Origin of the sequence: Vibrio atypicus (assembly GCF_009811315.1) — a bacterium.
In the GTDB taxonomy this organism is placed as follows: domain Bacteria; phylum Pseudomonadota; class Gammaproteobacteria; order Enterobacterales; family Vibrionaceae; genus Vibrio; species Vibrio atypicus.
Map to the genome: position 1 here is coordinate 171,399 of NZ_BLID01000007.1, position 57,671 is coordinate 229,069.

Below are 57,671 nucleotides of genomic sequence, written 5' to 3' on the forward strand. Positions count from 1 at the left end.
AATGCACGCCAGCCGCCTGTTCCAAATTTAATCATATTGATAATCCTTTATTCCAAGGTGCGAGCCTCTAGCGAGACTCGCACTTGGTCAATTAACCTAGGACAACGATAACTTCGTTGACGCTGCCTTCAGCTTGAACTGGAACAGCGCCGGTGACGGACTCGCCATTAACAGTAATAGATTTAACGCCTTTGCTAACTGAGCTTGGGTTCTCGACTTTAATGTTGTAGGTCGCACCTAGCCACTGGCGTGACACTTCAAAGCCTGGCCAGTCTGTTGGGATACAAGGATCAATCGTTAGGCCATCAAAACCAGTACGCACACCTAAAATGAAGTTTGTAACAGCGAAGTAAGCCCAACCAGATGTACCTGTTAACCATGGGTGGTTCGCACGACCATGATCTTGGTGATCGCGTCCCATAATGAATTGAACGTATGAATATGGTTCTGCAATGCGTTTTTCGATCATCTCGTTTTGGTTGTATGGGTTAAGTGCATCATAGAACTTCATCGCACGGTCACCACGGCCTAGTTTCGCTTCAGCTACCCATGCCCATGGGTTAGGGTGTGAGAAGATTGCACCGTTTTCTTTTACGCCTTGATAAACGCGAGTAACGAAACCGATGTCATCGTTTGGTGTTGCGAATGATGGTGAATTTAGGTGCAGGCCGTATTCTGAGAATAGGTTCTCATCTACCGCATCCATTGCTTTCTCACCACGCTCTTGGGAAACCGCACCAGACAGTACCGCTAGAGTATTTGATTCTAGGTGTACACGGCCTTCAGTTTGTTGAGCAGTACCGATCTTATCGCCATCTTTGGTCAGACCACGGATGTACCAACCGCCTTCGTCATCCCAAAGGTGAGTTTCACACGCTTCACGTACGTTTGCTGCCATTTCGGTGTATTTCGCGATATCTGCATCTTTACCTAGGAACTTCGCTAGGTCGATAAACTCTTGTAGAGCCCAGAAATGTAAGAACGACACCATGGATGACTCACCGCCGCCTAGGTTTAGACAGTCGTTCCAGTCCGCTCGTAGACCTTTACAGATACCAGTCTGACCAACGTATTCGGCAGAGAAATCGAGTGCTGCTTTCATGTGGTCGTAAACAGATGCATCACCGCCATCAGCGTAAGGGATCACTTCGTCAAAGAAGCTATGCTCACCTGTTTCCATCACATATTTACAAATGGTTGGCACGATCCATAAGTGATCGTCTGAACAGGTATCTTCAATACCGTGGATCTTATCGTCATCTGAAGGTGTTGGAACAACTGTTGGTGACTTTGACGGCGCGACGTCTGCTTTCTCTGGATCGAACCAGTCAGGATCAAATAGGTGCAGACCGTAACCTGCTTTAACCTGTCCACGCAGTAGATCAACGATACGCTTACGTGTCATTGCTGGGTTAGCATGAGGTACTGAAATGGCGTCTTGCGCGGTATCGCGGTAGCCAAGACCAGTGCGCCCGCCCACTTCGATGAATGATGCAAAGCGAGACCAAACCACACAAGTTTCTGCTTGGTAAAGTGTCCAAGCGTTGATCATAGTGTCTAGGCCTTCGTTTGGTGATTTCACTTGGAACTTGTCACAACGCTCATTCCAGTGCTCTTTAATACCAGCAAATGCAGCATCTACGTTAGCAAGGTCTTGGTATTTCTTACGAAGACGCTCGCCGTTGCCTTTACCAATACCTAGTACGTAGGCGAAACGTACTTCTTCACCAGGTTGGATAGTAAATTGCTTATGTAGAGAACCGCAGTGGTTGTAACAAGTTTGAGCAGTGTTCGAACACTTACCTTGCTCTACTGCAATTGGGTTTGCTTCGTCACGGTATAGGCCTAGGAAGCTATCACGTTGACCGTCGTATGAATCTGGGTCAAAGGTAGATGCTAGGTAGTAGAAACCTTCAAAGTCATTGGTGTTGTAGTAAAGGTCGTATTCGATCACGCCTTCGTGATATTCAGTACCTGCAGAGTATAGAGACATCTGATGGTTTTGGTTATCTGATTGAATGTGGCTGAACGAGAACTCAACAAAAGAGAATGTGCTGATTGTACGAGTCTTATCAGACGTGTTTTTAATCACCACATCCCATACTTCTGCGTCTTCGCCCTTAGGTACAAACAGAGTTTTGGTTGCTTCAATGCCATTGTAATCACATTTAAATTTAGAGTAAGAAAGACCATGACGAACTTCGTAGTTCGCTTCATCTAGGCTTTTTGCAACAGGTTGCCAAGAGATTGACCAGTAGTCGCCAGTTTCATCATCACGTAGATAAACATAGTGCCCTGGGCGGTCAAATGTCGCGTTAGGGCGGAATTTAGTAACACGGTTATATTCAGGTGAATTATAGAAAGAGTATCCCCCTGCATTGTGAGAGATAACAGTACAGAACTTCTCTGTGCCCAAGTAGTTTGTCCATGGCGCAGGTACGTCTGGTCGAGTGATGACGTATTCACGATTGTCGTTATCGAAATAGCCGTATTTCATGTTAATTTCCTTTTTACCAAGCTACCACATTGGTAGCCAAAACTTTTTAAGCTAGTGAAAACCGCTAATGAGTACTCATTGGCTGCGTGTTATTTCCAAGGTTGTCGGTATTCAATATTTTGTCTGTCTAGCAGAGGTAGATGCCCCTTCAACCTTGATAGATAGTCTTCCCAATCTCGTTGGTTTTTGTTTGTCCAACATGCTTCAGCCATCGCTGTTAGGCGTGGGAAAACCATGTAATCCATGCGCTGCTGTGTAGTGATAATTTCACACCATAGGGCGCATTGGATTCCTAAAATTCTTTTGCGGATAGGGTCCTCGTCGGGGACCTCTGCGAGAGGCTCATAGTGATAGGCGCTTTCAAGCGGAATAACCGCAGCCCAATCGACACCGGGTTCTTTTGGTGAATAATCTTGGCTCATATCGAGATAAGTTGATTGACCCGGCTGCAAAATCACATCGAAACCTTGTTTGGCACAATTGAGAGCGGCTTCTTCACTGAGCCAAGAGTAGATGACAGTGTCTTTACTCACTTTGTTGCCATGCTGCGCTTCTTCCCAGCCAACCATACGTTTACCTAATTTACGTAGCTTTTGCTCTGCATATCTGAGTAAGTGACCTTGGAGTTCTTTTGCGCTTTGATAGTTGTGTTCTTGCATCAGTTTCTGGCATTGAGGGCTCTCTAGCCATACGCCATCAGGGACTTCGTCTGCTCCGATATGCACCCAAGTGGCTGGGAAAAGCTCAGCGACTTCTTCAAGCACTCGGTCGAGGAACTCGTAAGTTCCTGGTAATGCAGGAGAAAGAACATTGTCGGTATAGTGTTGAATGCTTCTAAATTGTGATTGATCTTCTTCATCTTGCAGTAAGTGAGGTAAGGACTTAATTGCTGCTCGGCAGTGGCCTGGGATATCGATCTCAGGAATAACCGTGATGCCTCGTTCACTTGCATAAGCAATGATTTCTTTTACTTGCTCCTGTGAGTAATAACCACCGTAGACACTACTTAGATGGCTGAACTGCGGAGCGATAGGAGTTCCGGTTCCTCGGTAGGCACCAACCTGAGTCAATTCTGGAAAAGCTTTGATCTCTAGGCGCCAGCCTTCGTCATCGGTTAAGTGCCAATGAAAGGTATTGAACTTGTAGTGAGCCAATTGGTTGATTAAACGTTTAACGCGTTCGATCGGATGAAAGTGGCGAGCACAATCAAGCATCATCCCTCGATATTTAAATCGAGGAGCGTCAGATATTTTTACATAGGGCACGCATAGAGATTGATCTGAGTTCACTTGAATAAGTTGCAAAAGCGTCGCGCTAGCGTGAACAAACCCAATACTTGAACCTGCTTCTAAGCGAATACCTGAGCCTGATACTGTGAGTTGGTACTCACCTTTATCTAGGGTTGGGTTATTGCGATAAAGGATGTCACTTTGGCCAATTGTTTGTACCTGAAAATTAAATAGCTCATACAACTCTTGCTGTAACCAAGTTGCTGCTTTATCAGCTGATGAGGCCTGAAGTGTAATTTGGCTTGATTCGGATAGATGAAAATGACCTTCATGGCATTCAACAAAGCTCGGCTTTGGAATCAAGGCTAACTGAGTTGATTGAGTTTCTGGAAGCTGACTTCTCTCACGGTAAGGCGATGCTAACACAATTGGGGTGATCATCACCGGATATGTGGTGGTTCCTTCATTCGTGATGATCAACGCATCTTTAATACCGTCAGTATAGAAACGTAACGGAGCCGTACGAATGCTGAACTCACAATAGTAATGCTGATTAGCAATAAGTTGCTGGCTATCCGGCGTCACGGTACAAAAGCTTCCTACCTGAGAGATACCACCATGAGTAAAACTGTCAGGAAGGATATAGCGATCGATAATAAATTGGAGTTTCCAATCCGCTATATCTTGATCTGTGAGGTTATGAACCGTTAAACCGAAACGACAAAACTGTTTTTGTTCAGATAAGACAGCAAGTTCGATACGAAAGCTCAAAGTTAGCTCCTCAGTACAGATTGTGCTCGGCTTTGCCGGCAAACATTAGTGCACCTTCAATTGCGTCGAATTGAGGCTCAACAACCCAGTTTTGTACTGGAGGAGAAAGCCAAGCTTTGATTCGCTCAGCAATACTGCCCATGAGGCAGATACGTGTAGCGCCTTTGCGGTTTAAGGCGATTAAGAACATTTCCACATCACTGGCTGTTTGCTTCAACATTGAAATTGCAAGGCTATCACCTCGCTCGGCGTGCTGGAAAATTGCTGGAGAGAACTGGCCATAGTCACGAGGTAGAGCACTTTTAGACCATTCGACAATCTGGTCAACATCGTTGTTAAAGTGAGCAATGACATGCTTAGCCAATGGTGTCTTTTCAACGATGCCATCTTCGGCTAGTAATACTTGTTGAATTAGGCGCAGGCCCATGACAGCGCCTCCACCTTGGTCTGATATTGGAAACTCACGACCGCCAACTACGTGTTGCTGTCCAGCACTTAAGTAGATACCACATGAACCCGTTCCGGCAATCATAATGGCACCATCATCGCCATTGTGAGCACCCACGCAGGCGCCATACGCGTCAGTATTAAGAACGATAGTAGCGAATGGGTGAGTTTGCTGCATGAAGCTATGCCATGCTGATTTCTGTTCTGCGCCCGCGAGTGCAAGGCCCACATGCATATTAGGAAAATCTTTCTCGGTTAGTCCCCCCAATCGAGCTGCTTGTGTGATCGCATCGATAATAGATGTCATCGCTACGTCTACGCCTAATAAAATATTGGCACTGCCACTTTTCGCTTCACCGATAAAGTTACCAGCCTCGTCACGAATTCGAGCGCGACAAGATGTTCCGCCACCATCAATTCCAACGTAGTAAAGAGTCATTATTTCTCTCCTTGCAGGCTAAAGTGATTGAATTGTGCGATTACTGCGAGTAAATACCAGGCGCCATGAGGAATCCATTGCTCTCCCCAACGCCAGTTTTGAAGCATGTCGTCTTTCTGACCTGGAGGGTTAAAAGCAATATCTTGCTCATCATCAAATCCAGCTGTAATCCCATTACATACCCCACCTTTAGCATTAAAAAAGCCATACTGGGGTAGATAGTCGGGATTATTGTGGCCGTGGCCGTCAAGCATGCACATGTGATATGGGTTAAGGCCCAGAATCCAGTTAAGTGAATCCTGAGAGAAACGTAGGAGTTGCTGTTTAAGCTGAGTATCTTTGATAAATGGCAGTGCAAAAAATGCCATTGAGCTCAATGAACCTAGGCGAGCATTTTCACCTTGCCACCAATAACCCGATTCATTGTTATGCGCAACGAAGAAGGCATCACGTTTATTTTCATTTACCCCTTTCACGTACTGACGAGGGTAACCAAATGGATTCGCAGTATTTTGGCTAATGTTCAACTCAAACGTGACATTTCGCTCAATGGTTGTAAGAGTTTGTTGTGCTAGCTGTGTATCCGTTTCTATTTCTAAATAAGTGCATAACGCAAGGCTTGGTAGGCCAGCTTCAGCGGCATGGAAGAAAGGTCTAGATCCGTCTTGATTCGCTGACCAGAAATGGTCAAAGTTGTCATCAGAGAGCTGTCGCTTGAGCAGTCGACTTGCCCATTCGCGAGATTCTGTTAAGTATTGATCTTTAGACGTGGTTTTAAAGAGTTCGACTGTTGCCAGCAATGCGCAGTACTCGTCAATGATGTTCTCTTCACCATTATTAAGATATTGATTATTAAATTCACGTAGATGCCAATAACCTTGCTCTGCTGCTTTTAAATACTCATCACTACTGTATTCGCCACTTTCTTGGAGTCGAGCAGCAGCGGCAAGCGCAGCAATAGAAACGCCACCACCTTGTCTAAATCCAGCCTGATAGTCTTCAGATTTATGGCCATCTTGTGTCGCGTAGGCACATATCTCACGTTGGTTGATATCTTTGGACCATTTATCAAAAACAGTCATATAAAAGTAGCCAGCGTCGTTTTGCATGCGCATTAGGAAATCAGCACCAAACAATGCTTCTTCGGTAATACGAACCTTGGTAAATTGAGCGACTTGATCACTTTCACCGATAAGCTCTAATCCTTTCAACATGTTCCAAACAACCATTGGAGTTTGTTGCGGATTCAGGTAGTTGGCATAGGAAAGGTGACTAAGGTATTTGCTCACATCTCCGGACGCGTCGTACCAACCACCATGTACATCTACACGTTGATCGGTACCTAGCAGAGGAATTGAGTGATCTTGTTTATCGAAGCGGCCGCCACTACGTTGTGATTTGAAGTAGTGAAGAACATCGGACAGAGTGGTATTGAACAATAACCCGTTATCGATCTTGAATATTTCTGAGCGGAGATTATCTACACGTAGGTAGTAACTACCGAATTGGTTAAATTCCGAGAAATCAATGCGAAAAAAATTCCCTTGGTGCCAGTTTGCAACCTTAGTTCCTTTCTCAATGCTAAAGTTAGCCACAGTTTGATGACTGTCGGCACACACCAATAGCGCAGTGGTGGTAGAAAGGCGTGGCTTTCTTGTCATCAGAACAGCTTGCTTTGGACCAAGGGCTTCATAACCAATGTGGTTAGTAAGTAGCAGCATTAAAATCTCCGAAGATAAAAATTTTTTCTTATGGTGTTATTGAGCCAAGAATCTCGGTGATTCTTGGCTCATTAGGTTTTAGTTTTCGTACAAGTAACAACGAACAAAGTGGTTATCAGAAAGTTGAGTCACTTCTGGTAGTTTTTCACGACATTTGTCAGTGGCATGCTGGCATCGTCCAGCAAATGGGCAGCCTAGTGAAGCTGGAGTCCAAAGCGGTATCTCGCCTTTATTACCTTTCAGTTTCTCATGGATAGATTTGCTTGGATCTGGAACCGCTGAAACCAACAACTGAGTGTATGGGTGTTGAGGATCGTGAATGATCTCTTCGGTATCACCCCATTCAACCATGTGACCAACATACATAACCGCTAAGTCTTCGGCGATGTAACGAGCCGTTGCAATGTCGTGAGTGATGTAGAGTAGAGACATTTGCTTCTCGAACTTCATCTCTTCCATCAAGTTAAGTACACCGGCACGAATTGACACGTCTAGCATTGATGTTGGTTCATCCGCTAGAACCACTTCAGCTCCGACTGCAATGTTGCGGGCCAAGTTGACACGTTGACGTTGACCACCAGATAACTGGTGAGGGAACTTCTGTGATGTCTCTTTTGGCGGAATTAAGCCTACCTGTTCAAGAAGGTCATAAACACGCTCTTCCTGCTCTTTCTTATTGCGAGGATCGACCTTTTTGTGGATCAGTAGCGGACGCAAGATATGGTGGAAGATATTGTGCGTTGGGTTCAATGAACCAAACGGGTCTTGCCAAACCATTTGAACGCCTTCGCGGTACGCCATGATGTCAGAGCGCGAATCGATCGTTTGGATATCACGTCCTTTGTATTCAATCACACCATCAGTTGGAGCGTACATTTTTGCGATCATTTTCGCTGTTGTTGATTTTCCTGAACCAGATTCACCTACAACGGACAAACCACGGCTCTTGTACATCTTGAATGACACGTCGTTAATGGCACGCATCATTGGTTGGTTTAGTGCGTTACTGTTAATAGGAAAATCTTTAACTAGATTTTTCCCTTCTACCAGTAGTTCGCCATATTCTTTGCTCATAATTGTCTCCAGTAATCTTTATTCTTATTTCTCAGTAGCTTCTTAGAGCTTTGCTTGAGCAATTGGGTCACCGTAAAGGTGGCAATTAGAGAAACGATTTGGCTCAATTTGTCTAAGTTGAGTCGGGACTTGAGTACACGCTTCATGTACACGGTCACAGCGAGCTTGGAAACGACAGCCCTGCGGAATTTCCAGCAGGTTTAGTGGGTTTCCAGGGATACCCGTCAACTTAGTTTTTGGACCAATTAGTGGAGGGAAAGAGCTACCCAACCCTTTTGTATATGGGTGGAATGGGGTTTGTAGAATCTCTTTCGATGGAGCAACTTCAATCAATTCACCTGAGTACATGATGCCGATGCGGTCAGAGAACTCGACCATTAACGATAAGTCATGGGTGATGAACAAAATTGAAAAGCCGAACTCTTCTTTTAGTGCATAGATCTTCTGTAGGATTTCACGCTGAACAACCACATCAAGTGCTGTTGTTGGTTCATCCATGATGATCATTTTTGGATTCAAAGCGAGTGCAATCGCAATTACCAAGCGCTGACGCATACCACCAGAGAACTGGTGAGGGTAGTCATTCAAGCGACTAGGGTGAATATCAACGATTTCCAGTAGGCCTTCTGCACGCTTACGTGCTTGTTCTCGGGTCATATTTGTGTGACGCATAATTACGTCACAGAACTGATCTTCCATGGTTAATACTGGGTTCAAAGCATTCATTGCGCTTTGGAACACCATTGACATTTCACTCCAGCGGAATGATTGCATACGCTCGTCGCTGTACTTAAGGATATCTTCACCATTGAAGATTACCTCGCCACCAGAGATATATGCTGGCGGCTTATGAAGGCGCATTAGCGAGAACGCGACGGTAGATTTACCACAACCAGATTCACCAGCTAGACCAAAGACTTCACCTGGTGCGATATCGAAGCTAACGTTGTTACACGCGCGAACGTCGCCAGAATCAGTGATGTAATCAACGCAAAGATTGCGGATAGAAATAAGTGGGGTAGTCATAATTATTTATCTCCGCTCCAAAGTGCATTTTGTGGTGGTAGTTCAGGTGTACGTTCTTGCTTATCTTGCTGAGCAAGTTTCTTCCAACGTTTCATACCTTTGTGTGAACGAAGTTGCGGGTTAGCAATTTCATCTACTGCGAAGTTAAGTAGTGCTAGACCAGTAACTAGAACTGTTAGAGCGAAACATGGAGCCAATACTTCCCACCAAGCGCCGATAAGCATTGCTGATGAAGTTTGTACGTTGTACAGCATGATGCCCCAACTGATTGTGCTTGGGTCACCAAGACCTAGGAACGAAATGATAGATTCCATACCAATTGCGTACATAACTGAACCGATGAAACTTGCACCCACAATTGGGATTAGGTTTGGAAGAATCTCAACGAAGATGATACGGAATGAAGATTCACCCAATACTTCAGCAGCTTTAACAAACTCTTTTTCTCTTAAGGCTAGAGTTTGCGAGCGAATAACCCTCGCCCCCCAAGCCCAGGAGGTACAACCAATGATGATAGCTATCGTTAGTGGCCCTGCCTCACCGATGAATGCAGCCAGTACGAATAGTAGAGGGTATTGCGGAATTACCAGCATGATGTTCATTGCGGCTGTTAACACATCGTCAACGCGACCACCGAAGTAACCTGCTGAAATACCAATAACCGTCGCTAGGAAACATACCGTTAGACCAGCACCGAAGCCTACACCTAGAGAGATTCGTGCACCGTAAACAAGCTGAGACCAGATGTCACGGCCCATACGGCTAGTACCTAAAGTGTGGTCAGCCTTTTTAGACATGATCATGGTGCGGCGATCAGTTGCTAAGTTTTCTGCGATCCAACCGTCTGGATTTGCTTGAGCAGATTTCACTACAAATGAAGGGTACTCATGTGGATTACCAGTACGCTTATCAGGGGCGTGTTGAGTAATCAGTGGAGCTGCTACCGCCATAAAGATAAACAGTGAGACAATCGCTAACCCAACACGTGCGTATGCGTTGCCAAGAATAAGTTTAAATAGAGATTTCATAATTATTTACCTCCCTTGCGAAGGCGAGGGTCAAGAACAACATAGAGCATGTCGGCAATAAGGTTGAATGACAGCATGAACATCGTCATGATGATCAATTGCCCTTGCAGTACTTGGTAGTCACGAGCGTGGATAGCGTTCAGAAGAACCGTACCTAGGCCCGGGTAGTTAAAGATGATTTCAATGATTAGCTGACCACCGATTGCCATACCTAACGACATAGATAGGGCTGTTACACTTGGTAGTAGCGCGTTACGAGCAGCGTAGTTAAAGACAACGCGATTTTCGCTTAGGCCCTTACCTTTCGCCATTGTGATGTAGTCTTCACCTAGTAGGTTAATCATGTTGTTACGCATGTTTACTAGGAAGCCACCAATCTGGATGATAGACGCACAGAAAAGAGGAAGAACGGCGTGATAAGCGACATCTTTGTAAAACTCCCAGCTTGTCCAATCTGGAATGGTACCCGCAGTGTAAGCATATCCTGTTGGGAACCACTTTAAGCCGATTGCGAAAATGAAGAGCGCTAGCATCGCAATTACAACCTGTGGAACCGCCTGGATAATGAGCATGCCTGGAGTAACGAATGCATCGTATTTACTACCACGTTTCCATGCTGCGAAAATACCTAAGATTGAACCCAAAGCGAAAGATAGGACTACAGCACTACCGGCTAAGAAAAGAGACCAACCAAATGCGCCACCTAGCAGTTTGTTTACTGATAGAGGGTAGAACTGAATTGAAGTGCCTAGTTCCCAGCTAAGAATGTTTTTCATGTAGGCAATGTATTGAACGAATAGGCCGCCATCGACAAAGCCTAGCAGTTCTTTCATTGCAGCAATGCGCTCTGGTGTTACCTGTACCGAAGCGTTCGCAAACATCATGGTAACGGGATCACCCGGCATTGCTCGAGGAATAATAAAGTTTAACGTCGCAGCAACTAATAATGCGACCAAATAGAACGACAAACGTCTTAAAAAATAACCCATAACTCACACCTTACTCACCCAGATTTTCCCTGTTTCTGGTTTCAGGTCGCTCCTAGCGAAAACAAAATTTAGAGCGAAAAATCCCCTGACGACTGGCGCCATTTAACAAACTAATCAAAGAGTGGGGGGATTTAGCGGCACACAGACTGCGTGCCGCATAGTTAGAACAACTACTTATTTAACTGGTTTTAGGTCCAGTACATGTAGTAGACGCTCTGGGATACCAGCCCAAATGTTTGGACGGCCTTTTGGATTTTCTTCGTTCCACCAACCAGTAAAGCGAGTTGTGTTGTATTGGAACATGTAAGCACCAGACATTACTGGAATCGTTACTTGGTCAGAAGCAATGATTTGCTGGATGCCATGAGCGATTTCTAGCTGCTCATTCTTATCAGCTGTCTTGTAGAAGCTGTTTAGAAGACCGTCTAGCTTATCGTTCTTGTAGTAGTGCATTGCAAAGCGAGGCATACCGTCACCAGACTGTAGCTCTGAGTTGTAAGCACTGTTCCAGTATAGGTGTGGATCTGCACCGTGGAAGTAGTTGGTGTAAGCGACGTCATACGTTGCTTCAAGCATAGCTTGGTTGTACACAGAGAAATCTGGAGTACGTGCTTTAGCTTTGATACCAACTTCTGCTAGTTGCTCAACAGCTAACTGAACAGTGTTGTTAAAGTCAGTCCAACCGTTAGGAGATTGAATTAGAAGCTCGAAAGACTTGCCAGATGGAGTATCAACAAAACCGTCTTTGTTTACGTCTTTAAAGCCAGCTTTCTTAAGTAGCTCTTTAGCACCTTCAACGTTGTACGTGTTGTAGCCTTGGTATTTCTTATGAGTGCTCTCATCAGACCAAGTCTTAAATGCGTAACCTAGACCAGATGCGAAGTCATTCACTGTACCACCGCCGTAGAATGCGATGTCGATGATAGTTTGACGGTCAAGAGCCATAGAGAACGCGCGACGGAAGTCTACGTTTGTTAGAGCTTCATTCTTAGCTGCATCTGGGTGTTTGAAGTTAACAACGAATGCCTGTGTACCTGCTGGCGGGTACCAGTACTGGTGGTTAGGGCTTGCAGCAGCGTACGTACGGTCGATGTCTGGAATGAACGATGAAGTCCAGTCCATTTCGCCATTTACAACTTTACCAAGGAACTGGTCGTTGTTTGCGATTTGAGGAACACGTAGACAGTCAACATCTAGGTTATCTGCATCCCAGTAGTTAGGGTTTTCACACTGAATGTAAAGCTGTGGAGTAAACGTTGCGATTTCAGTAAATGGACCAGAACCTACAGGGTTTTCGTTAGTGAATGTTGAAGGATCTTTGATCTTGCTCCATACGTGCTGTGGTACCACAGGCACTTTCACGATTTCGTAAGGAGCGTTTGAGTTAGCTTCTTTGATATTGAACTTAACTTGGTAGTCGTTCAATTTCTCAACGCTAGAAACCCAAGAGTTAATACCGCTTTGATCTAGCTCTGGCTTCTCTTTAACTAGGTTGAAAGAGAAAATTACGTCGTCTGCGTTGAATGTTTCACCGTCAGACCATTTAACGCCTTTACGTAGGTCAAAAACAACGCTCAGTAGATCGTCAGCAATTGTGTAGTTTTCTGCTAGACGGAATACAGGAGTGTTACCTTGCATTTCGTTGAATACTACTAGTGGCTCGTATAGGAAGTCAGTTGTAGTGTGTAGGTTAGTAGCACCTAGGTACGGGTTAAAGTTACGTACGAAAGTGGTGAACTCTTTAGGGTGGATCGTTAGTTCACTGCGCTCAGCGGCTGCTGCAACAGATGTGAATCCAGTTGCTGCTGTTGCAATAATTGCTGTTGCTAGTGCTGTTTTTTTTATGTTGGCAAGCATAGCTGTTCCTTACTATTTGCTTTCATTTCACTTATGGAATGGAATGTCATCAATTGATAAACACTCACTAAGGCCCACCTCTATGAAATGATTTCTTATCGGAGGTGATGAGAAATCTAGAGTGGCCTGTAGGCCTTAGGCACAGTTAGAAAACACCTTAACGTTAATTTTCGCAATCGCTATTCTCGTTAAAAACGTAAAAACTACCCCAACCCTCGTTAATAACGTCAATTGAACGTAATTTCAGCACCTGCTGTATGTTTTTTGTTAAGTGATCTGACTCGCACTGTGATTTTGCTGTATGGTCATTTGTTAGTGGTTACTTACATTGTTGGTCTTTATATTAAGCGGTTTTTTGCTTAGGTTGATTATCTGAGATCTTAATCACTTAGGCTTTGTAGTGTTAATTTACCCAACTAATTAAAATCTGCCGTATTGTTGTGACTGGGTTCGCAATATCGATTGTTTTTACGTCAAATCGCTATTGTAGTGGCCATTTAGGTCACTCTATAAGTCAAGTTGCGCCAATTTTAAGTGAGAAAATTACCTTGTTTTACGTGTCGTAATAAGCCTTTCTTGAGTATATTGTTGTTTGTTTTACTGGTATAAAAAAGCCCGCTAGCTAAGCGGGCTTTATTCAATTTTACTCGTTATGTTTAACTCGTTAGTAGGTGCTGTAGTTTATTGCGCAGTCCTTCGATATGAGTGCGTTGAGGGCTTTGTTCATTGCAATGCTCAAGAATGTAGTCGAGCGAGCTCAAAACGGTACGCCAGCGAGGTGTCTTCGGCAGTGTTTCCATACGTAGGTATTTATCCAACGTACGGGTTTGTAAGGTACTTCGGTCTAAATAGACGCGCCATAAACCACTCTGCTCAGCAAAGGCAAACTTGGTTTCACCTGTCACACTCTCCCAGTACTCGATAGCGTTGGTCATCGCATCGACTAAGATTTCTCGCATGACTTCTTGTTTTGGCTTGCTGTCTGAAGAGACTTTATCGGCTAAACGGGTAAATTCTCCTCCGAGTTCTTTTAACTCTTGTAGCTTAGCTTTATCACCGTCAAACGCATAACTTGATAGTGCTTCAATAGCCGTCTCTAGGTTGTTTATTCGGCTAGCATTGATGCTGCCACCGACGTTAAAGATATAAATCGATCTGAGACCCGAGCCTTCAGGCAGTTTCAGAATGTCAGTCGACAGGTGCTGACGTACATCTTCCACATAGATATCAATAACACCACAGTAGTGCTCTTGAGTGACGTTAAGAAACTTAGGAGCGATTAACTCTTCCGCTGATGAGCGTTTTAGTTGCTCTGTTGAGCGTTTAAATAGCTTAGATGCAGCTTCATTGGCAAATCGTATCTTATTGTCATCACGAACACAGATGATTGCTTCTGGAGCGGTTTCTAATTGCTCTAGTAGGCGCCCTTGTGTCTCCAACAAGCTCGCTTCAACGAGAGCGCGCTGTTTTAGCTCAAGTTGTAATTGTTGATTCTCAACACGGCGTTGCTCCGCTTTACTAGCGGTTAGGTGGGCCATAATACGCGCAGCCAATTCTTGTTTGTTGAAAGGCTTAGAGAGATAGTCATTGGCACCAGCATTGAATCCACGAATCCGATCGTCGGCTTGATTTAGAGCTGTAAGCATGATGACAGGTAGCTGAGCGTGGTCATACTCTTTACGTAGTGTTTCACACACTTGGTAGCCACTCATACCCGGCATCATGATATCGAGAAGGACCAGCTCAGGTTTTTCTTTTTCGATATTTTCAATCGCCTCTAAACCATCCTTAGCCGTCCTCACACGGTAGCCTTCAAGGCGTAAGAAACTGTCAAGAACTCGAAGGTTTACAGGTTCATCATCGACCACTAATAGTAGAGGACCTTCTGGGTTCTCAGGCAGGTTGCCGGTCTCTGCGAGGTCGATATCACCTATCTCTGGAGCTCTGAAATGAGAGCTTTCATATTGGCTTGCTTGCTCAATTTGTTCTTCTGTCGCAATTGGCAGCGTGAAACTGAATGTTGTACCGACCATAGGTTGACTGCTGACATAGAGTGATCCCTTCATCAGTTCAATCAACTGACGACTGATCGATAACCCTAGCCCTGCGCCTTGACGATAGCGACTCGAGTCATTGCCTGCTTGAATTAGCGGTTCGAAAATATGATCGAGTTGATCCGCAGGAATACCTTGGCCTGTATCGACGACTTGAACTCGAATATTGTTATCAACCACGGTGGCAGAGATAACGATTTTGCCTTCACTGGTATATTTAATCGCATTTCCGATCAAGTTGTACAAAACCTGCTCTAGGCGCTGAGGATCAGCACTGACCCAAATAGGCTCATTAGGTACTTGGTTGATAATGCGTAGTGGCTTGTTACCGAGTAAATGAGAAGAGAGCTCCAATACCAGATGAGTGGCGCCAGAGAGATCAACGGCACTGGTTTCAATATCCAGGTTGCCATAGCGCATCTTGTGATAATCGAGCAGATCATCAACCAAGGTCGCCAAGCGTTGACCACTGCTAATAATAATGTCTAGCTGGTATTTGTGGTCTGCTGTGATTGGGCCGTTAGCGCCAGAGATTAACGCCTCTGCAATACCGACCATGCCATGAAGAGGTGTGCGCAGTTCATGTGATGTGGTTGCGAGGAACTCATCTTTGAGTTTATTGGCAAGTTGTAGCTCATCATTTTGCTTTTGAATCAGTTGTAGATTACTTTCTAATTCTTCATTTTGCTGTTTGATGAGTTGGATCTTTTCACGTATAGAACGCTGCATGCGTTCAAAACTAACCGCGAGTCGGCCTATTTCATCCTTACGCTCCGTATTGATCATACTTGCGTCCATATCACCTGCTGACACTTTTTCTGCAGCCCAAGTGAGCTTAAGTAGAGGTGAGGTGATGAAGTTAGATAAGTAATGTGATGCCATGATCACTAATACAAGCGCGATAAGCATTGCGACAACAAACAACTTCTCAAGCTGGTGGACACGGGCAAAAGCGACACTTTCAGGTACTTCTACCACTAGAGCCCAATCAATACCTTTAAAAGATACTGGGCTATACGCAGCAATAGTGTCTTCACCAATAGTGTTGGTATAGGTACCTACATTGGTTAAACCGCTGAGCGCTAAGTTGACCACTTCTTGGCTACGATCGATGTCTTCTTGTTCATATGCCAAGGTTCGGGAGTGGTGATCACTACCAACAAGTAGAGTCTTCATTGAGGCAATGTTGTTGGTATCAGCGATCAGTTTAGTGATGCCATTGTTAGGGAGACGGAACATGGCGTAACTATGTAGGTAACCCTGTTGAATGATGGGCGCACCTAACCAGGCCACTGATTTGCCATTGTCATCAGTGAAATCCGAGATAACAACAGGTGTAAAATCTTCGTTGGTCTTGCGCTTCTCAGTCACCAAGGTACGTAGTTTCTGGAACGTTTTACCTAGATTAGCTTCTTGGTACTTACCAGATAGTAGGTTAGTGCCATAGTTGTCATATTTATAGATCGAGTAGGTGACATTACCATCTCTATCTACCAGTAGAATATCGTCAAAATCAGAGCGCTTTAGCAGCTCTAGATAGGCCCAGTGGTAACGCTTATGGAGCAGGCGGTAACGCTCAGTGCCGTTGAAGATGCTGGATTGTGGCAATATTGACGTTTTGATTTGATCGCCTGAACCCTGAATATAACGTTTTTGCGCATATTCTCGAGCATTCTCCATGTCTAGCCCTAAGCTTTGAAAAGCATTAACTAGACCATAGAAGCGTCCGCCACTCGCATAGGCAAGTTCCGAGCGAACAAAACCCATGACTTCAGATTCTTTAGCGTACAGGTAATCAACAACTTGTTGCTGTTTACTGTCTCGCACTGAGACAAGGTGAGAGGTGCTCTGTTCTTGCAGATCTGTGGTGTGGGATTGCAAAAAGAAGATGGCAGTAATAGTCAAAGGGATAAGACTTAACGCTAGAAATGCCAGCATTAATGTGCTTTGAAGGCGTTGAAATCTTTGCTTTCGATACAACTTAAACATGATGTTATGAGACTTTCCGTGAAAATACGGCTCTGTGTCAGGTTGAATCTAGTCTGCAAGATAATGCTGACGGCAGAGCAAAGTAAAAACGTTATTTCCTAAAGTGACAAAATTAACGAGTTTTTTTACTTTGACAAGTAAGTCGCAATTAAAGCGTGGAGAAAGGCGCAAATTTAGTGGCTGGTATTGAAGAAAAGCCCAGTTACTGTGCAATAACTGGGCTCAAGATTATTTCTGAGCGTGGTAGATGCTAAATTTGTTGGTCTTATTTAGCGTCTCACAATTACCAAACGCTTGTTGGATAATCGGTGGGTATTTTAAAAAGCTATTGGCGACGATGATCAGCTCTCCAGGGCGGGCTGAATGCTTAGGTGCTTCTGCAAGCAAAGTTTCTGTCGCGCTGTAGCTCGTATCTAAGCCTGCATGGAACGGCGGGTTGCTAATAATAAAGCGATAATCTGAACTGGTATCCGAATAGATATCAGAAGCGAATACTTTCCCTTTTAATTCATTGGCTGCAAGTGTCGCTTTACTCGACTCTACAGCTAGTGCGCTAATGTCACACATTTCAAGCTCGATAGAAGGGTTAAGTTTAGCCATCACTGAACCTATAACACCCGCGCCACAGCCAAAGTCTAGAACTTTGCCAGAAAGCGCTGGCAGTGTATCAAGTAATAGCTGGCTACCAACATCAAACTGACCGTGACTGAATACGCCAGGTAAGCTCTTAATGGTTAATTCGTGCTGTTTATAAGTGACTTGGTAGCTCTTAAACCATTCTTGAAGCTTAAATGGCTTAACTTGCTCGGTACATTGGCCCCAATAGAATGAACAACGACGAGCTGAATCATATTTGGTGATTGGTCCATAGGCTTTAAACATTTTCTCAATGCTCTTAATGCCCGAGCGGTTTTCTCCTACCACCACAATTTCAGTGTCAGTGCCTAGCTTCGCCATTAACATCGCCAGCAGAAATTCTGCTTCCGCTTTTGCTTTTGGCCAATAAAGTAGTACTAAGTCTGCTTGAGTATCTTGGTTAAATTCAGCGCCAAATACGCTAGTGATCTGCGCATACGGAGAGATTTGACGGTAATAACCGTAATTGGTTGTGAACACAGTTACGGATTCACAATGCTTAACCAATTCAATAGGGAAAAGATCTTCAGACTCACCCGCAACCAGAACGTGTTTACCTTCGAAGTAAGCGAGTTGTCTTTCCGCAATTTGGCTTGGCGCAATATAAGCAGACATAGTGGACTCTATTAGATAAAAAAGACGGGGGATTTTCGCATAATCCCCCTTTGATACCAAATTAGTTTAGTTCGAATCCTGTCGATTCAAGAAGTCTTGGAACTCTTCTTCATAAATATTGAATAGCACCATAGTAATAGCAAAGATTAGTGGACCATATATCAAGCCGATTAAGCCAAATAGATGCAGGCCTCCTAATAGTGAGAAGAAGATCATTAGCGTGCTCATTCCCGCGCTACCGCTACCTTGCATTAGAAGAGGACGGAGTAAGTTATCAATTGAGCCTACAACGGCAACACACCAGATAGTGAGGAAGATTGCCCAAGTACTGTCACCCGTTAGATAGAGGTAAATAGCGGCTGGGATCCAAATTAACGCAGTGCCGACTACCGGGATGAATGAGGCAAAGCCCATCATGGTTCCCCAGAAAAGGCCTGGGAATCCGGCTAACCACATACCAATACCACCAGCTAAACCTTGCGCGATTGCGGTTAGGAAAGATCCCATAACAGCTGATTTTGAAACTTGCTCCACTTCATCTAATAGCTTGTCTTCTTGACTACGCGAGAGGGGAAGAATATGACGAATTGCGCTGATGATCTTATCGTGGTCACGTAATAAGAAGAACAAAACGAACAACATCAAGAAGAAATCCATTAGGAAATTGGTCGCATCGCCCAAGATCTTTGCACTAATACCGACTAAGTTGCTGCCAAAACTGGTGGCAAATTGCGCGACTTTTTGCGCTATCTCTTGAGGCTCAATCGTGTCAAATGGCAAATACGTATTGATAAGTGACAGTCCTTTTACCACCCACGGATGCTCAAAAATAGTTTGGATACCTCCGTGAGTCACCCATTGATATACATTTTGTGAGAATGCGGATCCTTGTTGAATAATTGCAGCAAAAACAAATAATAAAGGAACGACGATAATAAAGGTCAAAACGACGCATGAAAGCAATGATGCGATGTTATTGTGGTTTGGCAGTTTTTGTTCGATCCACTGATGGATTGGGAACATCAGCAAAGAAATGATGAAGGCCATGACAATAGAGTTAATGTAAGGCTCAACCAATAAGAAGCACGCAAATCCGGCCGCTAATAGCGCAGCAATCAATACCCAGTGGCTTGAAGTGATTTTGACTTTATCTGACACAGTTTTGTCCAAAGATTTAAAGGTGTGACAGTATAATGGCTGTAAAACAGGGAGTTATCAACGAAGAATCAGGCAAGTATCAGAGGTGAGTCAAATCTATGGGCTATTGTAATAATGATAAGAGCTGCAATAACTCTACAAAGCCGAGACGATCAGTGCCTTGGTTTGCGCTGTTTTTTACCGTATTGATGGTGTTGGTTGTGGTGAATTGGCAATAAAAAAGGCTGCATGATGCAGCCTTTTCTCTAAATTATGGTTTACGCTTCTTTAGCAATAATTGCAAAACAGCGATCTGCTGCTTCTAATGTCGCTTCAATTTCTTTGCTGCCATGTGCTAGGGAGGTGAAGCTTGCTTCAAATGCTGAAGGTGCTAGATAAACACCGTGCTCTAGCATTAGGTGGAAGAAGCGCTTAAAGCGTTCAATGTCACACTTAGTCACGTCTTCGTAGCGAGTGATGCTCTCTTGATCTGTAAAGAAGAAACCAAACATGCCGCCAACTTGGTTAACGACCAGTGGAATGCCATGGCTGTCCGCAAGAGCTTTAAAGCCATCCGCAAGCTGTTTAGTTTTTGATGCTAGGCGCTTCTCGTTGCCTTCTTCTTTTAACAGGTTCAAACAGGCAAAACCTGCTGCCATCGCAACTGGGTTACCAGAAAGTGTACCTGCTTGATAAACTGGACCCGTTGGTGCGATGTATTGCATCACTTCTTTACGGCCACCAAACGCACCTACAGGCATACCGCCACCAATTACTTTACCTAGCGTAGTTAGATCCGGTTTGATGTTGTAGTAACCCTGAGCACCGCCAAGAGCAACACGGAAGCCAGTCATTACTTCGTCAAAGATCAGTAGTGCACCTTCTTCATCACAGATTTGGCGTAGACCTTCATGGAAGCCTTCTACTGGAGGAATACAGTTCATGTTGCCAGCAACTGGCTCAACGATAATACAAGCAATCTCACCTTTGTTTGCCGCAAACAGTTCGCGAACTGAATCTAGATCGTTAAAGGTTGCCGTGAGAGTGTGCTTAGCAAAGTCAGCCGGAACACCTGGAGAGCTTGGTTGACCAAGAGTCAGAGCCCCAGAACCTGCTTTAACTAATAAGCTGTCCGCGTGACCGTGGTAGCAACCCTCAAACTTCATGATTTTGTCACGACCAGTGTAACCACGAGCTAGACGAATTGCGCTCATGGTTGCTTCAGTACCTGAGCTCACCATGCGAATTTGTTCCATTGACGGTACTAGCTCAGAAACAAGCTCAGCCATCGCAATTTCCATTTCTGTTGGCGCACCAAAGCTAAGACCGCGTTGAGCTGCGTCAATGACTGCTTCACGAATGACAGCATGGTTGTGACCAAGAATCATAGGGCCCCAAGAGCCAACGTAGTCGATATACGCTTTACCATCAGCATCAAAAATTAACGGGCCGTCTGCACGCTCGACAAAAATTGGAGCGCCGCCAACGCCGTTAAAAGCACGCACTGGAGAGTTAACACCACCAGGGATGGTCTGTTGTGCTTTTTGAAATAGGTCTGCTGATTTGGTCATGGGATATCCTCTTTTGATTGCTCGGACCAATTTGGCTCGCATTGTACCTGCCCAATCCCATTCAATAAAACGCTTTGCACCACATTCTGAGTACTTTCACGCCAAATAGAAGCGAATTAGTATAAAAAGTAGCTTCAAAAGTGGCGAATACTTGAACGCTTCACTCAGGTATTAGATAATCAATCCATTAATACAAAGATAATGCTCCAGATAGTGAAAGTGAATGCGGTCTGGAAGTACACGACTGAGAGAGGTCATCGTGAGCGAAGTAAATATCCCACTAACATTTTCAGACGCAGCCGCTAAACGTGTGGGTGCTCTGATTGCAGAAGAAGAAAACCCAAATCTAAAGCTACGCGTCTATATCACAGGTGGTGGTTGTAGTGGTTTCCAATACGGTTTTACGTTTGATGAAAGCGTGAACGATGGCGATACCACTATTGTAAACAGCGGCGTTACGCTTGTTGTTGACCCTATGAGCCTACAATACTTGGTTGGTGGTCAGGTTGATTACACTGAAGGCTTAGAAGGTTCGCGCTTTTTCGTCAACAACCCAAATGCAACAACAACTTGTGGTTGTGGTGCATCTTTCAGTGTTTAACTGAATATCAAATTTCTTTAAGGCTGCATTCGCAGCCTTTGTTTTATCTGCGGTATTATTCTAGAAACTGAGACCTAACCTAAATTACTGTCCAACTGTGTTTTATTTTTAGTTGGTTACTTTATATCCTGATTTCACACGCCTCAAAAAGTGCTGTAAAAGCAAAGGATTGTTATGGCTAGTTTCTCGTTCACCCGTTTTATCGCGGCACGTCCCTATATTGTCTCTCTGGTTGTTGTTTTACTTTTATCTATTTGGTTAGGGTTGGGCGCTCTGAATGCTGAGGAATCGCCACCAGAAAAATCGGTACAGGAAGTCCCTTTAGCTAAAGTCGCGTTTGAAACCTTTAGTGCGCAAAAGACATATAAGTCGATCGATTTATATGGCCGAACGGCGCCAGATAAAGAAGCGAAACTTGGCGCTGAAATTGCCGGGAAAATCGTTCAATTGACAGTCGCTAAAGGTGAGAGCGTTAAACGAGGCCAAACCATCGCGCAGATTGATAAAGGCGACCTTGATATTCAACTTGAACGCGCGCGCGCCATGCTCAAAGTTCGAGAGAAAGAGTTCAAAGCCGCGCAATCTCTTAAAGATAGAGGCCTACAAGGTGAAGTTGCTTATACCAATGCCCAAGCAGCATTAGTTGAAGCGAAAGCAATGGTGAGCAATGCAAAGATTGCTCTAAGAAATACTTCTGTGACCGCGCCATTTTCCGGCATCGTTGATCATCTTTTTATTGAAAAAGGGGATTTTGTCGGAGTGGGGGATCCGGTCGCTTCACTGATTGATTTAAGTAATATAGTGATTGAAGCGGATGTGAGTGAACGCCACATTCAAGACCTTACATTTGGTCAGTCTGCCAAGGTGACCTTTATTTCCGGTGAGTCAGTGGCAGGTAAAGTTCGCTATATTTCACGTGTATCGTCTCCCGCGACGAATACTTTCCCAATCGAAATCGCACTAGCTAACCCTAACCAAGCCATTCCAGCTGGCATCAGCGCCGAAGTTGAACTCAATTTGAAACAGAAGCTGGCGATAAAAGTAACGCCAGCGATGTTGGCTTTAGATGAGTCTGGTAATTTAGGAGTTAAAACCTTAAAAGCGGACAAGGTGCATTTTATCCCTATTCAATTAGTGAAAGCAGAGCAAGATGGCGTCTGGCTGACGGGACTAGGGGAGCAGGTCGATATCATCACAACAGGTCAAGGTTTTGTTCGCGATGGCGATCAAGTTATCGCTGTTCAGAAAACGTTGTAATCAGGAGGTCATATGTTTGCACTGATTGATGCGGCGCTTTCTCGCACACGCACTATGTTGGTTTTGTTAGTGTTTGTATTGATAGCCGGGGTACTGACTTACATTACGATTCCAAAAGAGTCGAGTCCCGACATTACCATCCCGATCATATATGTTTCTGTGGGTCACCAAGGCATTTCACCCAGTGATGCAGAGCGTTTGCTTGTGCGTCCAATCGAGCAGGAGCTTCGCTCTATTGAAGGGGTGAAAGAGATGACGGCGACTGCATCAGAAGGACATGCTTCTGTGATGCTAGAATTTAGTGTCGGGGTCGATCTCAATAAAGCGATGGCGGATGTTCGCGAAGCGGTTGACCTCGCCAAGCCTAAACTGCCAGAAGACAGCGATGAGCCGACGGTCAATGAAGTCACGTTGGCGTCTGAAGAACCGGCGTTAACCGTAGTGCTTTACGGCACAGTTCCAGAGCGTTCAATCGTCCAGATTGCTCGTCAGTTGAGAGACAAGCTTGAAAGCTATCGTCAGATTTTAGAAGTCGATATTGCGGGTGATCGTGAAGATATTGTAGAGATCATCGTCGATCCGTTATTAATGGAAAGTTATGGGCTCGACCAAGCGGATATCTACAACCTTATCGCTTTAAACAATCGAGTCGTGGCTGCCGGTTTTGTGGATACTGGATACGGGCGCTTTTCTGTCAAAGTCCCATCTGTATTTGATTCATTAAAAGATGTACTTGAGTTGCCCGTGAAAGTTGATGGTAAGCAAGTGATTACTTTTGGTGATGTGGCGACTGTTAGACGTGCATTTCGAGACCCAGAAAGCTTTGCCCGTTTAGATGGTAAATCAGCGATCGTTTTGGATGTGAAAAAACGGGCCGGCGAAAACATTATTGAAACGGTTCAACTAATTAAAGCTGTGATGGAAGGGGCTCAGCAGAAAGAAGAGTGGCCAAATAACCTACTAGTTAAATACACTTGGGATCAATCTGAAGACGTTAAGTTGATGCTTAATGATCTGCAAAACAATATCTTGTCGGCAATTATCCTTGTCGTGATCGTTATTATTGCCATTTTAGGTGTTCGAACTGCGTTACTCGTGGGTATCTCAATCCCCGGCTCTTTCCTTACTGGTCTGTTAGTATTGTCTTTGTTTGGTTTGACCGTCAATATCGTTGTGCTGTTCTCATTAATTATGGCCGTTGGCATGTTGGTTGATGGGGCGATCGTCGTGACAGAATTTGCAGATCGAAGAATGCAAGAGGGCACGCCAAGACGGGAAGCCTATCGTGATGCCGCCAAACGAATGGCATGGCCGATAACCGCTTCAACAGCAACGACGCTCGCGGCTTTTGCTCCACTATTATTCTGGCCTGATATTACTGGCGAGTTTATGAAATATCTGCCACTTACCTTAATTGCAACCTTGGCCGCATCTTTGGCCATGGCGCTACTCTTTGTGCCTGTCCTCGGCGGATTAATTGGTAAGCCACAGAATGTAAGCCATACGCAGCGTGAGAAGATGTTGGCGTTACATGATGGTGATTATTCGAGAGCAACGGGGCTAACGAAACTCTATTTTCATACCTTAGATATTGCTATTCGCCACCCATTGAAGATTCTTTTTTGTGCGATTTTACTCGCTATTGCGGTTGGCTTTACATACAATAAAGCGGGTCTAGGCGCTGAATTTTTCCCAGAAGTCGATCCTCCTTTCTTTACGGTAAAAGTACGTTCGTACGGTGATCTATCGATTCATGAAAAAGATGTCATCATGCGAGACATTGAATCTGTCATGCTAGGGCATGATGAGTTTGAAAGCGTCTATACCCGTACGGGAGGCGATGATGAAATTGGTCAAATTCAGATCACACCGGTGGATTGGCAGTATCGACGCAAAGTGAAGACCATTATTGATGAGTTAAAACAAACGACTGATCAATATGCGGGTGTTGAAATAGAATATAAGTTCCCAGATGCGGGTCCTCCGGTTGAACATGACTTAGTGATTGAGATGTCGGCAAGAGTACCTGCCGATCTTGATCGCTCGGCTAAAATGGTTCGCCACTGGGCGGATAACTATCAGGCCTTTACTAATGTGAGTGATAACTCAAGTAAGGCAGGGATAGACTGGCAGATAGATATTCGCCGTGATGATGCAGCTCGTTTTGCAGCGGATGCGACGCTGGTGGGTAATACCGTTCAGTTTGTGACTAACGGATTAAAGCTTGGGGATTACTTGCCAGATGACTCAACGGAAGAGGTCGATATTTTGGTTCGCTATCCAGAAGACAAGCGTGATATTGGCCGCTTTGATCAGTTGAAAGTGAAAACAGCGGCAGGCATGGTGCCGATCACTAACTTTGCTAGCATAGTGCCCGATCATAAGCAGGATACGATCCACCGGATTGATGGCTTACGTGTGATTAATATTTTTGCCGATATTAAAGAGGGCTATAACCTTGCACTTGAATTGCCAAAAGTGGAGCAAGAATTAGCGAAGCTGGCATTGCCTAACGGAGTTGAGTTTAAAATTCGTGGTCAAAATGAAGAACAAGAAAATTCATCGGCATTCTTACAAAATGCATTCTTAGTTGCGCTTGTGGTTATGGCGTTGATCTTGATTACTCAATTCAATAGCTTCTACCAAGCGTTTTTAATCCTAAGTGCGGTTCTGTTTTCGACTGTTGGGGTGTTTGTCGGATTGTTAATTTTCCAAAAACCTTTCGGTATCATTATGTCAGGTATTGGCGTGATCGCCTTAGCTGGGATTGTGGTTAACAACAACATTGTGTTGATTGATACCTATAACCAGCTGCGCCGACGTGGGCTTGAAAAGCGTGATGCGATTCTACGTACTGGTGTCCAGCGTTTACGTCCGGTGATGTTGACCACAGTGACGACCATTTTGGGGTTGTTGCCAATGGTGCTTGAGATGAACATCGATTTGGTGAATCAAAAAATTGAATTTGGCGCTCCAAGTACTCAATGGTGGTCTCAGTTAGCTACAGCGGTTGCTGGTGGTTTGGCATTTGCGACCGTGCTGACATTGGTGCTTACCCCTTGCTTATTGATGTTAGGGCGAGAGCATAAAGTGGAAGAGGCTACGAATAAGGTCATCGAAAGCCAGTAGCGCTAATTTTTACAAAATCATTCAATAGTAAAAAGGCCCCATTGATACTATCGTTGGGGCCTTTATTCAATTAAAGAGTGTTAGTGTTTAGCTAATAATTGGCTGTAACGTTCAAGCTTCTCTAATCTAAGGTTAGCATTGGCAATGAAGGTTGCTTTTGTTTTACCTGTCAAAGATTTGGACTGAGGTAGTTTCACTGTACGCGCATTTTTGTGTACGCCATTGACCAAGAATTCATAGTGAAGGTGCGGACCAGTCACACGACCTGTTCCACCTAATGTACCTATGGTTTGTCCTTGCTTAACTCTTTGACCTGTCTTCACCATACGTTTGGTTAAGTGTAGGTATTTGGTTATGTAGGTATTGCTGTGTTTAATAAACACATAGTTACCATTGAACTGGTTATAGCTTGATTTTAGAACCGTGCCATCGCCCGCCGCCCAAATTGGTGTTCCTACTGGAGCTGCATAATCAGTTCCGCGATGTGCTCGTACTTTCCCTGTCACAGGGTGTCGGCGAGTCGGGTTAAAGTTGGAGGTTACACGACGAAAATCCAGTGGAGAGCGCAAGAATGCTTTTTTCATAGCGCGGCCATTTTCATCGTAGTAATTTCCGCTCTTGTCATCCAATATCGCTTTAAAGGTGTCACCTTGGTTGGTAAAGATAGCGGCCATGATCTTACCTCGACCGACGACTTCACCTTCAACGACTTTTTCTTGATAAAGAATTTCAAAAGAATCGTTCTTACGGATATCCAAGGCAAAGTCGATATCCCAGCCGAAAATGCCTGCCAACTCCATAATTTGGTTAGCGGTTAGGCCCGCCCCTACACCGGCATTCCAGAAGTTAGAGGTAATGGTATTACTCGCGTAGTTGTATTGATAGTGAACTTGCTTTTTATCCACGCTCGAGGTGTAGCCATTCTCTGATTTGGTCACTAGAAAGGTTTCATAAGCGCTGAGCTTACGTTTGATTTGGATTAGATTGTTATCGGCGTCAAAACCAAACTGAAAGGTATCACCAGGGCGGACTTTAGTCAGTCGATTAGCTATATCTTTATTGGTAGAAGTCAATTGATAGAGCAAGCGAGATGAGAGACCAGCACGCTGAAACAACAGCGCCATACTATCGCCTGAGCCAATAGTGTGCTTTTCCCAATGCAGTACTGCGAAAGTTGGTGCTCTCTCTTCTAGAATCAACGCAGATTGGTCAATAGATAATGGGTACGCTTTACCAACCTGGTATTGGCGTTCATCTTGACGTAAGTCTTGTGGGGCTGGAAGAAACAGCGCAATAACAATAAGAGCACTAAAAAGTGCAATAAGAGCTCGGTGCATCCATGGGAGACGAGCGAAAATAGCCAGCATTTTATTGTTCGTTCTAAAAATTAAGTAAAAAAGCTCAGCTGTTTAGTCTAACTGGTTTCAAAAAGCATCGCTATTCAAGTAAGATGGCAAATTATCAAATTTTTGCCAAATCTGTGGGAGTGAACAAGAATGGCGAGCATTGAAGCTGCACTAGCCGAGATTAAGCGCGGTGTTGAAGAGCTAATTCCAGAAGACGAACTGATTGCTAAATTAAAAGAAGGTCGTCCTTTACGTATTAAACTGGGTGCCGATCCAACAGCTCCAGATATCCACTTAGGCCATACGGTTATCTTCAACAAGCTGCGTGCTTTCCAAGAGCTTGGTCATGAAGTGACATTCCTAATTGGTGATTTCACTGCGATGGTTGGTGATCCGTCAGGTAAAAACTCAACACGTCCACCACTTAGCCGTGAAGACGTACTGAAGAATGCTGAAACTTACAAAGAGCAAGTATTCAAAATTTTAGATCCTGCTAAGACACAAATTCGCTTTAACTCAGAATGGTTATCTGAGCTGGGTGCTGAAGGCATGATCCGTCTTGCTGCGAACCAAACCGTTGCTCGTATGCTAGAACGTGACGATTTTAAAAAGCGCTACGCAGGTGGTCAGCCAATCGCAATTCACGAGTTCATGTATCCACTTCTTCAAGGTCATGATTCTGTTGCGCTTGAGAGTGATGTTGAGCTAGGTGGTACAGACCAGAAGTTCAACCTACTGATGGGCCGCGAGTTACAAAAAGCTGCGGGTCAAAAGCCTCAAGCAGTGCTAATGATGCCTCTGCTTGTTGGTCTAGATGGCGTGAAGAAGATGTCAAAATCGGCTCACAACTACATCGGTATTAGCGAAGCACCAAGCGAGATGTTCGGTAAGATTATGTCAATCTCTGACGATCTTATGTGGAGCTACTACGAGTTGCTTTCTTTCCGTCCGCTGGAAGAGGTTGCTCAGTTCAAAGCTGATGTTGAAGCTGGTAAGAACCCACGTGACGTAAAAGTACTGCTAGCGAAAGAGATCATTGCTCGCTTCCATTCAGAAGCAGACGCTGACGCAGCAGAGCAAGAATTTGTTAACCGCTTTGCTAAGAATCAAATCCCAGATGATATGCCTGAGTTTGACTTTGATGCTGGCCTACCAGTAAGTAATCTTCTGAAAGAAGCGGGTCTATGTGCGTCGACTTCTGAAGCTATGCGTATGGTTAAACAAGGCGCAGCGAAGATTGACGGCGAAAAAGTCGCAGATTCGAAGTTTACGCCTGAAGTAGGTAATTATGTTTTCCAAGTAGGTAAACGTAAGTTTGCTCGTCTTACTATTAAATAGTAAACATCAAGTCACTGAAAATACTGTGAATTAAAGCGCCTTTTAGGCGCTTTTTTTATGTTTGTTTAAAGAGTTATAACTCGTTCAAATGTTAGACGTTTTTACATGGTTTTGACTGTTTTTTTTATGTCAGTTTGTTACCATAGCCGCGCTGCCAGAAAGGCGGTTTATTTGGAGACTTTTATGAACAATATCGACCATCCTCCTAGTATCAAGGGAGAAAAATAACCCACTTCGGTATTGTCGTTTCCGCCTCTGCCCAAGTGGTAGAGTTATCCTATTCTAAGATCCTCTCGTTTTTCTCCTCTAAAACTAGAATATAAATACAATAGAGCTTGTTATCTTTTGTGTATAAAGCGCATCAACCTTGTGTTGATCCTGTTTTTTACCGCCAATTTTTGTCAGCCTAGTTGTATTTGATGGTCGTTACCTACTGCCAATCGGGAGATTCGCCATGACGGTAATGAGCAACACCTATATTGAAAACAGCCCTCACTTTTCACAAGAAGAGATCGGGGCCGCTCGTAATGCATTTTTGCAGTACGAGCAAGCACAACAAGTTCATTTGTTGACAGTTATGCCAATTGAAGAAGCGGTGGCTATTTTACATCACTGCTCTGTTGGGTATGTGCAGCAACTTATATCTTTACTAGAAAATGAAGGACACGATAAACGAGCGCGTCACTATGCGCATCAGCTAGGGTTTATTCACTCAGAAGTGGAAACCTCAAACAGCTATCTAAATACATCGGTATTGGAACACGTTAAGCAGCGAATTGGTTGGATTATCGCTTTAGCGTTACTAGGCATTGTTTCAGGGTTAATCATCGCCCAATACGAAGATACTTTGAGTCAATTAGTGCTGTTGGCGATTTATATGCCAGTCATAGCAGCTGCTGGAGGTAATACGGGAACGCAGGCAGCCACACTGGTGATTCGAGCGCTTGCAACAGGAGAGCTGCGAAAAAGAGAGTGGGTGAAGGTGTTTTGGAAAGAGAGCCGGGTTGCTTTATGTCTAGCACTTGCCATAGCGTTAGTGATTGTAGGGCGTATTCTATTGTTTAGCGATGACACATCCACTGGTGGCTTTGAACTCAACACCATTGCATTGGCAATCGCTGTCGCGTTGTTCATTCAAGTTACGCTATCGACGACGTTAGGTGGTTTATTACCGATCTTAGCCCGTGCGTTTAAACTGGACCCTGCGGTTCTAGTAAGTCCAGTTTTGGCGTCTATTGTCGATATCTCGGGGATGTGGATCTACTTTACTGTTGTGAATTACTTTTTAGGTATTGCCTGACTGAATTTCACCACATCTTTATAAAATAGTGTCTCAAATTGAGTAATAGGAGCGATGGTAGGCTTATCATCGCTCTTTCTTTTTGGTGGGTGATAATCGGTCACAAACTGGACGAAGAGTGAGCTTGGTTTTCCTGTTTTATCAACCCCATAACCAGCCATATTATAACTGCCGTACAAAGAGCCACTTTTGCCAATAATGGTCCCTTTTACTGGCTCTTTTCTCATACTTCGACGATATTTTAGGGTGCCAGATAGCCCAGACTTGGGCATAAGCGCGATCAAGTTAAGATCATTGTCGTTTTGCCAAATGTAGCGCAAAATTTCAGCCATATCATGACTACGGAAACGGTTGTTACGTGATAGCCCTGAGCCATCAGCTAATGGAGTATTTCTGAGGTCGATACCAGTATTGGCAAAAATGATCTGTTTGATCGCCTCGGTACCATTGTTAAAGCTGCCTGGTTGAAGAAAAAATTGCCCGCCAATCGCCTTGGTGAGGTTATCAGCAATCAAGTTATCCGACTTTTTTAACATCTCCTCTAGTAATGGTATTAAGGTTGGAGAGCGATGTTGTGCGAGCAGTTTAGAAGGCTTTTTGTTTGGACTACCAATACGAATATTACCTTCTAACTCAATATCAAGTTGATTTAGCAAGGTATGTAGTATGCGCTGGGTGTAGAGCTCAGGGTTTTGTACCGCAAATTTAAGTGGCAGAGGCTTTTTACGCTCAACTAAGCAGCCACGCAGTTGATAGTGGTTGTCCGATGAAGAAATAAGTTCTAAATCACACTGTGAGCTCTCTTGCTCTACTTTCGTTACACTTTTTACTTGAGTTGAAGCGTAGATAGGAAAGTGCTCAGGCACATAAACGCGTGTTTTTTGATTGGCTTCAGTGTAGATCGAAGCTTGAACACAGTTCTCATCTAAGGTAATCGCGCTAGCGGGCGCACTATAGCAAACCCCTAATATATCCCAAGGCCATCCCACAGCTCTGTCGTAGCCAGAAAAAGCGCTGTTATCTAACCAAATGTCTCCCTTAACTGCTGTTAACCCTTTACCGCGAGCTGTAAGTAGCAATTGCTTAAGATTCTCGGTTGTTAGCGTTGGATCGCCGGAGAAACGAATAACAACATCTTTGTTCACTTGTTCAAGGCGAGTTTCGAAGTGGAAGTTTTCTTTAAGTTCTAGTTTCGCTGCAAGGGCCGTTACAAGTTTAAGCGTACTGGCAGGGGGAAAGTACAGTTGATCGTTGTTTGAGGTAAGGAAAGTTTGCTCACCGGTGAGGCTTTCAATCAATACGCTAGCACGGCTTCCTGAAGGTAATTTATCTAAAGGTGCATAGGCCATAGTGGCAGTAGAACAAAGTGATAGAAGAGAAATAACAAGCAGACGAGGTAGCAGCATAATTTAGGAGTCGACCAAGCAAGAAAGTAATGGCCAGTATAACCAGTAAAAAAAACGCCCGCTATAGAGCGGGCGTCTTAGATTCATGACATTAAATCATAAATTAGAAGTCGTAACGTAGGCCGATAGCTAGCTCGTCTTCAGCATCCATCTTAGATGCAGTACCGTTACCAGCGCCAACTGTACCTAGCTTGTCACCTTTGTCGATAAGGTTAAAGTTGTATGATACGTAGCCGCGGAAGTTAGGCTTGAAGTAGTAAGTTGCATCGATTGCAACGTTGTCTGCAGATGTTTCACCATCAGTTTCAGCGTTGTTGTACGTAGTAGTGAATACAGTTTGGTTTAGCGTGTATGCTGCTGCGAATTCGTAACCAGTGTAGTCTGCATCTTTCTTATCTAGCTCACCGTTAGTGTAAGTTGTTGCTAGGTATAGATCTTGTACTGCGAAAGATGCTGCAAGCATGTATTCGTTTTGATCTTTTTGATCAGCGTAACCAGCACCTAGTTTTAGGCCTGTATCAGCTACTGCGTAGATAGCAGATAGAGAGTAGCCATCTTCGCCATTGTCGCCGTATGCACCAGCGTCAGAAGTCGTGCCTTCAACGCGGTCAGCAAAACGGTAGCTTGCTTTTAGGCTAAGGTCGTCGAATTGACCTTTGTAAGAAACCATGTTGTCTACGCGGTCTGCTGCTGCGATTTTGTGCGCTGCAGAGTTACCGTGGTAAGCCATGATATCTGTGAAGTCTGTGATAACGCCTAGTGCGCCGTCGTTTTTACCGTAAGTTACTTCACCAAACTGACCGCCTAGACCAGCGTAGATGTAACGGTGATCGATGTCATCTTCATCTGCGTTGTCAGCAGTAGTGAACTCACCTTCGTAAAAACCAACGCCGTACAAGCCGTCAGTGATTTGAGTTGTACCTAGGAAGTTTAGACGTACGCGAGAGTTGTCTTGCGCTTTGCCATCTTTAAGAGAAAGACGCGCTTCAGCACGGCCGCCCATGTCTAGAGTAGTGCCGTCTTGGTTGTAGATTTCTGCCGCGTTAGCACCAGTAGCCACTGCTGCAGCTGAAACTGCAAGAGCAATCAGAGTTTTGTTCATCTTATAAGTCCTAATTTACTGTCCATAAATAGTTATATGCGAGCGATAACTCATTTTTCCGTAGTTATCCTCTAATTATTGCTCGTGTGAATCAAGACTCATATTCAAGATTTATGTCAAAAATAAGCAAGAATTGATAACGCTTCACAAGCAATCGGTGAACAATGTTTTAACGCCAAAGTTCCTCGGTGGGGTAGTAAAATGATATAAAATTGGATTATGAACACTGTTTTATTTTAAGTAAATAAATATCAAACTATTGTTTTGTAAGGGTATATCTTTGCTAATTGATGTTTGTCTAAAGTGTCGAAGTTTAGTTTTTTTTACGCGCTTATAGGCTTTTTCATACAGGGTAGTGATGTTCGTATGAAAAATAATCACTTCGTTATGCGCGGGGATTTTTGATGTGTTGGAATTATGGTGATTTAGTTGCCAAGTTTGTTTACACTAGAACAAATTGATGAGTTAACTAGACTACCTAGCCCCTTGGGTTGGGGAGTTTCTTATTGTCCAAAGACTGCTTTGGAATGAGGTAAACAATGGAAAAAGTCCCAATGACACTACGCGGCGAGAAAAAGCTGCGTGAAGAACTCGACCGACTACTGAAGCTTCGTCCACAAATCTCAGAAGCTATTGCAGAAGCTCGTGAACTGGGTGACCTTAAGGAAAATGCTGAATACCATGCCGCTCGTGAAGAGCAAGGTATCTGTGAAGCGCAAATTCGTGATATCGAGTACAAATTGTCGGTTGCTCAAGTGATCGATGTAACCAAAATGGATAACTCGGGCAAAGTTATCTTTGGTTCAACAGTGACTTTGATTGACTGTGATACTGAAGAAGAGAAAACCTATCAAATCGTTGGTGATGATGAAGCTGACATTAAAGCGGGTCGTATCTCTGTAAGTTCGCCGATTGCTCGTGGCTTGATTGGTAAAATGGAAGGCGATGAAGTCGTGATTTCAACACCAGGCGGTGAGCGTGACTTTGAAATTGACCGTGTAGATTACATCTAAGTACGTCTTTCAAAGTGACCAAGGTCTGAATTTTGAAATTAAAAAAGGTCGCTTAAGCGACCTTTTTTATTGCGGACGAAGTAAAAATTACTTACGTGGCAGTTCGATTTTACGCTCGTCTGTTTGACGGAATAGAATCAGAGTTTTACCGATTACTTGCACTTTTTCTGCGCGCGTTTCGCGTACAATAGCGTCTACAATCAGGTTTTTAGTCTCACGATCTTCAGTTGCGACTTTAACTTTGATTAGCTCATGGTGATCAAGAGCAATTTCAATTTCCGCTAGAACAGCTTCAGTTAGTCCGTTTGCGCCCATAAGCACGACAGGTTTTAGACTGTGCGCTAGGCCTTTTAGATGCTGCTTTTGTTTGGTGCTTAGGTTCATTACGCGGCCAATTTTCTTTAATATAAGGGTTGAAAAATACCATTTTAACGCCATCTATCCCTGAAGACTATAATTTATTGGGTAAGTTGGTCCCTCTATCTGTTAGGAATCAAATGAGCAAACAAAAACATTCAGCGAGCTCAGGCCGCTGGTTGAAAGAACATTTTGATGATAAATACGCAAATGAAGCTCGTAAAAAGGGCTATCGTTCACGTGCATATTTCAAAATGGAAGAGATCCAAACTAAGGATAAACTCCTAAAACCTGGTATGACTGTGGTCGATTTAGGCGCGGCTCCCGGTGGTTGGTCTCAATATGCTGCTAAGATAATAGGTGACGGAGGGCAAATTATTGCGTGTGACCTGTTGCCTATGGATCCCATTGCAGGTGTAAGCTTCCTTCAAGGTGACTTTCGTGATGATGCAGTTTTAGAAGCATTACTCGATAGAATCCAACCGTCGATGGTTGATGTAGTTATGTCTGACATGGCACCAAACATCGCGGGAAACAACTCCGTAGATCAGCCTCGCGCTATGTATTTAGTTGAATTGGCTTTAGATATGTGTCGACAAGTTCTAGCCCCAAATGGTAGCTTTGTTGTAAAGGTTTTCCAGGGGGAAGGCTTCGATCAGTTTGTGAAAGAAGTCCGAGACAACTTTAAAGCCGTAAAAATTAGAAAACCTGACTCATCGAGAGCTCGCTCACGGGAAGTCTTCGTTGTAGCCACTGGTTACAAAGGTTAACTATTTTGCCCTCTGATGGGCAAGTTAACACTATAGCTACAGGTTATAAACTGTAGTACCCTACCTTTAATTACAATTAGTTATCGAGAGGCTGACACCTTGAGTGACATGGCAAAAAATTTAATTCTGTGGCTTGTTATCGCCGTCGTGTTGATGTCGGTTTTCCAGAGCTTTGGCCCTGGAGAGAGCAATGGCAGAGCGGTGGATTACACCACGTTTGTACAGGAAGTTGGCCAAGGCCAGATTCAGGAAGCAACTTTTAAAGACGGTGAAATCTCTTTCATTCGTCGTGGCGGCGGCTCGCGTTATGTTACTTACATGCCAGTCTACGACCAGAAGCTACTTGATGACCTAATTAATCAAAATGTAAAAGTGCAAGGTACACCACCAGAAGAGCAAAGCTTACTGGGTACTATCTTTATCTCTTGGTTCCCAATGATCTTGTTGATCGGTGTATGGATTTTCTTCATGCGTCAGATGCAAGGTGGCGGTGGTAAAGGCGCGATGTCTTTCGGTAAGAGCAAAGCACGTATGATGAGCGAAGAGCAAATCAAAACGACTTTCGCTGATGTTGCTGGTTGTGACGAAGCAAAAGAAGACGTGAAAGAGCTTGTCGATTACCTACGTGACCCAAGCCGATTCCAAAAGCTGGGCGGCAAGATCCCAACAGGCGTACTGATGGTTGGTCCTCCTGGTACGGGTAAAACGTTACTTGCTAAAGCGATTGCTGGTGAAGCGAAAGTACCGTTCTTTACTATCTCAGGTTCTGACTTTGTTGAAATGTTTGTTGGTGTCGGTGCATCACGTGTTCGTGACATGTTCGAGCAAGCCAAGAAAGCAGCACCTTGTATCATCTTCATCGATGAAATCGATGCCGTAGGTCGTCAGCGTGGCGCGGGTGTTGGTGGTGGTCACGATGAACGTGAACAAACACTAAACCAAATGCTGGTTGAGATGGATGGCTTTGAAGGTAACGAAGGTATTATCGTTATTGCTGCGACTAACCGTCCAGATGTACTAGACCCTGCATTGCTTCGTCCTGGTCGTTTTGACCGTCAGGTAGTTGTTGGCCTTCCAGATGTACGTGGTCGTGAACAAATTCTTAAAGTACACATGCGTAAAGTCCCTCTAGCGGGTGACGTAGAGCCTTCTCTAATCGCACGTGGTACACCGGGTTTCTCTGGTGCTGACCTTGCGAACTTAGTGAATGAAGCTGCGTTATTTGCCGCTCGCGGTAACAAACGCAACGTTTCTATGGTTGAGTTTGAATTGGCTAAAGACAAGATCATGATGGGTGCAGAGCGCCGTTCAATGGTTATGTCGGAAGAAACGAAAGAATCAACGGCATATCACGAAGCGGGTCACGCGATTGTTGGTCGTTTGGTACCTGAGCACGATCCAGTGTACAAGGTATCGATCATTCCACGTGGTCGTGCACTTGGTGTGACAATGTACTTACCAGAGCAAGATCGTGTAAGTATGTCTCGTCAACACCTAGAGTCGATGGTTTCTAGCCTTTACGGTGGTCGTCTAGCTGAAGAGCTTATCTACGGTGCTGAAAAAGTATCAACGGGCGCATCAAACGATATTGAGCGCGCTACCGATATCGCTCGTAAGATGGTGACTCAATGGGGCTTCTCTGAAAAACTTGGTCCACTTCTTTATGCTGAAGAAGAAGGTGAAGTGTTCCTTGGCCGCAGTGTGACTCAGACCAAACACATGTCTGACGACACAGCGAAGCTGATTGATGATGAAATTCGTCTTATCATCGACCGCAACTATGCTCGCGCGAAGCAGATCCTTGAAGACAACATGGATATTATGCATGCGATGAAAGATGCGCTGATGAAATACGAAACCATCGATGCAGGTCAAATTGATGACCTGATGGAGCGTAAATCAGAAATTCGTGAGCCAGCAGGTTGGGGTGACAACCAAAACGGCAAACCAGAAGCAAAGACTGAAGCGAAAGCAGAAGAAAAAGATGAAACGGTTGAGCAGCCAAAAGCTGAAGAGCAACCGACTTCTCAAGAGAATACTTCAGCGGAAGCATCAGAGAAAAAAGACTCTGAATAATTGAGTTAAGAAATAAACCCCGAGGCGACTCGGGGTTTTTGTATTTATTATGATAATTACCGCAAACAACAAGACCCTAGACTTATCAACTCCTCAAGTCATGGGCATACTCAACGTCACACCAGACTCCTTCTCTGACGGTGGAAAATTCAATTCTCTCGACAATGCTCTTACCCAGGCGAAAGCTATGGTAGATGCGGGTGTCACCATTATCGATATTGGTGGCGAGTCGACTCGTCCGGGTGCGCCGGATGTTGCGTTAGAAGAAGAGCTACAGCGTGTTATTCCTATCATTAGGGCGATTCGTCAACAATCTGATGTATGGATCTCGATTGATACCAGCAAAGCGGAAGTAATGCGTCAAGCTGCTGAGGTTGGTGCTGACATCATCAATGATGTACGAGCACTGCAAGAGCCTGGTGCGCTTGAAGTTGCTGCTAAAACAGGTCTACCTATTTGTTTGATGCACATGCAAGGCCAACCTAGGACCATGCAAGCTAACCCTCATTACGATGATTTGTTGCTGGAAGTCGGAGAGTTTCTTGAAGAGCGTATCTCTGCGTGCGAGTCGGTGGGAATCTCCCGTGACCAGCTGATCTTAGACCCAGGTTTTGGGTTCGGAAAGACAATTGAGCATAACTACCACATGTTGGCGCATCTAGAGCAGTTCCATAAATTTGGATTACCTCTACTGGCTGGAATGTCGCGTAAATCGATGATTTTTAAATTGCTCGATAAAGCGCCTGATCAATGTGTTGCGGCCAGTGTAAGCTGCGCGACAATCGCGGCGATGAAAGGTGCGCAAATCATTCGCGTGCACGATTTTGAACAAACGCTTGATGCTGTAAAAATTGTTTCAATGGTTACTCAAAATCATTAAACAGAAAACGATTATAAAAAAGGATTCATTATGTCTGATAAGAGACGTTATTTTGGTACTGATGGTGTTCGCGGCAAAGTAGGGCAATATCCAATTACGCCTGATTTTGTGCTTAAACTTGGTTGGGCTGCAGGTCGTGTGTTGGCTAAGCAAGGCACAAAGAAGGTGATCATTGGTAAAGATACCCGTATCTCTGGCTATATGCTGGAGTCTGCGCTAGAAGCCGGTCTTGCCGCTGCTGGTCTAAAGGCGACGTTCACAGGTCCAATGCCGACACCTGCTGTCGCGTACTTAACGCAAACTTTCCGTGCTGAAGCGGGAATCGTGATTTCTGCTTCTCACAATCCTTATTACGACAACGGTATTAAGTTCTTCTCATCTGAAGGGACGAAGCTTCCTGATGACGTAGAGTTAGCGATTGAAGCTGAACTCGACAAAGAGATTGAATGCGTTGAATCTTCAATGTTGGGTAAAGCGACGCGTCTAAATGATGCGGCTGGCCGTTATATCGAATTTTGTAAAAGTACATTCCCGACAGAGCTTAGTCTTGCTGGACAAAAGATCGTGGTTGACTGTGCACATGGCGCGACTTATCACATTGCACCAGCGGTATTTAGTGAGTTAGGTGCTGAAGTGATTGCGATGGGAGTTGAGCCAAACGGCACTAACATCAACCATGAAGTTGGCGCGACAGATGTCCGTGCTCTGCAAAAACGTGTGGTGGAAGAAGGCGCTGCCCTAGGTTTAGCATTCGACGGCGACGGCGACCGTATTATCATGGTCGATCACCTAGGTAATAAAGTTGATGGTGACCAAATTGCTTACATTATCGCTCGTGATGCACTGCGCCGCGGTGAGCTGAAAGGTGGCGTTGTTGGTACGCTAATGACAAACCTTGGTATGGAAAACGGCTTGAAGCAATTAGGTATTCCATTTGTTCGTGCAGCAGTAGGTGACCGTTATGTCATGGAGCAACTGCTCGCAAAAGGCTGGAAGATTGGTGCTGAAAACTCAGGTCACGTCATTTTGTTGGACAAAGTAACCACTGGTGATGCAATTGTCGCAGCCTTGCAAGTACTGGCTTCAGTCGTCGGCAGTGATATGTCTCTTCATGATCTTTCTCAAGGTATGACGCTATACCCGCAAGTGCTTGAAAATGTCCGTTTTGAAGGTGATTCAAACCCACTTGACGCAGAAGCGGTTAAGCAGGCAACAAAAGAAGTGGAAGCTGAACTGGGCGATAAAGGCCGAGTATTACTGCGTAAATCAGGTACTGAGCCACTGATTCGCGTTATGGTTGAAGGTGAAGATGCAGAGCTTGTTCAATCATCAGCGTTAAAAATTGCTGACGCGGTGAAGGCGAGCTTCTAATCGTTAATCATTGGATTGATGTAAAAAGCGCTACCTTGGAGTAGCGCTTTTTTTAATCTTGCGGTGATAGTTATTTTTCTTCTTCGGTGCGTTTTTTACCCCACACTTCAATCTTAGCTTTTTTGCTTAAACCAATCGCACTTAAGGTGGTGCTACCCCAGCTGTCGTAAGTCATATCTAGTTTTTTGAATTTACTATTTTCATCACCTGGTAAGGTCCATGCTCGAGTTGACATACCTTTAGTCAGTGTACCCATGGTTTTAAGCTCTTTGGAGCTGCCATCAGACATAGTCACGACAATCTTTTTGAGGTTCACTGTACCTTGAACCACTTTGATTTTAATTTTGCTGAAGTTGCGTTGGCTAATGTAGGCCATAGGTTCAACAGTATCTGTTTCTGACTTATAGTTAACCACTTTGTCGCTAATTTTGACCCAGTCATCACTCTCTTTCGCGTAACCTTGAAAAGTGGTAAATAGAACCAGTGATGAGATTAAAATAGTGATGAAATGTTTCATAGGGCCTCTGATTTTTGTGTTAGGATCGCCTCGTTCAAACCAGTGACGACTCCTTATGCCACAACACGAGATACAGTATTTACAAGAGATGGGCATTCAGTGCTATGAACTGACTCACCCAGAAAGATTGCAAGGCTACCAATCGCCAACGTTAGTTTTGCAAGCGTCTTGTCAACTTTTGCTCATCTCCCCCCAATGTCCGAAAAAAGAGACAGCTTTGTTGTTTGAGCGAGTGTTGAAAAGTTTAAAACTGGAACTAAACCAATCGCTTCATATCTATCCCGAGCAACTCGATCAACTGTCTGAACCGTTTACCGGTTGGGTATGGTTTGCAGGATGTGATGTGCCAATCGACTACGAAGGAAAGGTTCTTACCACGCCGTTGATTCATCTTATCGATGGAAACAATGAATTACGCCGCGCTTTGTGGCAACAAATCTGCTCTTATCAATAAGTTATGACTCTACAAATTATCCCGTTAGCGGTAGAACATCTCGATGATGTTTACCGCATTGAAGTCTCTGCTCATTCGCATCCTTGGTCTGAAAATATGATCAGAGATGTAAATAGTCGTGGTGCATGTCATCATGTTTTACTGGATGGTGATCGGTTGGTTGGGTATTTCTACGCGCAAAATATAGTGGGCGAAGTGACTTTGCTGAATGTTGCCGTTGAGCCTGAGTTGCAAGGAAAGGGGTATGGTAAAGCACTTATTGAAGCTTTACTTTCATGTTGTGAGAAAGCTAAAGCCGACAGCATTTGGCTCGAAGTGCGAGAAAGCAACCTTCGAGCCTTTGGTCTGTATGAAGAGTATGGTTTTAACGAAGTTGACCGCCGCTTGAATTACTACCCAACCCAAAGCGGTAAAGAAGATGCCATTATTATGAGCTACATCTTTTTCTAATTCGTAGTAGCACCGCTATTTTTGTATGGCTTGGATTGGTTGAACGTCTTCTAATTGGTAATGATTCCTCGCGAAACGTTCGGTTAATTCACTCGCTTGGAGTGGCTTATCGAATAGGTATCCTTGGAATTGTTCGCAGCCCAACCCTTTTAATGTATTTAGCTCGTTGCAATCTTCAACACCCTCTGCAATGACCTCAAGGTTTAGTCTTTGTGCGGTCATGATTATCGTATCAACGATGGCTTGGTCACTTTCATCTAAGTGCAATTGCGTTACGAATGAACGGTCTATTTTTAAAACGTCTACAGACAGATGTTTTAAATACTTCAATGATGAATAACCTGTACCAAAGTCATCAATAGAAGTTTTAAGATTGTATTCTTTTAGCTTCACCATTTTTTGGATCGCGCTTTCTACATTCTCCAAAAGCAAGTTTTCTGTTATCTCTAACTCAATATGATCGCCGACAATTCCAGCTTGAGTCAGTGCCTCACTAATGTGTTCAACGAAAGAGTCCTGAGAAAACTGTAAGGGACTGATATTGATCGCTAAGCGACGAAACGTTTCTGGAAGTACGCCTTGCTCTTTCCAAGTTGCGTATTGATAGCAGGCTTTTTCAATGATCCAATTACCAATCTGAAGTATTTGCCCGGTTTCTTCGGCTATCGGCATAAAGACACCAGGAGGAAGCACTCCTCTATCTGGGTGGTTCCAGCGAATTAAAGCTTCAACGCCGATGATTTGGTGTTCACTGTTTACTTGAGGTTGGTAATAGAGCTCAAGTTGATCTTTGTTGATGGCTTCATGTAAACCTTTCTCGATCTCTAAGAAAGATTCCACTTGAGCTTGCATTTCAGGTTCGTAGAACATGTATTTGTTTCTACCACACACCTTAGCTCGATAGAGGGCGGTATCGGCTTGACGTAGTACATCAATGTTAGTGCTGCCAACGGAAGGAAAAACAGCAATACCGACACTGACGGTACAATACAACTGGTGATCGTCAATTGAATATGGGTTAGAAATCAGCGCAAGTAGTTGTTGTGCGAGATCGTGGGCTTTCTCCGATTGGGTATTGGGTAGCAAGATGGCAAACTCATCGCCACCGATTCGAGCCGCCGTATATTCTTCTTTGAGCCACGCTTCTATACGCATGGAAATCGCTTTAATCAAATGATCGCCAATCGTATGTCCGAGCGAGTCATTGATGGTTTTAAATCTATCTAGATCGAGGTAAAACAAAGCTCCTGTCTGACTTTTGATATTCGCTGTATCAATGGATTTTCCGAGTAATTGTAGTAGAAGACTCCGGTTCGCTAAACCTGTTAGCGAATCGTAGTAGGCGAGTTGATTGAGTTTAGCTTCTGCCGCTTCTCTATCTTTCCAAAGGTTATGGAAAGTTTTTGCTAAGTGGCCTAATTCATCATCACGATATAGGGTCGGAGGCGGTAAATCGCTTTTATTGTTTTGCAGAGATCGAACCCAATCGATAAGTGTGACTAAAGGCTTAGACAGTTTTTGATAGAAAAAGAACAGTAAGATTGAGGTTAGGAGTATGTTCCTAAATAGATCGAATAAGAGAATCTTACTGGTTTTGGCAATGAAGTCTCGAGCAATGTTGGCTCCGTTAACGGAAAACGCTAACGTTCCAACGACAACATGTGAATTGGGTTGGTGAAGCTCTGTTGTATAAATTGGCGTTCTTGGTGTTAGGTAACTTGAGAGTGCTTCTGTAAAGTTGCCTTGTAGGGAGATGCGGTTTTCCTTAAGGGTTAAAATATCACCGAAGTCGTCAATGATTTCGACTTTATAAATCGCACTGTCCATCATCAAACTTGAAGCGACTTGCTCAGCCAAAAGTTGATTGAGGTGATAAGCCGCTTGACTGGCATTTGAGTAGTTTTGTAATAGCTTAAATTGATAATGTTCTTCAATACGCTTCTGCTCCTGATGAAGATCCACCAAGATGTGATAAAAGCTAAAACATACCCCTAAGAGTACCGAGACTAAAAAGACGGTTTTAGCTTGTCTGAAGGCTAATGAATTTATCTTTTGGCTTTTAGGCATAGTTATATCAAGTTCCCTCTACTCCTTTAGTTATAGCCTATATTTATTGATATTTTAATTCGTATAGAAATTGACGAGCAAATCCAGCCATTTTAATGGTTCAAGTTGCCCCATAAGAGAATATAAGAGAGAATACCGCGCAAAATTGAATCGAATACTCAGAAGCGTCAGTCTAACTGATTTTGTCTTCTGATAATCAGGCAGAAGAAGAACTTTTGATGTCAAATACAACTTTTCTTGGCGAAGTATCTAAACGCAGAACGTTCGCTATTATCTCGCACCCGGATGCGGGTAAAACCACTATTACTGAAAAAGTACTGCTTTTCGGACGCGCTATTCAAACTGCGGGTACGGTGAAAGGCCGTGGCTCTGCTCAGCATGCTAAGTCAGACTGGATGGAGATGGAAAAAGAACGTGGTATCTCGGTTACTACTTCTGTTATGCAGTTTCCTTATAATGACTGCTTGGTTAACCTTCTTGATACTCCAGGACACGAAGACTTCTCGGAAGATACTTACCGCACATTAACAGCGGTAGACTCATGTCTAATGGTGATTGATGCGGCAAAAGGTGTCGAAGACCGTACACGTAAGCTGATGGAAGTAACTCGTCTGCGTGATACGCCAATTGTCACTTTCATGAACAAATTGGACCGTGATGTACGTGATCCAATGGAAGTTCTTGATGAAGTAGAAAGCGAATTGGGCATGTCATGTGCACCGATTTCGTGGCCAATCGGATGTGGTAAAGAGTTTAAAGGTGTTTACCACATACACCGTGATGAAACGATTCTATACGAATCAGGTCACGGCCATGAAATTCAAGAAGTTCGCATCATTAAAGGTCTTGATAACCCAGATCTAGATGAAGCCGTCGGCGCTGACCTAGCGGAAAGTGTACGTGAAGAGCTAGAACTTGTTATGGGCGCATGTCCAGAATTCGACTTAGAGCTATTTCTTGCAGGCGAACTAACACCAGTTTACTTTGGTACTGCACTGGGTAACTTCGGTGTAGACCATATGTTGGATGGTTTGACCAAGTGGGCTCCAGCGCCACAAACGCGTCAAGCGAATGAGCGTCCAGTTGAAGCGACAGAAGAGAAATTCTCTGGCTTCGTATTTAAGATCCAAGCAAACATGGATCCTAAACACCGTGACCGTATTGCTTTCATGCGTATCGTATCAGGTACATACTCTCAAGGTATGAAAATGAACCACGTACGTACAGGTAAAATGGTTAGCATCTCTGATGCAGTGACCTTTATGGCGGGTGACCGTTCTCGCGCAGAGAAAGCGTATGCAGGCGATATTATTGGTCTACACAACCACGGTACGATTCAAATTGGTGATACCTTCTCTCAAGGTGAAGAACTGAAGTTCTCTGGTATTCCAAACTTTGCACCAGAATTGTTCCGCCGTATTCGACTTAAAGATCCACTGAAGCAGAAGCAGCTACTCAAAGGCCTTGTTCAGCTTTCAGAAGAAGGTGCTGTGCAGGTATTCCGTCCTCTGCAGAATAACGACCTTATTGTAGGCGCAGTTGGTGTGCTTCAGTTTGATGTGGTTGTTGCGCGTCTAAAAGCAGAATACAACGTAGAAGCGATTTACGAAGGCGTTAACGTTGCTACAGCTCGTTGGGTTGAATGTTCAGACGGTAAGAAGTTGGATGAGTTCCAGCGTAAGAACCAAACGAACCTTGCACTCGATGGTGGTGATAACCTCACTTACATCGCGCCAACAATGGTTAACCTAAACCTAGCGAAAGAGCGTTTCCCAGAGGTAGAGTTCCGCGCGACTCGCGAACATTAATACTCTTCATATTTGAAGCTCTGACAGCGTTAACTTCACTCATCCGGCCCAGTCATATAGCGTACTATGCTCCTGGAGCCGGATTAGTTTGTTGTCTTGCTCTAACCCCAGCGATTTAGAAGAATTTCTGACAATCTAAGCTATAAAAACACCGTCTTTATTTAGGCGGTATTTTTTTATCTGGCTAAAGTAGAGTTTGTTACTCCTTAGAGCGAAGAATGAGTGAGTAAGGATTCTCGTAAAGCGATTCGAGAACGAAAAAGGGTTGATGCTTTCACATCAACCCTTTTTATTATTTATCGAAAATCGATTCTATTTTTTCTTTGCAACTTTCTTCTTACTTTTCGCTGCGACTTTCTTTTTATCTTCTTTCTTTTTGTTCTTTTTCTTAAACACAGGCTTTCTGTGTTTAGGGCGAAGCTCTTTGATAAAGCGTTCTTTAATCTCTTCACCAATGTAACGTTCTACACGTTTGATCATTGGTTGATCGTGCGCTTCAACAATAGAAACCGCATTACCTTTTTTACCTGCGCGAGCGGTGCGGCCGATACGGTGTAAGTAGACATCTGCGCCGCGTGGCATGTCGTAGTTGATAACATGACTTACATCTGGCAAATCAATACCACGAGCCGCAACGTCTGTCGCAAGCAGTACATTAACCGTTCCGTCACGGAAGCGAGAGATGGCGTTGTTACGACGATCTTGAGGCATTTCCCCCTGAATCCAAGCACAAGGTATTTGCGCTCGCTCCAGCTCAGCACGTAATTCGCCAAGACGCTCACGGGTCTTTAGGAAAACGATCGAGCGTTCTGCTTGCTCGGTAATGATTTTCTTCAGCAGTTCAAGTTTGTGCTCCATGTTATCAGCACGGTGATACCATTGAGCGATCTTCTTGCGTTCGCGACGTGAAGGCTCAGCTTCGATTTGAGCCGGGTCTTTCAGTAGATCAGCGGTGAAGCCTTCAACGCCTTTGCCTTCTAGCGTTGCAGAGAACAGCATGGTCTGTTTACGCCAGCGACACTCAGAAGAGAGGCGGTCTACCGTTGGACCAAAGCCCATATCCAGCATGCGGTCAGCTTCATCAAGGATCAGAGATTCAATCGCACGACAATCAAAACGCTCTGACTCGATGTATTCCATCAAACGACCTGGCGTTGCCACAACGATGTCTTGAGTTTTTGCAAGAATATCAGCATGTTCTTGATATTGAACACCACCGGTAATCGTGAAAATGTTCAATTTCGTGTGTTTTGCCAAAGCGCGTGCTTGGTCAGCAACTTGCATCGCTAGTTCACGAGTCGGAGTTAGAATCAAAACGCGTGCTGGTCCAGGTTTACGACGCGGAAAATCTTGTAAAAACTGCAAAGCTGGCAATACAAATGCTGCAGTTTTACCTGTACCAGTTGGTGCAGAGGCTAGAACATCGCGACCAGCCAATGCTTGTGGAATGGCTTCAGCCTGAATTTGCGTTGGGCGGTCGTAACCCATTTCTTCGATTGCGAGGAGTAGGTTAGGGTCTAACTCTAATTCAGCAAAATTTCTGATCACTATGATGTCTCCACAAGCGAGTTGATGTGAGCGTTAAATTTAAGGGGTCGTATTATAGTGCTAACGGTGACAAGGATCACACCTTATTTTTTACATCTTGAGATAAAAGTCCTGCGTTAGCTTAACAAAGTCAGAACTGTATTGCCCTTGTTCATGAATATTAAGGCTTTCTTCAATGCAATCTTGAGGCAGTTTGCCTAGCTGGATGAGCAATCGGCTTACGACTTTTTTATCTGTGGGTTTGACGCTGCATTTGCGTTGTAGAAACCAACCATCAGCAATAGCGAGTTGAATGAATTGCTCTCCTTCAGCAATTGGCAAAACAAAGCAGGCGTGGCCTTTTGCTGTTAGTAACTGCCAGCAACGTCTTAGAAGATCTTCGTGGTTTAAGGTCTGGGTATGTCTAGCAGTAGCACGAGTGCTGTTTGCGGCGTGCTGACCAGAGTTGAAGTAGGGCGGATTGCAAATAATTGCATCATAAAGGTCGTTGAATGAATATCTCAATACATCGCCTTTATGTAATGTTAAGCGATCTGACCACTTCGAATGGTTAAAATTTTTAGTAGCGGCATTTAGGGCATGTTGATCAATATCGATCGCTTCAATAGCCAGCAGCTCAGAGCGTTGAGCGCACATCAGAGATAATAATCCTGTGCCTGTGCCAATATCGAGAAGACGTTTTACCTGAGCTAACTCCATCCAAGCTCCAAGTAGAACCCCATCAGTGCTGACTGGCATTCCTGAGAAGCCGCCTTCGATCTTAAATTGTTTGAATTCAAAACTTTTTGTCTTTTTCATAAAATTTTATGTTCGTTGGTTATTCATGTTTTTTTAAGATAATTGACCCATTGTTAATGATTTGTTTGGTATTTTGTTCTAATTGTTTTCATTCTGTTTTGTGATTCGACTAGTTTTTTGGTCTGGCTTTTTGTTTATGTATAGTGATATGAACTGCAATTTGACTGTGATTATAAATTTATATGGTGTTTTTACCCTAAGAGTTGCGAGTAGGTGAGTATTTCGTCATTATGCGCGCCTAAATTTATAGAGTGAGTGGCATTTCAGACTGCTCACCAAACACAACATCAATGAAATAATTAGTAAAGGGTCGACAGTGAATCAGACTTTAAAATTAACAGACATTATCGCGGTAGGTTTTATGCTATTCGCGTTCTTTTTGGGTGCTGGAAACATTATCTTTCCACCTCTAGCGGGTCAACTTGCTGGCGAAAACCTTATGCCGGCGATGACAGGCTTTCTTATCACAGCGGTAGGTCTTCCTCTTATTACTATTGTTGCTATCGCTGTTGCTGGTGGTTCTTGGGAACATTTAACCAAAGATCTTCCTAAGCGTGCAGCAATGATCATGGCAGTACTGATTTTTATTATTATCGGCCCAGCTTTTGCAGCGCCACGTACTGGCCTTGTTGCTTACGAAATGGCGGTTAAACCATTTTTTGTTGATGCAGCCCAGTCTCACTTGACGATCTTCTCCATTCTGTTCTTTGCTGTCGCAATGTTCTTTGCGTGGTCGCAAGGTAAGCTGATTGATGTGATCGGTAAAGTACTGACGCCTGTTCTATTCCTAGGTTTGATTATTCTTGCTGTAGCAGTATTTGTCGATCCACAAGGTGAAATGATTGCAGCACATGGTGAGTACTTAACACATCCATTGCAAAAAGGTTTCCTTGAAGGCTACAACACAATGGATACGTTTGGTTCATTAATGTTTGGTGTACTGATTGTTGATGCACTTCGTCAAAAGGGGATTACCGAGCAAAAAGCGACGGCTAAATACCTGATCAGCGCGGCATGTATTGCTGCTGCGGGTCTAACTTTTGTTTACGTTTCTCTGTTCTATCTTGGTGCGACAAGCGCTGCGGTTGCTTCAGGTGCTGACAATGGTGGCGTCGTTCTGAGCCTTTACGTTCAGTCGCTATTTGGTCCTTATGGTCAAATCGTTCTGTCTGTAATTGTGTTGCTAGCTTGTTTGACAACGGCTATCGGTCTTGTTTCTGCTTGTTCTGACTACTTCAGCTCGTTGACTCCACTGTCGTACAAGACATGGGTTATCATTAATGGTGTAGCTTGTGCTGTGGTAGCAAATGTTGGTTTATCTCAGTTGATCGCGCTTTCTGTTCCAGTATTGTTCGCACTTTACCCTGTGGCAATTGCATTGGTTGCATTGACTTTCTTACGTAAGAAATTACCAAATCCGAAAACTGCTTATCGCGTTGTTATTTTGGTCTCGCTAATGTTTGCATTGATTGATGCGGCAAAAGTTGCGGGCATCGATGTATCAGCGTTCAATATGTTACCGCTATTTGATATCGGTATGGGTTGGCTATTACCGACGACAGCAGCAATTATTGCTATGTTTTTTATCGGCAAAGCAGAAGAGCCAGCTCTGGCCGAAGAAACCGCATAATCAATCATAGATATTGAAACACTAATCCCCTGTAGCGTAAGGCGTTACAGGGGATTTTTTTATTTTTGGCATTTTTATTCCCTCTCAAAAAATTCCTGTATCTTCGTCACACTTTTGAGTACAATTCTTCGGTTAAATTCTACTCATAAATGTTGAGCAAACATGTTTGAAATCAATCCTATTAAAAACCGCCTTAAGGACGTGTCAGAGCGCACAAATGTCCTGAGGGGGTACCTTTGACTATGACGCTAAACAAGAGCGTCTAGAAGAGGTTAACGCAGAATTAGAACAACCGGATGTATGGAACGAACCTGAACGTGCGCAAGCGCTAGGTAAAGAGCGTTCATCACTTGAAGCGGTTGTTGAAACTATTGATCAACTTGAGCAAGGTGTGGAAGACGTTGAAGGTCTACTCGAACTTGCCGTTGAAGAAGAAGATCAAGAAACGTTTGACGAAATCGAGCCAGAACTTGCTGAGCTTGAAGCGAAACTTGAGAAACTAGAATTCCGTCGTATGTTCTCAGGCGACCACGATGCTTCTGATTGCTACATTGATTTGCAGTCAGGCTCTGGTGGTACTGAAGCGCAAGACTGGACCTCTATGATGCTACGTATGTACCTACGTTGGGCAGAAGCGAAAGGCTTTAAGACCGAGGTTATCGAAGTATCTGAAGGTGATGTTGCTGGCCTTAAAGGCGCAACAGTGAGAATTTCTGGTGAGTACGCTTACGGTTGGTTACGCACAGAGACTGGTGTTCACCGTCTTGTTCGTAAGTCACCATTTGACTCTAGCGGTCGTCGTCATACGTCATTTGCTTCTGCGTTTATCTACCCAGAGATTGATGACAACATTCAGATCGACATTAACCCATCTGATCTGCGTATTGACGTTTACCGCGCATCGGGCGCTGGTGGTCAGCACGTAAACACCACGGAATCTGCGGTTCGTATTACTCACGTTCCAACTAACACTGTGGTTCAATGTCAGAATGACCGTTCTCAGCATAAGAACAAAGACCAAGCGATGAAGCAGCTTCGTGCAAAACTGTTTGAATTAGAGATTCAAAAGCAGAACGCAGAGAAGCAAGCGAACGAAGATGCAAAATCTGACATCGGTTGGGGTAGCCAAATCCGCTCTTACGTATTGGATGACTCGCGCATCAAAGACTTACGTACTAGCGTTGAAAACCGCAATACTCAAGCGGTTCTAGACGGCGACTTAGACAAATTTATCGAAGCTAGCCTGAAATCAGGTCTATAAGCTTTTCACCGAAAAATACTCGTTAATAACGAAAAACAGGATACATCGAAAATGACTGATGCTGTTCAAAACGAAAACGCACAAGAAGAGAATAAACTGATTGCTGAGCGCCGTAGCAAGCTGGATCATATCCGCAAGAGCTGCAAAGCAAACGGTCACCCAAATGATTTCCGCCGTGAGCACCTAGCTGGCGATCTTCAAGCGGAATTCGGTGAAAAGACTAAAGAAGAGCTAGAAGAGTTAAATCATGTTGTTGCAATCGCTGGTCGTGTGATGGCTAAGCGTGGTCCTTTCCTAGCAATTCAAGAAACATCTGGCCGCATCCAAGCATACGCTGCAAAAGATGTTCAAAAAGAGCTTAAAGAGAAGTACCAAGGCCTAGATATCGGTGACATCATCGGTGTTAAAGGTGCTCTACATAAGTCAGGTAAAGGCGATCTTTACGTGAACATGGAATCGTACGAGCTGCTAACTAAAGCGCTACGTCCACTTCCAGAGAAGTTCCATGGTCTAACTGACCAAGAGATGCGTTACCGTCAGCGTTACGTTGACCTAATCGTGAACCAAGATTCACGTGAAGCATTCATCATTCGTTCTAAGCTTGTATCGGCTATTCGTAACTTCATGAGCTCAAAAGGCTATCTAGAAGTTGAAACGCCAATGATGCACGTTATTCCTGGTGGTGCAACGGCTCGTCCATTCATCACACACCACAATGCGCTAGATATCGACATGTACCTACGTGTTGCACCTGAGCTTTACTTGAAGCGTCTAGTAGTGGGTGGCTTTGACCGTGTATTCGAGATCAACCGTAACTTCCGTAACGAAGGTCTTTCTCCACGTCACAACCCAGAATTCACAATGATGGAATTCTACCAAGCGTACTCTGATTACAAAGATCTGATGGATCTAACTGAAGAGATGCTAAGCACAGTAGCGATGGACGTTCTAGGTTCAACGTCTATGCCTTACGGTGATGAGACTGTAGAGTTCGGTGGTACGTACGCTCGCATGAGCATGTTTGATGCTATCAAACACTACAACCCTGAGCATGCAGAAATTCAAGCGCTGACAGAAGCGGATCTGCAAGATCGTGAGAAGATGGTTGCTATCGCTAAATCTGTACACGTAGAAGTAGAAACATTCTGGACATGTGGTCAGCTTCTTGAAGAGATCTTTGGTGAGACAGCTGAACCTCAGCTAATCCAACCAACGTTCATCACAGGCTACCCAGCGGATATCTCTCCTCTAGCACGTCGTAGCGATGACAACCCGTTCTTCACAGACCGTTTTGAGTTCTTCATCGGTGGCCGTGAAGTAGCAAATGGCTTCTCTGAGCTTAACGATGCACAAGACCAAGACGAGCGTTTTAAAGCGCAAGTTAATGCTAAAGATGCAGGTGATGATGAAGCAATGTACTACGATGCAGACTACATTACTGCTCTAGAACACGGCCTACCGCCAACAGCGGGTCAAGGTATCGGTATTGACCGTCTAGCGATGCTATTTACTAACACGCACACGATCCGTGACGTGATTCTATTCCCAGCAATGCGCCCACAAGCGTAATTTGTCAGGAATGTCTGATTATAAAAGCCACCTTCGGGTGGCTTTTTTTTTAGGTTTGTTTTTTGATAGATTCAGATATTAGCTTACAGAGTTCAACTGTTGGCGTTTTGTTGATTCATTATCAGAATGCTGTTTTTAATACAAGCAGGCGCGGTGTTTACAGTCTTGAAGTCGATATAACAACCGGACAGAATGTCGCTTTTAGAGTAAACAATCTTTGAGACTACTCCCAGTATGAGTGGAAAAAAGACGAACCAAGCTCTAGTCTTATATTTGAGACAGATTCTCTGCCAGAGTCTCTATAATGTAACCATTATTACTAATGTGCCTTTAGTGGCACAGCATTTACGTTATCAATAATAAGGATTAAGCCGTATGGGTAGTCAGTTCCGGATGGATTCCGTTCCAGGGTCTCTTATTGTGGTTGGAGGCACCTACGAACCATGGCTTTCAGTATTAGAACAAGTTGGTTGGAGATGTACGCAGTGTGCCGATTTGCGCAAAGCAGATGCACTATTTGCTGAAACAGGTCCATGCATTGGTATTGTCGATTTGAGTCATGATGAGTTTAGTCTAAATGGTATTGCAAACTTAGTAAGTAACCATAAGCAAGTGCGTTGGTTAGCGTTTATTCGCGAGTCTCAGCTGAGTTCCGATACTATTTGCCAGTTCATTGTAAACTTTTGTATCGACTTTTTTACTGCGCCTATTCCGGATGCTCAGCTACTGGGTACGATTGGACACCAACTTGGCATGCTCAAACTTGAGAAAAAAGTTTGGCCTCATTACGGTAGTAACAGTGACATGGGGTTGATCGGTGACTCTATTCCCATGAAGCGCCTTCGTGATCAAATAAAACGTATTGGTCCAACGGACGTCAGTATTCTTATTTACGGTGAAAGTGGGACAGGTAAAGAGACTGTCGCACGTGCTGTTCATAAAACGTCGTCACGAGCTAACAAAGAGTTTATCTCTGTTAATTGTCGTGCGATGTCAGAGCGTCGCATTGAAAGCGATCTATTTGGTATTAATCGTGAAGATGCCGCTGAGCCTTCTATTTTAGAAAAGGCCAATGGTGGAACGATATTGCTCAACGATATCCTAACGTTGCCTAAATCTCAGCAGATCAATCTATTGAGGTTTTTACAAGAGGGAACTGTAGATACAGCGAATGGTCGTCATGAGGTGGACGTTCGTATCTTAGCTGCAAACTCCGCAGATATTGAGAAAGCTCTTATTGATGGTGATTTTAATGAAGAGCTTTACCACTACATCAATGTACTACGCATCAATGTACCTAGTTTGAAAGAGCGTGCTGGTGATATCGCTATCCTGGCTCGTCACTTCTTGCAGGAATACTCTAAAGAGTACAATGCACAAGCGCGCAGTTTTACCGAAGAGGCTGCTAGAGACTTAACCCGTTATCACTGGCCTGGAAATGTCCGTGAGTTGATGAACCAGATCAAGCGTATAGTGCTAATGTCTGATTCCGTCATGTTGGATGGTCAGCACCTTGATTTACCAAAACGTAGTGATGGCAAACGCAGCTTGAAGAGCATACGTGAACGTAGCGAGCGCGATGCATTGCTGTTAGTACTTGAATCGCACTCAGGTCAAGTTTCAATGGCGGCAAAAGAGTTGGGCGTTTCTCGTGCAACTATGTATCGTTTGTTGAACAAACATAATTTGATCAGTGATGTTGCGGTATAACTGATTGTTTTATTGTTAAAAAAGCCACACTGATTCAGTGTGGCTTTTTTGTTATTAGCAATATTATCTTCTGATTATTAAATATAACCACACTGAATATCTTATGTCATTTCAGTTGATAGGCGAATTTATAGTCAAATACGTTGTTTTTATTTTATTTGTTATAAATCGGTTGAATTTATAAATTACATGGTTAGAATTTGACCATGAGCTAGAGCTCAACCCCCACACATATTTTTTGGATTAATACATAGCTAGGAGGCGCATCATGAAACATATCAATGTAATTTCAATGAACTGTGCGTCTCGCGATCTTACCGCCTTTGAAAAGGCAGCTATTAGCGCCCAAATCGCTTTCAGTGATCGTACGTCAACACCAGCAATGTAATTGATCCGTGTCCATTTAATTTTAATTGGCTGCGGAAAAGCAGCGAATTAAAACTTAATCCTCCTATATGGATTCGTTGATCTTTTCCCCAGCTTTCACTCAACTGGAGAAAACTAATGAGTCATTCTGTTTATTTAAAACTTGCAACAGTACTAGTAAAAGCCGACCTTCGCCGCGAAGAGCGTGAATGGAAACGTCGAGTTAGACGCAGTGCATTTGATATTCCTTGGAACAATGCACACCTGCTAAGAGATATTGGTTTGGAACAAGATGGTCGATCTATTGCCCATAATGAACCAGATTCTGTCAAAGCAGAGCGCCGAGTTCGTCATCTTCGTCGTGTTTTAAGTGCGCGAATAATTACGTAATAAAAGGGCTGGTTTGCTTCGCCAGCCCTAATCATTGACAGCCGTTATTGCGATAGCGGCTTTATGGACAAGGATTGGAGTAAGTCGTCCCAATCTCTTGCAACCCTTGAAGCAATTCATCACCTAATACGACATCTAAACTATCGATATTCGATTTAAGCTGATCCATGTTTGTCGCACCAATAATATTGGCTGCGACAAACGGTCTTTGGTTAACAAAGGCCAATGCCATTTGAGCGGGATCTAAACCATGTTCATGAGCTAGATTGACATACGCTTGTGTGGCCTGAACGCCTTGTGGAGTAAAGTAACGAACGAAACGTTCGAATAATGAACAGCGAGCTCCTTGGGGTCGAGCACCATCAAGGTATTTGCCACTCAAACAACCAAATGCAAGTGGAGAGTAAGCGAGCAACTGCACGCCTTCATGGTGACTGATTTCTGATAAGCCAACTTCAAAGCTTCGGTTTAGCATGTTGTATGGGTTCTGTATGGAGACGATTCTTGGTAGCTCATGTTTTTCGGCTAACCGTAGTAGTGTCATTACTCCCCAAGGAGTTTCATTTGAGACACCAATATAGCGCACTTTCCCTGCTTTTATTAGTTCAGCTAAAGCTTCTAAAGTCTCTATTAAAGTCACTTCTTCCTGGGTATCTGGGTAAGGGTAATTGAGTTGTCCAAAGCTGTTATTTAGACGTTGAGGCCAGTGCAATTGATAGAGGTCGACATAATCTGTTTGTAAGCGTTTCAAGCTATCATCAATTGCCAAATGTATATTGCGACGGTCTAAGCTCATATTATCTCTTATATGAGGCATGTTACGTGGACCTGCAACCTTAGTGGCTAAAACGACTTTTTCTCGCTTACCAGATTGTTTTAGCCAATTGCCAATGTATTGCTCTGTTAAGCCTTGTGTTTGCGGTTTAGGTGGAACAGGGTACATTTCTGCTGTATCAATAAAATTCACACCGCGCTCTAACGCATAATCCAACTGATTGAAGGCTTCTTGTTCCGAATTTTGTTCGCCGAAGGTCATTGTACCTAGGCAGATTTTGCTTACTTCTAAATTCGAGTGAGGTAACTTGTTGTATTGCATAGCCCTTCCTGTCTTTTCATTTTTTTTATGATCCCAATATAGGGGATCAGAGTAAGAGAGAAATGGAGGTTGTTAACAATTTCGCAAAATTTGCAGGTTTGACTAATATTGAATGACGGAGGTGAAGTTATGCAGAAATCACAATTAGATAAATGGATACACGGTCATCATAAAGAGAGCTATCAGCCACCTAAGGTTTTTGTGATAGGTTGTTCAGATCTTTCTCAATATTTATTGGCGGTTGAGTATAAGCATAAACTAGAGCCAATCAAAATTGACGAAGAACCGGTTCACTTTGAGTCTTTAGATATGGTGAAAGAAGAACTTCATAGGCTCGGGGTAGAGCGAGCCTATTTACGTTTACATAATGCGTATGACGAGTTTGGGCCTGATGATGGCACGCCTCTATATCAAGATGTTGAGCTCTCACTCACAACTCATTAGATGAAATTGTTCTCGAGTATTTTGGCGGTAAATTGAGTTCGAAGATAGAAACCTCTGGGTAATGTTTTGATCATTTTACCGCTCGCTCCATAAGCATCAGTCAATACCCTGCTATTTGCTGCTTTTGGGCGTAACTGAAGAACCTCTCCATGGCGTGCGGTAATCTGTTCTACCTTTCCAGTGACAATTAACTCCATCAACTCTTCCCAGTCGGTTTGAAGCTGTTGCTCTTCTTCTGTTGAAGGAGACCAAATCAAAGGTGATCCAACGCGACGCTCTTTGAGAGGGATCTCACGCTCGCCTTCAACAGGTACCCAAAGTACGCGAGAAAGCTTGTTTCTAACGTGACTGTTTTCCCATCTAAGGCCATGAATGCCCATTAAAGGTGCGACACAAACAAACGTGGTTTCAAGAGGTTTGCCTAAGTAACTGATAGGTATTGTTTTTAACTCGATGCCAAGCGATTCAAAATCTTGTTGAGGTTTACTTCCAGCAGTTGCACCTAGATGCCACTCCAGTAACTGACCTACCCACCCTTTGTCTCTTCGAAGGTCGGGAGGAACTTCTATATTTGCTTCATCAGCAAGCTCGGTCAGAGATAGGCCTGCAATATCGCGAGCGCGTTCAAGTAGTTCGGATTCTGACTTTGGTTCAGGTTTCATAGATTTGAATCGTGGTTTTTGTGAATGGGTATTGTAACGGATTTCTGCGTTTTTTGTGATTGGTGTAAGTTTGATCATATTGAGTAAAAGATCGTCGCTAATAAGGTTATCCACAGCTTAATGATCACAATTGTAATAATTTACTGGGTATGTATGAATAAACAGTAGTGTTAGGTGCATGTTTTGCTTGCACTATCTATCATAAATTGCATTTGTAAACTTGAGTTGTGGATAAAAGCTAACTTGGTGGATCTTTGACCGATCTGTATTTTGCGTGAAATTGACATGGGTAGTTTAAAGTTAGAATCGACCATCTTTAATTAACTTGTTGTTTTGTATTGTTATTTTATGTGGGTGTTATTATCTAAGTGTGTAATTTGTCAGCATTTGATTGATAAATGATCACTTCAACTTTAATTCTTCACATAGTTATACACAGAAAAGGTGAATAAATGTGGTCTATGTCTCATACTGATGTGTATAACGGCGTTTTAGTTTAAAACTTATCCATAGAGACCGGCTTACTCGATATTTTCTGCCTTAGTCACACTAGTAAGTTTGCTCCTGTTGGGGATATGTGGAAAAATCACTGTAATTAAAGATTTTATTTGAGGTTGGCCAGTGATAGATGGCGATGGTTACCGCTTAAATGTAGGTATTGTAATCTGTAACAACCATGGTCAGGTCTTCTGGGCGAAACGATACGGACAACACTCTTGGCAATTTCCTCAAGGTGGAATTGATGAAGGAGAAACTCCCGAGCAAGCTATGTATCGAGAGTTGTATGAAGAGGTTGGTCTTACTAAAAAAGATGTCAAGATCGTAGCAACAAGTCGTCATTGGTTAAGATATAAGTTACCCAAACGCCTTGTCCGCTGGGATTCGAAGCCTGTTTGTATCGGTCAAAAACAGAAATGGTTTCTACTGCGATTGGATTGTGATGAATCTAGGATCAACATGTTGCGCGGTAGTTCCCCTGAATTCGATGGTTGGCGGTGGGTAAGCTATTGGTATCCAGTGCGACAAGTTGTTTCTTTCAAGCGGGATGTTTATCGTCGAGCAATGAAAGAGTTTGCATCCATGGCGATGCCATTTAAAGAGCGTAGAGTAAAGAGCAAGCGCAAACATAAAAGAGGATAGTCATGCTTTCTCAACTAAGGGAAATAGTTGAACAGGTTTCCAAAGTCGAAGATGTGCATCAGGCTTTGGATATCTTGGTTAAGCAGACATGCAGTGCGATGAACACTGAATGTTGTACTGTCTATCTTGCTAATGAAGAGATGCAGCGCTTGGAGTTGATGGCGACTCAGGGGCTGCGTTTTAAAGGCGATAAAATTCGCATTGGCTTTAACGAAGGTCTTGTTGGCCTCGTTAAACGTAGTGCAGAGCCGCTAAACGTGGCTGAAGCTTCTAAGCACCCTAGCTTTAAGTATTTCTCAGAGCTAGGTGAGGAGGTGTATCAGAGCTTTCTTGGTACACCTATTATCTATCGTAAGAAAGTGCTTGGTGTTCTTGTTGTCCAGCAAAAAGCCCCTCGTCAATTCGATGAAGTCGAAGAGTCATTTCTCGTCACGCTCGCTGCTCAGTTAGCGGTTCTAATCGCGCATGCACAAACTCAGGGTTTATGGCGTCTAGAAAAGAAACAACTGGCGGTTCGTGGTGTTCCTGCTTCTACTGGGGTTGCAATCGGTGAGTTCTGGTTAGACGACACTCAGCCTGAGCTCTCAGAGGTTTATCCTGCCTCCACCCTAAGTATTGAGCGTGAGCAAGAGTTGCTGCTTTTAGCTATTGAAGCGGCGCTAAGTGATTTTCGTCGAATGCGTAAGAAGCTCGACAGCGAAATCAATAAAGATGCATTGGCTATCTTCGACTTGT

45 protein-coding genes (2 of these 45 cut by a window edge) are annotated in these 57,671 nt (G+C 43.9%); 21 read left to right on the forward strand and 24 right to left on the reverse strand.

The window, feature by feature from the left end:
- The 14 genes from GVO60_RS15700 to hemL form a co-directional block, all read right to left on the reverse strand.
- Nucleotides 1–35: the 5' portion of a phosphoglucomutase/phosphomannomutase family protein gene (locus GVO60_RS15700; protein ID WP_159655674.1), read on the reverse strand. Its footprint begins 1,378 nt before the window's first position; only the first 35 of its 1,413 coding nucleotides appear in the window; the start codon lies at nt 33–35; its stop codon lies beyond the left edge, outside the window.
- A gap of 56 nt (nt 36–91) precedes the next feature.
- Nucleotides 92–2,497 (reverse strand): glycoside hydrolase family 94 protein, encoded by a 2,406-nt coding sequence (locus GVO60_RS15705; protein WP_159655676.1) that lies wholly within the window; start codon nt 2,495–2,497, stop codon nt 92–94.
- 89 nt (nt 2,498–2,586) lie between these two features.
- Nucleotides 2,587–4,497: a beta-N-acetylhexosaminidase gene (locus GVO60_RS15710; RefSeq protein WP_159655678.1), complete on the reverse strand. Its 1,911-nt coding sequence runs from the start codon at nt 4,495–4,497 to the stop codon at nt 2,587–2,589.
- Between the two features lie 10 nt (nt 4,498–4,507).
- The gene (locus tag GVO60_RS15715) at nt 4,508–5,383 is read right to left on the reverse strand and encodes a glucosamine kinase nucleotide-binding domain-containing protein (protein WP_159655680.1); all 876 of its coding nucleotides are present in this window, start codon (nt 5,381–5,383) and stop codon (nt 4,508–4,510) included.
- Nucleotides 5,383–7,104: a glycoside hydrolase family 9 protein gene (locus tag GVO60_RS15720; protein WP_159655682.1), complete on the reverse strand. Its 1,722-nt coding sequence runs from the start codon at nt 7,102–7,104 to the stop codon at nt 5,383–5,385. Before GVO60_RS15720 ends, GVO60_RS15715 begins: the two co-directional genes overlap by 1 nt.
- A gap of 78 nt (nt 7,105–7,182) precedes the next feature.
- Complete coding sequence (locus GVO60_RS15725; RefSeq protein WP_159655684.1) at nt 7,183–8,178, reverse strand: ABC transporter ATP-binding protein; 996 nt, start codon at nt 8,176–8,178, stop codon at nt 7,183–7,185.
- Between the two features lie 42 nt (nt 8,179–8,220).
- Nucleotides 8,221–9,204: an ABC transporter ATP-binding protein gene (locus GVO60_RS15730; protein WP_159655686.1), complete on the reverse strand. Its 984-nt coding sequence runs from the start codon at nt 9,202–9,204 to the stop codon at nt 8,221–8,223.
- Nucleotides 9,205–9,206: 2 nt separating this feature from the next.
- Entirely contained in the window at nt 9,207–10,232 is a 1,026-nt protein-coding gene (locus GVO60_RS15735; protein WP_159655688.1) for an ABC transporter permease, read from the reverse strand.
- A 2-nt stretch (nt 10,233–10,234) separates the two neighbouring features.
- Nucleotides 10,235–11,221 (reverse strand): ABC transporter permease, encoded by a 987-nt coding sequence (locus tag GVO60_RS15740; protein ID WP_159655690.1) that lies wholly within the window; start codon nt 11,219–11,221, stop codon nt 10,235–10,237.
- 174 nt (nt 11,222–11,395) lie between these two features.
- Complete coding sequence (locus GVO60_RS15745) at nt 11,396–13,078, reverse strand: ABC transporter substrate-binding protein (protein ID WP_159655692.1); 1,683 nt, start codon at nt 13,076–13,078, stop codon at nt 11,396–11,398.
- A 656-nt stretch (nt 13,079–13,734) separates the two neighbouring features.
- Complete coding sequence (locus GVO60_RS15750) at nt 13,735–17,121, reverse strand: response regulator (RefSeq protein WP_159655694.1); 3,387 nt, start codon at nt 17,119–17,121, stop codon at nt 13,735–13,737.
- Between the two features lie 228 nt (nt 17,122–17,349).
- Nucleotides 17,350–18,372 carry a 16S rRNA (guanine(1207)-N(2))-methyltransferase RsmC gene (gene rsmC, locus GVO60_RS15755; RefSeq protein WP_159655696.1) on the reverse strand — a complete coding sequence of 341 codons (1,023 nt, stop codon included), beginning with the start codon at nt 18,370–18,372 and terminating at the stop codon, nt 17,350–17,352.
- Nucleotides 18,373–18,438: 66 nt separating this feature from the next.
- Complete coding sequence (locus GVO60_RS15760) at nt 18,439–19,530, reverse strand: AI-2E family transporter (protein ID WP_159655698.1); 1,092 nt, start codon at nt 19,528–19,530, stop codon at nt 18,439–18,441.
- A 257-nt stretch (nt 19,531–19,787) separates the two neighbouring features.
- Entirely contained in the window at nt 19,788–21,080 is a 1,293-nt protein-coding gene (hemL, locus tag GVO60_RS15765) for a glutamate-1-semialdehyde 2,1-aminomutase (RefSeq protein WP_159655700.1), read from the reverse strand.
- A 259-nt stretch (nt 21,081–21,339) separates the two neighbouring features.
- On the opposite strand from hemL, the gene erpA reads away from it, so the two are divergent.
- The 3 genes from erpA to GVO60_RS15780 all read left to right on the forward strand — a co-directional run bounded on the left by erpA (nt 21,340) and on the right by GVO60_RS15780 (nt 26,067).
- Entirely contained in the window at nt 21,340–21,681 is a 342-nt protein-coding gene (gene erpA / locus GVO60_RS15770; protein ID WP_159655702.1) for an iron-sulfur cluster insertion protein ErpA, read from the forward strand.
- Between the two features lie 174 nt (nt 21,682–21,855).
- A complete protein-coding gene (locus GVO60_RS15775; RefSeq protein WP_159655704.1) occupies nt 21,856–22,938 on the forward strand; it encodes an efflux RND transporter periplasmic adaptor subunit in 1,083 nt (360 codons plus the stop codon).
- A 12-nt stretch (nt 22,939–22,950) separates the two neighbouring features.
- The gene (locus tag GVO60_RS15780; protein ID WP_159655706.1) at nt 22,951–26,067 is read left to right on the forward strand and encodes an efflux RND transporter permease subunit; all 3,117 of its coding nucleotides are present in this window, start codon (nt 22,951–22,953) and stop codon (nt 26,065–26,067) included.
- Nucleotides 26,068–26,147: 80 nt separating this feature from the next.
- Here the strand turns inward: GVO60_RS15780 and shyC are convergent, their stop codons facing one another.
- On the reverse strand, nt 26,148–27,434 hold the full coding sequence (gene shyC / locus GVO60_RS15785) for a peptidoglycan DD-endopeptidase ShyC (RefSeq protein WP_159655708.1): 1,287 nt from the start codon (nt 27,432–27,434) through the stop codon (nt 26,148–26,150).
- Nucleotides 27,435–27,563: 129 nt separating this feature from the next.
- Here shyC and tyrS point away from each other — a divergent pair, with 129 nt between their 5' ends.
- Both tyrS and GVO60_RS15795 read left to right on the forward strand, forming a co-directional pair.
- A complete protein-coding gene (tyrS, locus tag GVO60_RS15790) occupies nt 27,564–28,751 on the forward strand; it encodes a tyrosine--tRNA ligase (protein WP_159655710.1) in 1,188 nt (395 codons plus the stop codon).
- Between the two features lie 454 nt (nt 28,752–29,205).
- Entirely contained in the window at nt 29,206–30,051 is an 846-nt protein-coding gene (locus GVO60_RS15795) for a magnesium transporter (RefSeq protein ID WP_159655712.1), read from the forward strand.
- Here the strand turns inward: GVO60_RS15795 and dacB are convergent.
- Complete coding sequence (gene dacB, locus GVO60_RS15800) at nt 30,030–31,457, reverse strand: serine-type D-Ala-D-Ala carboxypeptidase (RefSeq protein WP_159655714.1); 1,428 nt, start codon at nt 31,455–31,457, stop codon at nt 30,030–30,032. The two genes, GVO60_RS15795 and dacB, sit on opposite strands and share 22 nt — an antisense overlap.
- Before the next feature lie 103 nt (nt 31,458–31,560).
- Entirely contained in the window at nt 31,561–32,559 is a 999-nt protein-coding gene (locus GVO60_RS15805) for a porin (protein WP_159655716.1), read from the reverse strand.
- 539 nt (nt 32,560–33,098) lie between these two features.
- Here GVO60_RS15805 and greA point away from each other — a divergent pair.
- Nucleotides 33,099–33,572, forward strand: a complete 474-nt coding sequence (greA, locus tag GVO60_RS15810; protein WP_159655718.1) for a transcription elongation factor GreA — start codon at nt 33,099–33,101, stop codon at nt 33,570–33,572.
- Nucleotides 33,573–33,659: 87 nt separating this feature from the next.
- On the opposite strand, the gene yhbY is transcribed toward greA, so the two are convergent.
- On the reverse strand, nt 33,660–33,956 hold the full coding sequence (yhbY, locus tag GVO60_RS15815) for a ribosome assembly RNA-binding protein YhbY (RefSeq protein ID WP_159655720.1): 297 nt from the start codon (nt 33,954–33,956) through the stop codon (nt 33,660–33,662).
- A gap of 113 nt (nt 33,957–34,069) precedes the next feature.
- Here yhbY and rlmE point away from each other — a divergent pair, with 113 nt between their 5' ends.
- From rlmE to glmM, 4 genes are all read left to right on the forward strand, one after another.
- Complete coding sequence (gene rlmE / locus GVO60_RS15820) at nt 34,070–34,699, forward strand: 23S rRNA (uridine(2552)-2'-O)-methyltransferase RlmE (RefSeq protein ID WP_159655722.1); 630 nt, start codon at nt 34,070–34,072, stop codon at nt 34,697–34,699.
- A 108-nt stretch (nt 34,700–34,807) separates the two neighbouring features.
- Complete coding sequence (gene ftsH, locus GVO60_RS15825) at nt 34,808–36,775, forward strand: ATP-dependent zinc metalloprotease FtsH (RefSeq protein WP_159655724.1); 1,968 nt, start codon at nt 34,808–34,810, stop codon at nt 36,773–36,775.
- Between the two features lie 49 nt (nt 36,776–36,824).
- Nucleotides 36,825–37,655, forward strand: coding sequence for a dihydropteroate synthase (gene folP / locus GVO60_RS15830; RefSeq protein WP_159655726.1), 831 nt, complete (start codon nt 36,825–36,827; stop codon nt 37,653–37,655).
- A 30-nt stretch (nt 37,656–37,685) separates the two neighbouring features.
- Nucleotides 37,686–39,026: a phosphoglucosamine mutase gene (gene glmM, locus GVO60_RS15835; protein ID WP_159655728.1), complete on the forward strand. Its 1,341-nt coding sequence runs from the start codon at nt 37,686–37,688 to the stop codon at nt 39,024–39,026.
- Between the two features lie 70 nt (nt 39,027–39,096).
- Here the strand turns inward: glmM and GVO60_RS15840 are convergent, their stop codons facing one another.
- A complete protein-coding gene (locus GVO60_RS15840; RefSeq protein ID WP_159655730.1) occupies nt 39,097–39,543 on the reverse strand; it encodes a DUF2541 family protein in 447 nt (148 codons plus the stop codon).
- A 55-nt stretch (nt 39,544–39,598) separates the two neighbouring features.
- On the opposite strand from GVO60_RS15840, the gene GVO60_RS15845 reads away from it, so the two are divergent.
- Nucleotides 39,599–39,997, forward strand: a complete 399-nt coding sequence (locus tag GVO60_RS15845) for a DNA polymerase III subunit psi (RefSeq protein ID WP_159655732.1) — start codon at nt 39,599–39,601, stop codon at nt 39,995–39,997.
- Between the two features lie 3 nt (nt 39,998–40,000).
- Complete coding sequence (rimI, locus tag GVO60_RS15850; RefSeq protein ID WP_159655734.1) at nt 40,001–40,447, forward strand: ribosomal protein S18-alanine N-acetyltransferase; 447 nt, start codon at nt 40,001–40,003, stop codon at nt 40,445–40,447.
- A 15-nt stretch (nt 40,448–40,462) separates the two neighbouring features.
- Here rimI and GVO60_RS15855 read toward each other — a convergent pair whose 3' ends face one another.
- Complete coding sequence (locus GVO60_RS15855) at nt 40,463–42,514, reverse strand: putative bifunctional diguanylate cyclase/phosphodiesterase (protein ID WP_159655736.1); 2,052 nt, start codon at nt 42,512–42,514, stop codon at nt 40,463–40,465.
- Between the two features lie 218 nt (nt 42,515–42,732).
- Here GVO60_RS15855 and prfC point away from each other — a divergent pair, with 218 nt between their 5' ends.
- Nucleotides 42,733–44,322, forward strand: a complete 1,590-nt coding sequence (prfC, locus tag GVO60_RS15860; RefSeq protein WP_159655738.1) for a peptide chain release factor 3 — start codon at nt 42,733–42,735, stop codon at nt 44,320–44,322.
- A gap of 312 nt (nt 44,323–44,634) precedes the next feature.
- Here prfC and srmB read toward each other — a convergent pair whose 3' ends face one another.
- Nucleotides 44,635–45,870 carry an ATP-dependent RNA helicase SrmB gene (srmB, locus tag GVO60_RS15865; protein ID WP_159655740.1) on the reverse strand — a complete coding sequence of 412 codons (1,236 nt, stop codon included), beginning with the start codon at nt 45,868–45,870 and terminating at the stop codon, nt 44,635–44,637.
- Between the two features lie 90 nt (nt 45,871–45,960).
- On the reverse strand, nt 45,961–46,668 hold the full coding sequence (locus GVO60_RS15870) for a tRNA1(Val) (adenine(37)-N6)-methyltransferase (RefSeq protein WP_159655742.1): 708 nt from the start codon (nt 46,666–46,668) through the stop codon (nt 45,961–45,963).
- A 316-nt stretch (nt 46,669–46,984) separates the two neighbouring features.
- Here GVO60_RS15870 and brnQ point away from each other — a divergent pair, with 316 nt between their 5' ends.
- From brnQ to GVO60_RS15895, 5 genes are all read left to right on the forward strand, one after another.
- Nucleotides 46,985–48,298 (forward strand): branched-chain amino acid transport system II carrier protein, encoded by a 1,314-nt coding sequence (gene brnQ / locus GVO60_RS15875; RefSeq protein WP_159655744.1) that lies wholly within the window; start codon nt 46,985–46,987, stop codon nt 48,296–48,298.
- 162 nt (nt 48,299–48,460) lie between these two features.
- Nucleotides 48,461–49,559 (forward strand): peptide chain release factor 2 gene (gene prfB, locus GVO60_RS15880; RefSeq protein WP_159655746.1). Its coding sequence is split into 2 segments (ribosomal slippage): nt 48,461–48,535 and nt 48,537–49,559, totalling 1,098 coding nucleotides; the frame shifts between segments, so codons are not numbered across the junction.
- 51 nt (nt 49,560–49,610) lie between these two features.
- Nucleotides 49,611–51,128, forward strand: coding sequence for a lysine--tRNA ligase (lysS, locus tag GVO60_RS15885; protein ID WP_159655748.1), 1,518 nt, complete (start codon nt 49,611–49,613; stop codon nt 51,126–51,128).
- A 375-nt stretch (nt 51,129–51,503) separates the two neighbouring features.
- Nucleotides 51,504–52,838, forward strand: coding sequence for a cyclic-di-GMP-binding transcriptional regulator VpsR (gene vpsR, locus GVO60_RS15890; RefSeq protein ID WP_159655750.1), 1,335 nt, complete (start codon nt 51,504–51,506; stop codon nt 52,836–52,838).
- Between the two features lie 504 nt (nt 52,839–53,342).
- Entirely contained in the window at nt 53,343–53,594 is a 252-nt protein-coding gene (locus tag GVO60_RS15895; RefSeq protein WP_159655752.1) for a DUF1127 domain-containing protein, read from the forward strand.
- A 61-nt stretch (nt 53,595–53,655) separates the two neighbouring features.
- Here GVO60_RS15895 and GVO60_RS15900 read toward each other — a convergent pair whose 3' ends face one another.
- Complete coding sequence (locus GVO60_RS15900) at nt 53,656–54,690, reverse strand: NADP(H)-dependent aldo-keto reductase (RefSeq protein ID WP_159655754.1); 1,035 nt, start codon at nt 54,688–54,690, stop codon at nt 53,656–53,658.
- A 129-nt stretch (nt 54,691–54,819) separates the two neighbouring features.
- On the opposite strand from GVO60_RS15900, the gene GVO60_RS15905 reads away from it, so the two are divergent.
- Nucleotides 54,820–55,134 (forward strand): DUF6482 family protein, encoded by a 315-nt coding sequence (locus tag GVO60_RS15905; RefSeq protein ID WP_159655756.1) that lies wholly within the window; start codon nt 54,820–54,822, stop codon nt 55,132–55,134.
- On the opposite strand, the gene mutH is transcribed toward GVO60_RS15905, so the two are convergent.
- Nucleotides 55,131–55,796: a DNA mismatch repair endonuclease MutH gene (gene mutH / locus GVO60_RS15910; RefSeq protein ID WP_159655758.1), complete on the reverse strand. Its 666-nt coding sequence runs from the start codon at nt 55,794–55,796 to the stop codon at nt 55,131–55,133. The two genes, GVO60_RS15905 and mutH, sit on opposite strands and share 4 nt — an antisense overlap.
- A gap of 621 nt (nt 55,797–56,417) precedes the next feature.
- Here mutH and rppH point away from each other — a divergent pair.
- Together rppH and ptsP are read left to right on the forward strand one after the other, a co-directional pair.
- Entirely contained in the window at nt 56,418–56,936 is a 519-nt protein-coding gene (rppH, locus tag GVO60_RS15915; RefSeq protein ID WP_159655760.1) for an RNA pyrophosphohydrolase, read from the forward strand.
- Between the two features lie 2 nt (nt 56,937–56,938).
- Nucleotides 56,939–57,671 carry the start of a phosphoenolpyruvate--protein phosphotransferase gene (ptsP, locus tag GVO60_RS15920; protein WP_159655762.1) on the forward strand. 1,514 nt of this gene lie beyond the right edge of the window, so only the first 733 of its 2,247 coding nucleotides appear in the window; the start codon lies at nt 56,939–56,941; its stop codon lies beyond the right edge, outside the window.

Bases quoted from the DNA above. Each gene is read 5' to 3' on its own strand.
- GVO60_RS15705 (WP_159655676.1), bottom strand. From the start codon at position 2,497: ATGAAATACGGCTATTTCGATAACGACAATCGTGAATACGTCATCACT.
- GVO60_RS15715 (WP_159655680.1), bottom strand. From the start codon at position 5,383: ATGACTCTTTACTACGTTGGAATTGATGGTGGCGGAACATCTTGTCGC.
- GVO60_RS15720 (WP_159655682.1), bottom strand. From the start codon at position 7,104: ATGCTGCTACTTACTAACCACATTGGTTATGAAGCCCTTGGTCCAAAG.
- GVO60_RS15725 (WP_159655684.1), bottom strand. From the start codon at position 8,178: ATGAGCAAAGAATATGGCGAACTACTGGTAGAAGGGAAAAATCTAGTT.
- GVO60_RS15730 (WP_159655686.1), bottom strand. From the start codon at position 9,204: ATGACTACCCCACTTATTTCTATCCGCAATCTTTGCGTTGATTACATC.
- GVO60_RS15735 (WP_159655688.1), bottom strand. From the start codon at position 10,232: ATGAAATCTCTATTTAAACTTATTCTTGGCAACGCATACGCACGTGTT.
- GVO60_RS15740 (WP_159655690.1), bottom strand. From the start codon at position 11,221: ATGGGTTATTTTTTAAGACGTTTGTCGTTCTATTTGGTCGCATTATTA.
- GVO60_RS15745 (WP_159655692.1), bottom strand. From the start codon at position 13,078: ATGCTTGCCAACATAAAAAAAACAGCACTAGCAACAGCAATTATTGCA.
- GVO60_RS15750 (WP_159655694.1), bottom strand. From the start codon at position 17,121: ATGTTTAAGTTGTATCGAAAGCAAAGATTTCAACGCCTTCAAAGCACA.
- rsmC (WP_159655696.1), bottom strand. From the start codon at position 18,372: ATGTCTGCTTATATTGCGCCAAGCCAAATTGCGGAAAGACAACTCGCT.
- hemL (WP_159655700.1), bottom strand. From the start codon at position 21,080: ATGACCAAATCAGCAGACCTATTTCAAAAAGCACAACAGACCATCCCT.
- GVO60_RS15775 (WP_159655704.1), top strand. From the start codon at position 21,856: ATGGCTAGTTTCTCGTTCACCCGTTTTATCGCGGCACGTCCCTATATT.
- GVO60_RS15780 (WP_159655706.1), top strand. From the start codon at position 22,951: ATGTTTGCACTGATTGATGCGGCGCTTTCTCGCACACGCACTATGTTG.
- shyC (WP_159655708.1), bottom strand. From the start codon at position 27,434: ATGCTGGCTATTTTCGCTCGTCTCCCATGGATGCACCGAGCTCTTATT.
- tyrS (WP_159655710.1), top strand. From the start codon at position 27,564: ATGGCGAGCATTGAAGCTGCACTAGCCGAGATTAAGCGCGGTGTTGAA.
- GVO60_RS15795 (WP_159655712.1), top strand. From the start codon at position 29,206: ATGACGGTAATGAGCAACACCTATATTGAAAACAGCCCTCACTTTTCA.
- dacB (WP_159655714.1), bottom strand. From the start codon at position 31,457: ATGCTGCTACCTCGTCTGCTTGTTATTTCTCTTCTATCACTTTGTTCT.
- GVO60_RS15805 (WP_159655716.1), bottom strand. From the start codon at position 32,559: ATGAACAAAACTCTGATTGCTCTTGCAGTTTCAGCTGCAGCAGTGGCT.
- greA (WP_159655718.1), top strand. From the start codon at position 33,099: ATGGAAAAAGTCCCAATGACACTACGCGGCGAGAAAAAGCTGCGTGAA.
- yhbY (WP_159655720.1), bottom strand. From the start codon at position 33,956: ATGAACCTAAGCACCAAACAAAAGCAGCATCTAAAAGGCCTAGCGCAC.
- rlmE (WP_159655722.1), top strand. From the start codon at position 34,070: ATGAGCAAACAAAAACATTCAGCGAGCTCAGGCCGCTGGTTGAAAGAA.
- ftsH (WP_159655724.1), top strand. From the start codon at position 34,808: ATGGCAAAAAATTTAATTCTGTGGCTTGTTATCGCCGTCGTGTTGATG.
- folP (WP_159655726.1), top strand. From the start codon at position 36,825: ATGATAATTACCGCAAACAACAAGACCCTAGACTTATCAACTCCTCAA.
- glmM (WP_159655728.1), top strand. From the start codon at position 37,686: ATGTCTGATAAGAGACGTTATTTTGGTACTGATGGTGTTCGCGGCAAA.
- GVO60_RS15840 (WP_159655730.1), bottom strand. From the start codon at position 39,543: ATGAAACATTTCATCACTATTTTAATCTCATCACTGGTTCTATTTACC.
- GVO60_RS15845 (WP_159655732.1), top strand. From the start codon at position 39,599: ATGCCACAACACGAGATACAGTATTTACAAGAGATGGGCATTCAGTGC.
- rimI (WP_159655734.1), top strand. From the start codon at position 40,001: ATGACTCTACAAATTATCCCGTTAGCGGTAGAACATCTCGATGATGTT.
- GVO60_RS15855 (WP_159655736.1), bottom strand. From the start codon at position 42,514: ATGCCTAAAAGCCAAAAGATAAATTCATTAGCCTTCAGACAAGCTAAA.
- prfC (WP_159655738.1), top strand. From the start codon at position 42,733: ATGTCAAATACAACTTTTCTTGGCGAAGTATCTAAACGCAGAACGTTC.
- GVO60_RS15870 (WP_159655742.1), bottom strand. From the start codon at position 46,668: ATGAAAAAGACAAAAAGTTTTGAATTCAAACAATTTAAGATCGAAGGC.
- lysS (WP_159655748.1), top strand. From the start codon at position 49,611: ATGACTGATGCTGTTCAAAACGAAAACGCACAAGAAGAGAATAAACTG.
- vpsR (WP_159655750.1), top strand. From the start codon at position 51,504: ATGGGTAGTCAGTTCCGGATGGATTCCGTTCCAGGGTCTCTTATTGTG.
- GVO60_RS15895 (WP_159655752.1), top strand. From the start codon at position 53,343: ATGAGTCATTCTGTTTATTTAAAACTTGCAACAGTACTAGTAAAAGCC.
- GVO60_RS15900 (WP_159655754.1), bottom strand. From the start codon at position 54,690: ATGCAATACAACAAGTTACCTCACTCGAATTTAGAAGTAAGCAAAATC.
- GVO60_RS15905 (WP_159655756.1), top strand. From the start codon at position 54,820: ATGCAGAAATCACAATTAGATAAATGGATACACGGTCATCATAAAGAG.
- mutH (WP_159655758.1), bottom strand. From the start codon at position 55,796: ATGAAACCTGAACCAAAGTCAGAATCCGAACTACTTGAACGCGCTCGC.